Annotated in this window: 46 protein-coding genes and 1 pseudogene (1 of these 47 running past the window's edge); 27 read left to right on the forward strand and 20 right to left on the reverse strand. The window is 66.7% G+C overall.

Annotation, left to right across the window (positions count from 1 at the left end; translation table 11 throughout):
- A partial coding sequence (locus ACOXXX_RS18010; protein WP_422827999.1) for an SEL1-like repeat protein occupies positions 1 to 1,199 on the reverse strand: 1,199 nt, incomplete at its 3' end.
- A gap of 104 nt (positions 1,200 to 1,303) precedes the next feature.
- A complete protein-coding gene (locus ACOXXX_RS18015; RefSeq protein WP_422828000.1) occupies positions 1,304 to 2,047 on the reverse strand; it encodes a prepilin peptidase in 744 nt (247 codons plus the stop codon).
- Between the two features lie 230 nt (positions 2,048 to 2,277).
- Here ACOXXX_RS18015 and gspG point away from each other — a divergent pair, with 230 nt between their 5' ends.
- From gspG to gspM, 7 genes are read left to right on the forward strand one after another with little or no spacing between them, the layout of a single operon-like run.
- Positions 2,278 to 2,718 (forward strand): type II secretion system major pseudopilin GspG, encoded by a 441-nt coding sequence (gene gspG, locus ACOXXX_RS18020; protein ID WP_422828001.1) that lies wholly within the window; start codon positions 2,278 to 2,280, stop codon positions 2,716 to 2,718.
- The gene (locus ACOXXX_RS18025) at positions 2,703 to 3,167 is read left to right on the forward strand and encodes a prepilin-type N-terminal cleavage/methylation domain-containing protein (RefSeq protein ID WP_422828002.1); all 465 of its coding nucleotides are present in this window, start codon (positions 2,703 to 2,705) and stop codon (positions 3,165 to 3,167) included. Before gspG ends, ACOXXX_RS18025 begins: the two co-directional genes overlap by 16 nt.
- Positions 3,152 to 3,520 (forward strand): type IV pilus modification PilV family protein, encoded by a 369-nt coding sequence (locus ACOXXX_RS18030; protein ID WP_422828003.1) that lies wholly within the window; start codon positions 3,152 to 3,154, stop codon positions 3,518 to 3,520. Before ACOXXX_RS18025 ends, ACOXXX_RS18030 begins: the two co-directional genes overlap by 16 nt.
- Positions 3,520 to 4,179 (forward strand): type II secretion system protein GspJ, encoded by a 660-nt coding sequence (locus ACOXXX_RS18035; protein WP_422828004.1) that lies wholly within the window; start codon positions 3,520 to 3,522, stop codon positions 4,177 to 4,179. Before ACOXXX_RS18030 ends, ACOXXX_RS18035 begins: the two co-directional genes overlap by 1 nt.
- Positions 4,176 to 5,090, forward strand: coding sequence for a type II secretion system minor pseudopilin GspK (gene gspK / locus ACOXXX_RS18040; RefSeq protein ID WP_422828005.1), 915 nt, complete (start codon positions 4,176 to 4,178; stop codon positions 5,088 to 5,090). Before ACOXXX_RS18035 ends, gspK begins: the two co-directional genes overlap by 4 nt.
- A complete protein-coding gene (gene gspL / locus ACOXXX_RS18045) occupies positions 5,068 to 6,276 on the forward strand; it encodes a type II secretion system protein GspL (protein WP_422828085.1) in 1,209 nt (402 codons plus the stop codon). Before gspK ends, gspL begins: the two co-directional genes overlap by 23 nt.
- Positions 6,273 to 6,764: a type II secretion system protein GspM gene (gspM, locus tag ACOXXX_RS18050; protein WP_422828006.1), complete on the forward strand. Its 492-nt coding sequence runs from the start codon at positions 6,273 to 6,275 to the stop codon at positions 6,762 to 6,764. The genes gspL and gspM overlap by 4 nt, the downstream gene beginning before the upstream one ends.
- A 117-nt stretch (positions 6,765 to 6,881) precedes the next feature.
- Here the strand turns inward: gspM and ACOXXX_RS18055 are convergent, their stop codons facing one another.
- Positions 6,882 to 7,400 carry a hypothetical protein gene (locus tag ACOXXX_RS18055; RefSeq protein ID WP_422828007.1) on the reverse strand — a complete coding sequence of 173 codons (519 nt, stop codon included), beginning with the start codon at positions 7,398 to 7,400 and terminating at the stop codon, positions 6,882 to 6,884.
- 122 nt (positions 7,401 to 7,522) lie between these two features.
- Between ACOXXX_RS18055 and ACOXXX_RS18060 the strand changes: the two genes are divergently transcribed.
- The 4 genes from ACOXXX_RS18060 (at position 7,523) to ACOXXX_RS18075 (ending at position 12,776) form a co-directional block, all read left to right on the forward strand.
- The gene (locus ACOXXX_RS18060; protein WP_422828008.1) at positions 7,523 to 8,005 is read left to right on the forward strand and encodes a hypothetical protein; all 483 of its coding nucleotides are present in this window, start codon (positions 7,523 to 7,525) and stop codon (positions 8,003 to 8,005) included.
- Positions 8,006 to 8,139: 134 nt separating this feature from the next.
- Complete coding sequence (gene gspD / locus ACOXXX_RS18065) at positions 8,140 to 10,086, forward strand: type II secretion system secretin GspD (RefSeq protein ID WP_422828009.1); 1,947 nt, start codon at positions 8,140 to 8,142, stop codon at positions 10,084 to 10,086.
- A gap of 16 nt (positions 10,087 to 10,102) precedes the next feature.
- Positions 10,103 to 11,545 carry a GspE/PulE family protein gene (locus tag ACOXXX_RS18070; RefSeq protein ID WP_422828010.1) on the forward strand — a complete coding sequence of 481 codons (1,443 nt, stop codon included), beginning with the start codon at positions 10,103 to 10,105 and terminating at the stop codon, positions 11,543 to 11,545.
- Between the two features lie 10 nt (positions 11,546 to 11,555).
- Positions 11,556 to 12,776, forward strand: a complete 1,221-nt coding sequence (locus ACOXXX_RS18075; protein WP_422828011.1) for a type II secretion system F family protein — start codon at positions 11,556 to 11,558, stop codon at positions 12,774 to 12,776.
- Positions 12,777 to 12,886: 110 nt separating this feature from the next.
- Here ACOXXX_RS18075 and ACOXXX_RS18080 read toward each other — a convergent pair whose 3' ends face one another.
- The 4 genes and pseudogenes from ACOXXX_RS18080 to ACOXXX_RS18095 form a co-directional block, all read right to left on the reverse strand.
- Positions 12,887 to 13,555, reverse strand: coding sequence for a class I SAM-dependent methyltransferase (locus tag ACOXXX_RS18080; RefSeq protein WP_422828012.1), 669 nt, complete (start codon positions 13,553 to 13,555; stop codon positions 12,887 to 12,889).
- 900 nt (positions 13,556 to 14,455) lie between these two features.
- Positions 14,456 to 14,680 (reverse strand): annotated as a pseudogene (rpsU, locus tag ACOXXX_RS18085) (30S ribosomal protein S21); the annotation flags it as partial.
- Positions 14,677 to 15,147 carry a hypothetical protein gene (locus tag ACOXXX_RS18090; RefSeq protein ID WP_422828013.1) on the reverse strand — a complete coding sequence of 157 codons (471 nt, stop codon included), beginning with the start codon at positions 15,145 to 15,147 and terminating at the stop codon, positions 14,677 to 14,679. The gene ACOXXX_RS18090 and the pseudogene rpsU, both read right to left, overlap by 4 nt.
- Positions 15,148 to 15,676: 529 nt before the next feature.
- Complete coding sequence (locus ACOXXX_RS18095; RefSeq protein ID WP_422828014.1) at positions 15,677 to 16,645, reverse strand: glycosyltransferase; 969 nt, start codon at positions 16,643 to 16,645, stop codon at positions 15,677 to 15,679.
- Between the two features lie 463 nt (positions 16,646 to 17,108).
- On the opposite strand from ACOXXX_RS18095, the gene rfbA reads away from it, so the two are divergent.
- The 4 genes from rfbA (at position 17,109) to ACOXXX_RS18115 (ending at position 21,193) form a co-directional block, all read left to right on the forward strand.
- A complete protein-coding gene (gene rfbA / locus ACOXXX_RS18100) occupies positions 17,109 to 17,984 on the forward strand; it encodes a glucose-1-phosphate thymidylyltransferase RfbA (RefSeq protein WP_422828015.1) in 876 nt (291 codons plus the stop codon).
- Between the two features lie 68 nt (positions 17,985 to 18,052).
- Positions 18,053 to 19,285 carry a hypothetical protein gene (locus ACOXXX_RS18105; protein ID WP_422828016.1) on the forward strand — a complete coding sequence of 411 codons (1,233 nt, stop codon included), beginning with the start codon at positions 18,053 to 18,055 and terminating at the stop codon, positions 19,283 to 19,285.
- 144 nt (positions 19,286 to 19,429) lie between these two features.
- Positions 19,430 to 20,038: a hypothetical protein gene (locus tag ACOXXX_RS18110; protein ID WP_422828017.1), complete on the forward strand. Its 609-nt coding sequence runs from the start codon at positions 19,430 to 19,432 to the stop codon at positions 20,036 to 20,038.
- Positions 20,039 to 20,053: 15 nt separating this feature from the next.
- Positions 20,054 to 21,193: a polysaccharide pyruvyl transferase family protein gene (locus tag ACOXXX_RS18115; protein ID WP_422828018.1), complete on the forward strand. Its 1,140-nt coding sequence runs from the start codon at positions 20,054 to 20,056 to the stop codon at positions 21,191 to 21,193.
- Positions 21,194 to 21,212: 19 nt separating this feature from the next.
- Here the strand turns inward: ACOXXX_RS18115 and ACOXXX_RS18120 are convergent, their stop codons facing one another.
- The 5 genes from ACOXXX_RS18120 to rfbC form a co-directional block, all read right to left on the reverse strand.
- Entirely contained in the window at positions 21,213 to 24,722 is a 3,510-nt protein-coding gene (locus ACOXXX_RS18120; protein ID WP_422828019.1) for a glycosyltransferase, read from the reverse strand.
- Between the two features lie 79 nt (positions 24,723 to 24,801).
- Positions 24,802 to 27,723, reverse strand: coding sequence for a hypothetical protein (locus tag ACOXXX_RS18125; RefSeq protein ID WP_422828020.1), 2,922 nt, complete (start codon positions 27,721 to 27,723; stop codon positions 24,802 to 24,804).
- Between the two features lie 544 nt (positions 27,724 to 28,267).
- Entirely contained in the window at positions 28,268 to 29,122 is an 855-nt protein-coding gene (rfbD, locus tag ACOXXX_RS18130) for a dTDP-4-dehydrorhamnose reductase (protein ID WP_422828021.1), read from the reverse strand.
- Positions 29,119 to 30,222 carry a dTDP-glucose 4,6-dehydratase gene (gene rfbB / locus ACOXXX_RS18135; protein ID WP_422828022.1) on the reverse strand — a complete coding sequence of 368 codons (1,104 nt, stop codon included), beginning with the start codon at positions 30,220 to 30,222 and terminating at the stop codon, positions 29,119 to 29,121. The genes rfbD and rfbB overlap by 4 nt, the downstream gene beginning before the upstream one ends.
- Before the next feature lie 3 nt (positions 30,223 to 30,225).
- A complete protein-coding gene (gene rfbC / locus ACOXXX_RS18140; protein ID WP_422828023.1) occupies positions 30,226 to 30,783 on the reverse strand; it encodes a dTDP-4-dehydrorhamnose 3,5-epimerase in 558 nt (185 codons plus the stop codon).
- A gap of 178 nt (positions 30,784 to 30,961) precedes the next feature.
- On the opposite strand from rfbC, the gene ACOXXX_RS18145 reads away from it, so the two are divergent.
- The gene (locus tag ACOXXX_RS18145; RefSeq protein ID WP_422828024.1) at positions 30,962 to 32,002 is read left to right on the forward strand and encodes a DUF2793 domain-containing protein; all 1,041 of its coding nucleotides are present in this window, start codon (positions 30,962 to 30,964) and stop codon (positions 32,000 to 32,002) included.
- A 20-nt stretch (positions 32,003 to 32,022) separates the two neighbouring features.
- Here the strand turns inward: ACOXXX_RS18145 and ACOXXX_RS18150 are convergent, their stop codons facing one another.
- A complete protein-coding gene (locus ACOXXX_RS18150) occupies positions 32,023 to 33,036 on the reverse strand; it encodes a replication initiator protein A (RefSeq protein ID WP_422828025.1) in 1,014 nt (337 codons plus the stop codon).
- Between the two features lie 491 nt (positions 33,037 to 33,527).
- Here ACOXXX_RS18150 and ACOXXX_RS18155 point away from each other — a divergent pair, with 491 nt between their 5' ends.
- From ACOXXX_RS18155 to ACOXXX_RS18195, 9 genes are all read left to right on the forward strand, one after another.
- Entirely contained in the window at positions 33,528 to 34,919 is a 1,392-nt protein-coding gene (locus ACOXXX_RS18155) for an AAA family ATPase (protein WP_422828026.1), read from the forward strand.
- A 117-nt stretch (positions 34,920 to 35,036) separates the two neighbouring features.
- Entirely contained in the window at positions 35,037 to 36,119 is a 1,083-nt protein-coding gene (locus ACOXXX_RS18160) for a ParB/RepB/Spo0J family partition protein (RefSeq protein WP_422828027.1), read from the forward strand.
- 50 nt (positions 36,120 to 36,169) lie between these two features.
- A complete protein-coding gene (locus ACOXXX_RS18165; protein WP_422828028.1) occupies positions 36,170 to 37,162 on the forward strand; it encodes a KpsF/GutQ family sugar-phosphate isomerase in 993 nt (330 codons plus the stop codon).
- Between the two features lie 9 nt (positions 37,163 to 37,171).
- On the forward strand, positions 37,172 to 37,960 hold the full coding sequence (locus ACOXXX_RS18170) for a 3-deoxy-manno-octulosonate cytidylyltransferase (protein ID WP_422828029.1): 789 nt from the start codon (positions 37,172 to 37,174) through the stop codon (positions 37,958 to 37,960).
- Positions 37,961 to 38,806, forward strand: coding sequence for a 3-deoxy-8-phosphooctulonate synthase (kdsA, locus tag ACOXXX_RS18175; protein WP_422828030.1), 846 nt, complete (start codon positions 37,961 to 37,963; stop codon positions 38,804 to 38,806).
- A 43-nt stretch (positions 38,807 to 38,849) separates the two neighbouring features.
- Entirely contained in the window at positions 38,850 to 39,233 is a 384-nt protein-coding gene (locus ACOXXX_RS18180) for a hypothetical protein (protein ID WP_422828031.1), read from the forward strand.
- Between the two features lie 103 nt (positions 39,234 to 39,336).
- The gene (locus ACOXXX_RS18185) at positions 39,337 to 41,901 is read left to right on the forward strand and encodes a hypothetical protein (RefSeq protein ID WP_422828032.1); all 2,565 of its coding nucleotides are present in this window, start codon (positions 39,337 to 39,339) and stop codon (positions 41,899 to 41,901) included.
- 95 nt (positions 41,902 to 41,996) lie between these two features.
- On the forward strand, positions 41,997 to 44,582 hold the full coding sequence (locus ACOXXX_RS18190; protein ID WP_422828033.1) for a M10 family metallopeptidase: 2,586 nt from the start codon (positions 41,997 to 41,999) through the stop codon (positions 44,580 to 44,582).
- Between the two features lie 115 nt (positions 44,583 to 44,697).
- Positions 44,698 to 45,762, forward strand: coding sequence for a hypothetical protein (locus ACOXXX_RS18195; RefSeq protein WP_422828034.1), 1,065 nt, complete (start codon positions 44,698 to 44,700; stop codon positions 45,760 to 45,762).
- A gap of 34 nt (positions 45,763 to 45,796) precedes the next feature.
- Here the strand turns inward: ACOXXX_RS18195 and ACOXXX_RS18200 are convergent, their stop codons facing one another.
- A complete protein-coding gene (locus ACOXXX_RS18200; protein WP_422828035.1) occupies positions 45,797 to 46,621 on the reverse strand; it encodes an ABC transporter permease in 825 nt (274 codons plus the stop codon).
- 72 nt (positions 46,622 to 46,693) lie between these two features.
- Between ACOXXX_RS18200 and ACOXXX_RS18205 the strand changes: the two genes are divergently transcribed.
- Both ACOXXX_RS18205 and ACOXXX_RS18210 read left to right on the forward strand, forming a co-directional pair.
- On the forward strand, positions 46,694 to 47,884 hold the full coding sequence (locus tag ACOXXX_RS18205; RefSeq protein WP_422828036.1) for a sugar transporter: 1,191 nt from the start codon (positions 46,694 to 46,696) through the stop codon (positions 47,882 to 47,884).
- 10 nt (positions 47,885 to 47,894) lie between these two features.
- Positions 47,895 to 48,578 (forward strand): ABC transporter ATP-binding protein, encoded by a 684-nt coding sequence (locus ACOXXX_RS18210; protein ID WP_422828037.1) that lies wholly within the window; start codon positions 47,895 to 47,897, stop codon positions 48,576 to 48,578.
- A gap of 88 nt (positions 48,579 to 48,666) precedes the next feature.
- Here ACOXXX_RS18210 and ACOXXX_RS18215 read toward each other — a convergent pair whose 3' ends face one another.
- The 6 genes from ACOXXX_RS18215 to ACOXXX_RS18240 all read right to left on the reverse strand — a co-directional run.
- A complete protein-coding gene (locus tag ACOXXX_RS18215; protein WP_422828038.1) occupies positions 48,667 to 50,097 on the reverse strand; it encodes a mannose-1-phosphate guanylyltransferase/mannose-6-phosphate isomerase in 1,431 nt (476 codons plus the stop codon).
- A 65-nt stretch (positions 50,098 to 50,162) separates the two neighbouring features.
- Positions 50,163 to 51,002 carry a hypothetical protein gene (locus tag ACOXXX_RS18220; protein ID WP_422828039.1) on the reverse strand — a complete coding sequence of 280 codons (840 nt, stop codon included), beginning with the start codon at positions 51,000 to 51,002 and terminating at the stop codon, positions 50,163 to 50,165.
- Positions 50,999 to 53,344 carry a glycosyl transferase family 1 gene (locus tag ACOXXX_RS18225; RefSeq protein ID WP_422828040.1) on the reverse strand — a complete coding sequence of 782 codons (2,346 nt, stop codon included), beginning with the start codon at positions 53,342 to 53,344 and terminating at the stop codon, positions 50,999 to 51,001. Before ACOXXX_RS18225 ends, ACOXXX_RS18220 begins: the two co-directional genes overlap by 4 nt.
- A 61-nt stretch (positions 53,345 to 53,405) precedes the next feature.
- Entirely contained in the window at positions 53,406 to 54,737 is a 1,332-nt protein-coding gene (locus tag ACOXXX_RS18230) for a UDP-glucose dehydrogenase family protein (RefSeq protein ID WP_422828041.1), read from the reverse strand.
- Positions 54,738 to 55,063: 326 nt separating this feature from the next.
- The gene (locus tag ACOXXX_RS18235; RefSeq protein WP_422828042.1) at positions 55,064 to 56,548 is read right to left on the reverse strand and encodes a phosphomannomutase/phosphoglucomutase; all 1,485 of its coding nucleotides are present in this window, start codon (positions 56,546 to 56,548) and stop codon (positions 55,064 to 55,066) included.
- 146 nt (positions 56,549 to 56,694) lie between these two features.
- Positions 56,695 to 57,671: the 3' end of an FG-GAP-like repeat-containing protein gene (locus tag ACOXXX_RS18240; RefSeq protein WP_422828043.1), read on the reverse strand. 2,125 nt of this gene lie beyond the right edge of the window; 977 of the gene's 3,102 nt are visible here — the last part of the coding sequence; the start codon falls outside the window, past its right edge; the stop codon is at positions 56,695 to 56,697.

Genomic DNA, 57,671 nt, shown 5'->3' on the forward strand with positions numbered 1-57,671 from the left:
CGCGCCGCGGCGGCGGCCCAGGGCACCGCCCGGTGCGGCGCCAGCTTGCCGTCGAGCGCACCGGCGGCGGCCATCTGGCCCAGCCGTTCCGCGGCCCCCCGCTCCCCGAGCTCGGCCGCACGGCGATAAAGCGCGATGGCCCGGTCGGGATCGGGCTCGGTGCCGCGCCCGGTCTCGATCATCGCGGCCTGGGCGGCCATGGCGCGCGGCAGATCGCTGTCGGCGGCGCGTTCGAACCAGCGATAGGCGCGGGCATCGTCCTGCGGCAGCAGGTTGCCGACCAGGAACCCCTGGGCAAGGTTGAACATCGCGCCGGGATCGCCGGCCTCGGCCGCGGCCTCGAGCCAGCGCAGCGCCTCTTCGGCATTGGGTTCGACATCCTGGCCCAGCAGGTAGTGCGTGCCCAGGGTGCGCTGCGCGATGGGCAGCCCGGCCTCGGCGGCACGGCGATACCAGCGCCGCGCCTCGGCGGGGTTGGCATCGACGCCGGTGCCGCGCTCATAGGCACCGGCCAGGAAATACTGCGCCTGCACGTGGCCGCCCTCGGCCGCCTGTTCGAGCCAGTGCAGTCCCTGTTCGACATTCTCGGGCTTGCCGTCGCCCTGCAGGTAGCTGCGCGCCACCGCGAACTGCGCCTCCAGATGGCCCTGTTCGGCGGCGGCCAGATACCAGTCGAAGGCGGCCTGCGGATCGCGCTCGACCCCGTCGCCCGCGGCCAGAAGCCGCGCCAGCATGACCTGGGCATTGGCATCGCCCCGGGTGGCGGCGCTGCCCAGCAGATCGGCGGCGCGGGCGGGATCGCGCGGCACCGCGTCCAGCCCCTCGGCCAGCAGAATCTGCGCCAGCAGGGTGGCGGCCTCGGCATGGTTCTGCGCCACGGCCTTTTCCAGCCAGCCCACCGCCGCCGCGATGTCGCGCGGCCCGCCGCGCCCTTCGACCAGCACCCGGCCATAGCGGTACTGCGCCAGCGGCGTGCCGGTATCCTCGGCCAGCCGTTTCAGGCCGTCGCGGACGAACCCGAAATCGCCCCGCGCCCAGGCCTGTTCGACCTCGGCCATGCTGGGCAGGTCCGGCGACGGCTCGGCGGCGCTGTCGGGGGCCGGGTCGGGCGCGGTCTCTTGCGCGAAAAGCGGCGGCGCGAGGGTCAGAAGAACAAGGAACAGGCAGGCGGGCAGGACAGAGGGGAAAAACCGGGGCATTCAAGGCCTATTCTGGCATAATCGACGGGGTTCAATGGGCGTACCCCGCCGCGGGGACGGGATCTGGGGCAAAGGTTAACGCGGAACGCCGGACCGTGCGAGCCTCAAATCGCGCTCAGTTGCCAGAGCCAGACCGCCGCCCCCGCCGCACAAAGCGCGGTGCCGAAGGGCAGCCTGCGCCGCGCCCGCAAGCCGCCCGGGGTCAGCGCCGCCGCCGCCAGCGCGCCAAGCGCCGCGACCAGCACCAGCGCCGCCAGATCCAAGGGGCCGACCAGCGCCCCCAACCCCACCATCAGCTTGACGTCGCCCAAGCCCAGCCCCTCGCGCCTGCGCAGCGCCCGGTAGCCCAGCCGCAGCAGCCAGAAACTGCCCGCACCCAGCACCGCGCCCCAGGCGGCGAAACCCGGATCGCCCCCGGGCCGCAGCGCCCAGGCCAGCGCCAGCAGCGCCAGCGTCGCGGTCAGCGGATCGGGCAGGCGGTAGTGCCGCGCGTCGATCACCGCCAGCGGCCAGAGCGTCCAGAGCACCGCGGCGATCAGCGTTTTCTCGAGCGGGCCCTGGCCCAGGATCACCGCCAGCACCGCCGCACCTGTGGCGATGATCTCGGTATAAAGCCAGAGCGGCGGGATCGCCGCGCCGCAGTGGCGGCAGCGGCCCCGGTTCCGCGCGAAGGACAGGATCGGGATCAGGTCGCGCGGCGCCAGCGGCGTGGCGCAGCTGCGGCAGGCCGAGCGCGGGGTGATAACGCCGATGCCGCGCGGCCAGCGGTCGATCAGCACGCCGAGAAAGGACCCGATGGCGGGGGAAACAAGGATCAGCAGCAGGGCGACGGCGGCGGGATCGGGCATGGCCGCGATCTAGACCACCGGTCGGCGCGGTTGGCAACGGCGGGCGGCATACCTGCGGCATGCGAGAGACGCCGTCCATTGGGCGTGCGCAATGGCGCATCAAGCGGCGTGCTCTCGTGCTCTCTGAGGTATTTTCGAACCAGAGAAGAGGGATAGGGGGCTTTCTGGTTGGCGATTGCTCCGCCCCTTCGGGCATGGTTACATGGCGCCGAGCGAGAGGATTTTCAGCAATGCATAACACGACGAACGCTGAGCGCCGCGAGGCGGGCTTTTCCCTGCTGGAACTGATGGTGGTGGTGGTGATCCTGTCGATCCTGGCGCTGGTCATCGTGCCGCGGGTCATCGACCGGCCGGATCAGGCCCGGGCGGCGCGGGCGCAGTCCGACATCGCCGCGATCGCCAGTGCGGTGAACCTCTACCGGCTGGACAACTTCCGCTATCCCACCACCGAACAGGGGCTGGCAGCCCTTGTCAGCCAGCCCTCGGCCCCGCCCGAGGCGCCGAACTGGTCGGGCTATATGGACCGGCTGCCGCAGGACCCCTGGGGCCAGCCCTATCAGTACCTGGCCCCCGGCGTGCACGGCGATTTCGACATCTTCACCTATGGCGCTGACGCCGCCCCGGGCGGGTCTGGCGCGGATGCGGATATCGGATCATGGATGGCACAATAGGCCCCGGATCAGACCCTGATACGGCCGGATTCACCCTGATCGAGCTTCTGGTCGCCGTCGCCGTCCTGGCGGTGCTGGCGGTGGGGGCGAGCCTGGCCGCGACCCGGGGCGCCGGGGAGGCGGACGACGCGCAGCGCTTTGCCGACCGGTTCGCGGCGCTGCGCCAGCTGGCGGTGCAGGGGCAAAGCCCGCGCGGGCTGCAGATCACCCCGCGCGGGCTGCGCATGGTCACCCGCCGGGACGGGGCCTGGCAGGAGGCGGGGCACGAGATCCGCTGGCGCGGGGGCGTGGGCTTTGCCCCGCAGGAGCCGCCCGGCACCGGCGATGCGCCCGACATCGTGTTCCTGCCCAACGGCCGCACCAGCGCCTTTTCGATCCGGTTCGGCAGCGGCGCGGGCCGGCTGTGCCGCAGCGACGGCTGGACGGGGCTGACATGCGACGACGCCTAGGCAACAGCCGCGGCCTGACGCTGCTGGAACTGGTGATCGCGGTGGCGGTGCTGTCGATCGGGACACTGGCCGCGCTGCGCGCCACCGACCAGTCGCGGCTGGCGCTGGCGGGGGCGCAGACCCGGCTGCTGGCGCAGGTGGTGGCGCAGAACCGCGCCGAGGAGTTGCAGCTTTACGGCAGCACCGGCGGGCCCTTGCCCGGCACGGTCGAGATGGGCGGCCGCCGCTTTGCCGTCACGGTCGAATACCAGACCACCGCGGCGGGGCTGCGGCAGGCCAGCATCCGGGCGCGGGCAGACACCGGCGAGGGCGCGCTGCTGGTGGCGGTGCTGCCGCCGCCGGGGGTGCGGTGATGCCAAGGGACCGGGGCCTGACGCTGATCGAACTGGTGGTCGCCATGGCGATCTTTGCGCTGATTGCGGTGATGGGTCTGCAGGCCCTGACAGGCGCGATGCGGATGCGCGACCGCTTGGCGGATATCGACACCAACACTGCCGAACTTGGCCTTGCCCTGGGGTTGTTGCGGGCCGATCTGGGGGCGGTGGCGCCGCTGCTTTTCTATCCGCCCGACGGGCCGCCGCTGTCGGCGCTGCGGCTGGATCCGGCGGGGCGGGTACTGGGGCTGTCGCTGACCGGACAGCCCAGCCTGCCCGCACGGCCCGGGCCGGGGCTGCAGCGCGCCGAATGGCGGCTCGATGCGGGCCGCGGCACGCTCAGCCGCCGGGTCTGGCCGGTGTTGCACCCGGCCGAGGCGGGGCAGGTCGCCCCCGAGGTGGTGCTGATGACCGGGCTGCGCGGCTGGTCGCTGCGCACCTATTGGGAGGGGATCGGCTGGGTCGCGGGCAGCACCGGCGGTCTCCAGCCCACCGCCCCCGAGACCGGGCCCGCCGATGATGATGAGGCCGCCGAGCGCCAGCCCGAAAGCTATTCCAGCAGTCTGCCCGAGGCGGTGGAGCTGACCCTGCAAACAGCCGATCTGGGCGAGATCGTGCTGGTGGAGAGCCTGAAATGAGCCCCCGCAACGGTTTCGTGCTGGTCAACGCGCTGGTGCTGGTGGCCGCCCTGGCCGGGATCGCCACCTTTCTGCTGGCCCGGGCCGAAGGCGCGCGGGCCCGGGCGTTTGAGGCGCAGGGGGCGGCACAGGCGCGGCTCTACCTCGATGCCTTCGAGGCGCTGAGCATCGGCGTCCTGACCAGCGACCGGGCCGGGGGCGCGATGGATCATCCGGGCGAGGACTGGGCCAATTCCGACTACGACGTGCCGCTGGATCGCGGCCGCGTCGCCGGCGAGATCGCGGATATGCAGGCTCTGTTCAACGTCAACTGGCTTGCCAACCCGTCCGATACCCTGGCGCGCGACGGGTTCGAGTTGCTGGTGACCCGGCTGGGGCTGCGGCCGGGCCTTGCCGAGGAGATCCCCGCCTTCCTGAGCCAGAACGGCCCCGCCGACAAGAGCGCCTATGCACGGGCCGACCCGCCGCTGCGGCCGGTGGGCGGGCCGGTAGTGTTTCTCGATCAGCTTCTCGACATGCGCGGGCTGAGCCTGCGCGATCTTGACCGGTTGCGGCCCTATCTAACGGCGCTTCCCGGCGCGCAGCCGCTCAACGTCAACACCGCGCCGGCGCTGGTGCTGCAGGCGATGATGCCCGAGATCGGCCCGGTGGTGGCCGATCGGCTGCTACAAAGCCGCAGGCTGGAGCCTTTCGTGTCGGTCGACGATTTCATCATGCGCCTGGGCGCCCTGGGGGCGACCGCGGTGCTGAGCGAGGATGATCTGCCGCGCTTTGCCGTGGGGTCGTCCTGGTTCCGCGCCGACATCCGCGCCACGCTTGACGGTCACAGCCGCCACAGGGTGACGGTTTTCGAACGTCCGCCGCTTCCCGCGGGCATCCGGGTGGCCTATCGTCTGGCCGACGTGCCGTGATCCACGCGGCCCCAGAGCAGGAGAGACGAGGCCCGTGAGTGCCGGACAGGACATCGCCCTGCATGCGCTGGGGGCAGAGACGCCCGCGGGCCGCCACGTGGCGCTGGTGCCGGGGGCGGAGGTGCCGCTTTTGGCGCTGGACCTGCCCGAACGCCTGCGCGGCCCGGCGCGCGAGGACGTGGCCCGGCGCCAGCTGCGCGACCGCATCGGCATGGATGCCGCGCGGATCGAGATGCGGCCCTTTCCCCCGCCGGGCGGCGGCGACGGCTGGCGCCGGGCGCTGGTCGCGGATGCCGAGGCGCTGGCCGGATGGCGGGCGCAGGCGGGGCCGGGCTGCCGCGCGGTGCTGCCCGATTACCTGGGCCTGCCCGCCGCCGCCGATCTGTGGTCGATCAACGTGACATCAGGCTCTGTTCAGGCCCGACTTGGGCTGGAGGACGGGTTTTCCGCCGATCCCGATCTGGCCCGGCTGATGCTGGACCGGGCGCTGGAGGAGGGGGATCCGCCCGCCCCCAAGGCAGTGCTGCTGAAGGGCGAGGATGCCGGGATCGGGGCGCTGTTTGCGGCGCGCGACATCCCGGTCGTGTCCGAGGCGGCGGCGCTTGATCCGCTGGGCATCACCGCGCCGCAGGTGCTGGGGCATGGCGAAATGAGCTTTGATCTGCGCACCGATCCGCGCGCCGCGCGCGACCGGTTGCGCGCGCGGGTGCTGCCCTGGCGCTGGCCGCTGCTGATCGGGCTGCTGGCCGCGGGCCTTTGGGGTGCGGCACAGGTTGTGGGCACCCGGGCGCTGGAGCGGGAGATCCGCGCCGAACGCGCCGCGACCCTGGCGCTGGTGCGCGAAAACTTCGTGCCCACCGGCCCGGTGCTGGACGTGCGCACCCAGGTGGCGCGGGCGCTGGCGGCGCGGCAGGACGCGGCACGGGACTGGCGCGGGCGGGTGTCGCCGCTGACGCTGCTGGGCCAGATCGCCCGGGTGGTGGATGACAGCGGCGCGGTGTCCGAGGACTACGGCTTTGACCGCGACGTCTGGACCGTGGTGCTACGGCTGGGGGATTTCGCCGCTGCCGAGGCGCTGGTGAGCGCGCTGCGCGAGGCCGGGCTGCAGGTCGAGGTGGCGGATCTGCGGGTCAGCGACGGCGACAGCGGCGTGCGCGCCGAATTGCAGGTGAGGGCCGGGGAATGAGCGAGAGGCTGATCGACCTGCTGCTGCAGCGCGCGCCGCGCGAACGTCTGCTGCTGGGGCTGCTGGTGATCGCGGTGCTGCCCGCCGCCCTGTGGTTCGCGGTGCTGGAGCCGATGGCGGCGCGCCGCGCCGAGGCGCGTGCGGAACTGGCCGAGGTCCGTGCCCTGCAGGGCTGGGTCGCGGCGCGGGCCGCTGAAATGGCCGCCCTGGGCCAGGCCGAGAACACCGGCCCCGCCGCGCCGATCGGGCTTTCCGCGCTGGAACAGAGCCTGATATCGGGCGATCTGCGCGCCGCCGTCACCGGCCTTGCCAACCGCGACGGCGGCGGCATCGACCTGCGGTTCGAAGCGGTGGAATTTGCCGTGCTGATGGGCTGGCTCAGCCGCCAGGACCCGGGCTGGGGCTATGACATCGCGGCCTTCCGCATCACCCGCGGCGAGGAACCCGGCGTGGTGGCGGCGGAATTGCAGCTGGTACCGCAGGTTTGAAAAGGGACGGATGAGCGGGGATCGCCCCCGGTCGGGGGCGATACGAGAGACGCTGTCTCTCGTGCTCTCTGGAGGTATTTTGCCAAGAAGAAGGGGGTATGGGTGGGTTTGTGCCCGTCAGCCCAGGGCCTTGAGGCGGACCTTGATGCTGGCCTGACGGCCGGCAAGGGCACCCAGAGGGTCAAGCTCGGGATCGGATGTCAGCACTTCGGTGATCGCGGCGTCGGCGGCGCGCAGCAGGCTCTTGCCGGTGGCCGGATCGCCTTGCTGGATCGCGATGAGGCCCAGTTCGTGTTCGGCGGTGGCGGCGACCGACAGGGCGGCGCGGCGGGCGGTGCCTTGCTGGCCCTGGGCCAGAGCCCGCGCTTCGCGCCGGGCGGCGGGGAAATCGCCCGCGCGCAGCAGGGAATGGGCGTATTCGAGCCGGATTCGCGGCTCCAGCGGGCCCGCGCGGGTCAGAAGCCGCGCATAGGTGCGGCTGGCCTGATCGAACTTGCCGTCCTCGAGCGCATCGCGGGCGGCAAAATACTGGTTGCGAAAGCCCGCGTCGGTGGTCGAAGGGCCTTCTTCGCAGCTGACGAGCGTCAGCACGGCGAGGAGAAGAACCCCCGCCCGAACGGTGTGATATCGCTGCATTGCCTGCTCATTTTCGGTTTTTTATGTTTTTGGTTTTGAATAGTATTTTATCATGTAAGCCTTTGCGCGTCTACGTGTTTCACCGCCCGGTTTCGGGGCTCCTGTCGGATTCTTGCTGCGTCATGCGTCTTTTGGCCTTTCTTGCCGCCCTGGCCGCCCTGGCCGCCACCGCCCTGGCGGGGCAGGAGCTGTGGCAGACCTGGCAGGATCCGGTGCCCGAGCGCGCCGTGGCCGTGGCTGCCGCCAGCCCCGAGGCGCTGCCCGAAACGCCCCGCAGCGCCGCCCCGCCGCGCGACTGGCCCGCGCTTTTCGGCACCCGCGTCGTGCCCGAACCGCAGCCCCCCGCGCCGCCGCCGCCCAAGCCCGAGCCGCAGCCGCCTGCCCCCCCGGCGCCGCCTATCGAGAGCCTGGGCTACAGCCTCAAGGGCGTGGTCAGCGACGGCGACAGCCGCTGGGCCATCGTTTCGCACCCCACCGGCGAGGAACTGCTGAAGGTGGGCGATCCGCTGGGCGAGACCTATACCGTCACCGCCATCGACGTGCAGGGGCTTTGGGGCGTCAGCAGCCCCGGCGCCGAGCCGCAGCTTCTGGGGTTTGCCAAATAAGGCACAGGTCGCGAAAAGCCGCTGACGCGCGGGCATCCGGCGGATGCCTTTTGTGCCGAGCTCCGCTAGAGTGATGCAAAACAGACCGCAAGACGCCCCGGAAGAGGCGCCCCAGAGACGGCAGAGAGCAGGACATGACAGGTGTGAAACGGATGCGGGCGGCAGTGGTCGCCCTGATGCTGGCCCTTGGCGGGCTGAGCCTTGGCCTGCCCGGCCCCGCGCGGGCGCAGGTGGCGCTGGATCTGCGCGACGCCGATCTGCGCAGTTTCGTGCAGATCGTGTCCGAGGCGACGGGCCGCAACTTCGTGCTTGACCCGCAGGTGCGCGGCACGGTGACGGTGCTGGCCCCTGGCACGATGAGCCCGGCCGCGCTTTACGAGGTCTTTCTCAATGTGCTGGAGCTCAACCGGCTGACCATCGTCGAGGGGATCGATGCCGACCGGATCGTGCCGCTGGGCACCGCGCGCGAACTGTCGCCCGGGGCCGGATCGGGCGGTTACGAGACCCGGGTGATCGAACTGCGCAGCGCCACCCCGCAGGAGGTGATCGAGGTCATCCGGCCGCTGCTGCCCTCTGAGGCGGTGGTGTCGAGCGTGCCGGGCTCGCGGCTGATCATCCTGTCGGACCGGGGCGGCAACCTGCGCCGGATCACCGACCTGATCGCCCGGCTGGACGCGCCGCGCGCCGATCCCATCGAGATGGTGCGCCTGCGCAATGCCGATGCGGCGGAGGTGCTGCAGGTGGTGCAGGCGATGGACCTGGTGCCGCAGGGCGCCAGCGTCACCGTCGACCGGCGGTCGAACGCGCTGGTGGTGTCGGGGCCCGAGGACCTGCGGGCCCGCGTACGCGCGCTGGCCGGGCGGCTGGACGGGCAGCAGGGCACGCAGGCCTCGTCGGTGGTGCAGGTCAACTATGCCGATGCGGCGGCGTTGGCGGATGTGGTGCTGCGGTCCTTTTCGACCCCTGCCGCCGGGCCCGAAGCCACCGCCGGTGACATCCGCATCATCGCCGAGCCGCAGACCAATTCGCTGCTGATCACCGCCCCGCAGGACCGCATGCACGACATCGTCGCGATGATCCGGCACCTTGACCGCCGCCCGACCCAGGTGCTGGTCGAGGCGGTGATCTTCGAGATGTCGGTCGAGGGCTTTTCCGACCTGTCGCTGCAGTTCGGCGCGGTGCTGAACGACGCGGTGGTGGGCGGCGTGCAATTCGCGCTCGAAGGGCGGCCCAGCCTCACCAGCCTGGTGTCGTCGGTGCTGAAACAGGAGGGCAACGACGTCGGCGCGGGCGGCAGCCTGGGCGCGGTGTCGGGCAATTCCAAGGAAGGCTTTGCCGCGTTTCTCTCGGCCATCGCCCAGACCAATTCCACCCGGCTGCTGTCGACCCCGTCGATCATGACCGTCAACAACCAGGAGGCCGAGATCGTCGTGGCGCAGAACGTGCCCTTCGTCACCGGATCCTTTACCGCGACCGAAGGGGCGGCGCCGGAAAACCCGTTCCAGACCATCGAACGGCAGGACGTGGGCCTGACCCTGGCGGTCACGCCGCAGATCAACGCCGACAACACCGTGCGCATGACCGTCAAGCAGGAGGTCAGCAACCTGACCAACAGCCAAAGCTCCGCGGGCGGCGAGATCACCGCGCGGCGGGCGCTGTCGACCACGGTGCTGGTCAAGGGCGGCAACGTGATCATGCTGGGCGGGCTTCTGGAAGACGGGTTCGGCTCGATCAGCCAGAAGGTGCCGGGGCTGTCGAAACTGCCGCTGGTGGGCGGGCTTTTCAAGGGCAAGAACACCAACAAGAACCAGCGCGTGCTGCTGGTGATGCTGCGCCCGCGGATCGTCAATTCCGACGAAGAGGCCAAGCGCCTGACCCGCGAGGTCGCGCGCGACGCGAAAAAGGCGAGCCTTGCCATCCAGCCCCGCGATCAGGAAAGGTATCCGCGCACGCCTTCGGGGGTCCTGCCGTTCGACGGTGCGGATCTCAACCAACCCTTTGATGCCGGATTCATTGATGACGTCGCCCAAAGACGCAACTTCCCGCCGCTTCCCACCCGGCTCCGCTTCGCCGGAAACTGATCCGCGTCCGGGCGCCGTGGCGCGTCTGCCCTTTGCCTTTGCGCGCGATCACCAGGTGGCGCTGGATGGGACCACGCTCATTGCGGGGCCGGGGGCGTCGCTGCCCGGGCTGCGCGAGGCGCGGCGCCGCGCGGGCGGGCCGGTGCAGCTGTCGCAGCTCGACATCACCGGGTTCGAGGCGGCGCTGGCGCGGCTGTATCAGGGCGGTGAGGCAGGCGAGGCGCAGGACGATCTGCTGTTCGATCTCGAGGACAGCGCGCGCCCCGTGCGCGAACGCGACCTGCTCGAGGATGCAGAGGATGCGCCGGTCATCCAGCTGGTGAACCAGCTTTTGCGCCGGGCGGTGCTGGCGGGGGCATCGGATCTGCACGTGGAACCCTACGAGGGGGGCCTGCGCGCGCGCATGCGCATCGACGGATTTCTGCAGACGGTGATGGACCGTGGCGACGTGCCTGTGCGCCGCATCGTGTCGCGGCTCAAGGTCATGGCGGGGCTGGACATCGCCGAAACCCGGCTGCCGCAGGACGGGCGCATTCCGCTGCGTCTGGGCGGGCGGCTCATCGACACGCGGGTGAGTTCCCTGCCCGGCAATTACGGCGAACGGGTGGTGCTGCGGATCCTCGACCGGTCCACCGGGCTGATGCCGCTGGACGGGCTGGGGCTGTCGCGCGACCAGATCGCGCTGCTGGAACGCATGTCGGCGCTGCCCAACGGCATCATCCTGGCCACCGGGCCCACCGGGGCGGGCAAGACCACGACGCTTTATTCGCTGCTGAAGCTCGCCAACCGGGACGAACGCAACATCGTCACGGTCGAGGATCCGATCGAATACGACCTGCCCGGTGTGAGCCAGTCGCAGATCAATGCCGAGATCGGCATGACCTTTGCCGCCGGGCTGCGCGCCACCCTGCGCCAGGACCCGGACGTGATCCTGGTGGGCGAGATCCGCGACGGCGAAACCGCGGGCGTCGCCGCGCAGGCGGCGCTGACCGGGCATCTGGTGTTTTCCTCGCTGCACGCCAATGGCTCGGTGGGGGCGGTGGTGCGCCTGCGCGATCTCGGCCTCGACAACTTCCTCATTGCCGCGACCCTGCGCGGGGTGATCGCGCAGCGGCTGTTGCGCAGGCTCTGCCCCGAATGCCGCGAGCCGCATCCCCCGACGCCGTCCGAGGCGGCGTTCTTCGACAAGCATGGGCTGGCGCTGCCGCTGTCGATCCACGCTCCCGTGGGCTGTGACGCCTGCAACCAGTCGGGCTATGCGGGCCGGGTCGGCATCTTCGAGATGCTCGAGGTGACAGAGGATCTGCGCGCCGCCATCGACCGCGGCGTGTCGGAAACCGAGCTGCGGCACATGGCGCTCGATGCGCGCGAAACGCTGGTGGGCCAGGGGCTGGGCGAGGTCGCCGCCGGGCGCACGTCGCTGGCCGAAACCCTGCGGGTCGTGGGCGACGTGGCATGAGGAACGGGGCATGAGAGCCTGGGCCTATACCGCCTATACCGACACCGGCAAACGCCGCAGCGGCACCATCGTCGCGGAAACCGAAGCCGCCGCCGCGCAGGAACTCGAGGGCAAGGGGCTGTTCGTCTCGGAACTGATGGATCGCGGCCAGCGGGCGGGCGGGGCGCGGGGTCGGCGGCCGGGGCGGGCGAGGCGGCTCAACACCGATCTGCAGGCGGTCTTCACCCGCCAGATGGCGGTGCTGCTGAGCGCCGAACTGCCGGTGGAGGCAGCATTGGAAGCGGTGCGCTCGGGCGGCAGTGCCGGCGCGCTGGATGCGGTGGCGGCGCAGGCGCGCGCGGGCCTGATGGAAGGGCAGGCGCTGTCGGATGCGCTCGAGGCGTCGGGCGCGGGCTTTGCGCGCTATTACATCGCCGCCCTGCGCGCGGGCGAACGGGCGGGCGATCTGGCGGCGGTGTTTTCCGAACTTGCGGATTTCCTGGAAACCCGCGGCCAGGACCGGGCGCAGATCGGCGCGGCGCTGGTGTATCCGGCCTTCGTCGCCGCCGTGGCGCTGCTGGTCTGCGGCATCCTGATGACCTCTGTCGCGCCCGAGATCGTGGCGATGTTCGAACTCTCGGGGCGGCCATTGCCCGAGATCACGCAGTGGGTGCTTTGGGTCAGCGACGGCATCCGCGCGCATCTGTGGCTGATCGGCGGCGCGGCCCTGGGGATCGCGGTGCTGATCTTCCTGTCGGGGCGGGTGGGGCCCTTGCGCGATGCGCGCGACGGTCTGATCCTGCGCCTGCCGGTCGCGGGGCGGCTGATGCGGCTGGGGGCGGCGGTGCAGTACCTGCGCACCTTGGCGCTGGTGCTGGGCAGCCGCCACGCGGTGCTGGCGGCGGTGGATTCAGCGGGCGAGGTGCTGGACGTCACCCGCTTCAAACGCCAATCCGATGCGGTCTCCGAGGCGGTGCGGCAGGGCGAAAGCCTGTCCATGGCGCTGGAGCGGCTGAGCTTCATCCCGCCGGTGGCGCGCCAGCTGGTCAGCGCGGGCGAGATGTCGGCGCGGCTGGCACGCATGGCCGAACGCGCCGCGGTCTTGGTCGAGAACGGCCTTTCGACCGAGCGCAAGCGCATCGCAGCACTTCTGGAGCCGATGCTGATGATGCTGGTGGGCGGCCTGGTGCTGGTGGTGGTGCTGGCGGTGCTCTTGCCGATCTTCGACCTGCAGGCGGTTGTGGCGGGGTGAGCAATCTCCCCGGAAACGCTCCGGGGGAGCGTTTCGCTTGCGAACGGGCGGAGCCCCGGGATGGCTTCCCCGGAAAGCCCCGAGGTCGCCCTCTCTAGAAACGCCCCCCGTCAGATCGGCCGGCAGAGCAGCGATGACATGATCGGCAGGTCGCGCGGGGTCGGATCGACCACCGACAACACCTCCCATCCGGTCCGCTCCAGAATCCCGGTCAGGTGGTCCAGCCGGTAGCTGGCCTTGAGATCGGGCTTTTCCGGCACCAGCTGCTGAAAGGGCGTGTCGTCCTCGTGCAGGAAGGCCGAAAAGAACAGGTGCCCACCCTCGCGGATATGCCGCCGCAGAAAGGCGAAGGTCAGCGCCGCCTCGGGGGGATCCTGGTGGGTGATGACCGAGAACATCGACACGATGTCAAAGCGTCGGCCGCCCAGGTCGACGCTGTCGTAGGGCGCCTCGGTTTGGCCTTTGCGGTTGTACATCCGGTTGGCAACGTTGACATGGTGATAGGCAAAGCGCGGGTCGTCCACCGCCTCTTGTAGAAACTCGATCAGCGGACGATGTACGTCGAGCCCTGTATAGCTGCCCAGTGGCAGGTCGAGGTTGAGGAAGCTTTCGCTGAACCGCACGCCGCAGCCGTGATCCAGAAGATCGCGCCCGGTCAGATCGGGAATGCCGATGCGTTCGCACATATACTCGATCAGCATGCGCCCGGTTTCAGCAGGCGTGTCATGCTCCCGCACCGTCTTGGCGTTGCGGTTGAATTCTTGCGGGACGATCAGCATGGTAGATCCTTTTGCAAAGGCGTATTAAGCAATAGCAAGGATCAGCACGCCCCGACAGGGTTCTTGTACGCCCGATACCAGTCGATGACCCGCTGCACCCTTCGTTCAGCAGCAGGCAAGGGCGGCGGGGGTGTTCGGTGAGTCCAATAATGAAGATTATGTAATTAAGTCGGCAAAACGCCGGATCACACCGGGATCGGACAAAGACGCTATTCCGCCAGTCCACACATCAGAGCCGACCGTGACCCGCCGTGCCAGCGCCGGACCGGGGACGGCGCGGCTGATCTTTGAGCGGAGGCGCTTTATGGCGGCCAGATCACTCTTCGCTCAAAGCGTCGGACCAGCGGCAGCCAAAGCGCCGGCCCATGGGGCCGGTCCGGCGCTGGCACGGCGGCCGCCCCGGGCGGCCTTGATCCCGTGCCGGGGAGCGAGAACAACCCTGTTCCCGAAGCCGTGGCTCGCCAAGCGTGACAGTCCGGCGTTGGACAAGACCCCCTTTGCCTGAGCCCGTACGGGCAAAAACGGTGGTTTTTGCCGGTGCCAGAAACGTATGCGTTTTGGCGCGGGCTCTATCCGCTTTTGTACCCAACCCAACCGGAAGATTAGATCAAACCGGCCCTAATCGCGGGGAAGGTCATTTAGAAGGAGGGCTTTGTCCTCCTTCTTTTTTCATCGGTGCAAGCCGTAATTTTACTTTTCTAGGCCTGAGAGGATCATCGAAAGTGTTTGCCTGATTGCATCCTCGTCAGTTTCTTCCAAGAGCTGATCGACTAGAGCTTCGTCTGACAGAACGCTGAGCGTCGCAATTTCGTCTGCTATGTTCCCCATGCCTTCCGCAAAAGGTTCTCTAGCAACGGATGCCATAGCCGGTTGGCTTTCGTTCTGGCTTTGCTGCTCTACAAGAAGTCCTTCACGTTGAGCCTTCTTCCTCGCTAATTTACGAGCCCGTCGGATCGACTCTGCCTTCTCACGAGCCTTCTTCTCTGAAGGTTTCTCAAAATGCTGTCTAAGCTTCATTTCGCGGAATACACCTTCACGCTGAAGCTTCTTCTTCAAGACTCTGAGCGATTCAGAAACTCTGTCAGTCTCTGAAGAACGCAAAATGTTCTGCTTGGAGTCGTTCATTGGACACCTCTTTCGCGGTCGCTCTTACTTGAAACCCTGATGAAGTCGTTTAGCGCGGGGCTACCCCGTGTTTTGACCCGATAGCGTATCTTGGCCTTGGCTGCGGCCACTTCTTTTCCGGAAAGACCTGTGCTTTGCGAGAGCTGTTTCGAGTTTTGCCAGTCCACGCCTTTTATGACGGCGATCAGTAACAGTCGCCCATGGCATGGGGCTGGGAACAGTGAGAAGAGATACACAATAGCTTTGCGATACTCGTTCTGTTCATTGGTCTTGATGAGCACTTGCTCAGTAGAGGGAGAGCGGTTGACCTCAGTGGCTTCAAGATGGTGCCGAAGCAGTTGTCTCTCCAGTTTCTGCTGCCGAGTTCTGTTTCTTAGATCATCACGTTCAGATCGATAGCTTGGAGCTACGTCTCTGGTTGAACCGTTTTTGGCCGGATCATGACGGCGCAAATATTCATCCGCCATCCTCTCGACTTCATTGTGACTGGACTTGCTCACTTTCCGTTTCGCTTGACTAGGTTTGCCTTGCTTATGTGGCGTGGCAGTTGAGCCAGGGCTTAGTGTATACTGCCGCACAGGTCTGGCTTCCTTCATTGTTATCACGCTCCATTAGAGACTTGTATCTTAGGGCTCAGGTGAAATCTAAATTAGAATATTTTTTCAGATTCTTTTTCTCAAACCACTCACGACCGAGCCCTTCATAGTGAAACCTACTTCCTCAGGTTAAACTAAGATGGAAAGTGATAACCCCATGTTTTATCTCGCCATTGGTGTTCTGTATGTTGCGATGGGCGGACTGTACCTTGCTCATTTTTCCGGCTGGTTGTGAGGCGATGCCATGGTATCGTGTTTTTCTGAAACCGGCCATAAACGGTCGTTTTTGTCACGACCCATAAGTCCCCCGAGTTTCAGGTATTTGGCTCTGCCAAAACCCCCTGACAAAACCGATCTGGTTCCGGCACGGTTTTGACCAGACTTTCGGCGCGGCGCGCCCCTACAGCCGTCCCAGCACCGCGGCGAGCCAGAGGGCGGCCTGGGCGGGCTTGCTCTGGCGGTAGAGGTGCAGGCGCGTCAGGCGGATCAGGCGCCGGGGCAGCGGGGCGGCGCGCATCGCGGCGAAGGCGTCGAGCAGCGCGCGGTTTTCGGGCGTCAGCCGGTCCTTCACCGCCCCGAGTGCTGCGATGTTGGTGGCGTTCCAGTCGCGGAAATCGCCGCGCAGCAGCTGGCGGATGCGTTTGCACCGGGCGCGCAGATGATCGTTGGCGCCGATCTGGTTGCCGCTGTGTTGGCGGTAGAGCAGCGTCGGTGCGTCGTCATGCACCACCACGCCCCCTGCCCCGGTGACCAGCAGATAGGCCCACCAGTCGTGCACCACCACGTCCCGGACCACTTCGGTGGCTTCGGCCAGCAGCGCCGCGGCGGCGGGGTTGAGCAGGATGGTGTTGCCCGACGCGATGTTCTGCACCAGCGCGTTGCGGAACCCCGGCGGGCGCGGGCGCGGCACCGACCGGCGGCGGGTGGCGAGGTTCGCATCGGTGATCCAGGTGCGGCTGCAGTAAAGCGCGGGCACGCCCTCGGGCACCGAAGACAGCGCCGCGCGGCCCCGGCTCAGCCGGTCGGGCAGCCAGACATCGTCCTGATCGCAAAAGGCCATGAGGCTGCCCGCGGGCATCAGCCGCCGCCACTGCCCGATCAGGAAGAGAAAGTTCTGAGCGGCACCCCGTCCGGGCCCTTCAAGGCAGATGACCTGCCGACGTGGCATCTGGTCCTTGAATGCGGCAACCAGCGCCGCAGTCGCATCGCACGATCCATCATCGCTGATCAGAAGCCGCCAGTTCGAATCGTCCTGCACGACCAGACTGTCAAGCTGATCGGGCAGGTCCGCGGCTCCCTTATATACCGCCAGAAGAATACCAACAGCCGGAAGCTTTGGATCAAGCTGCTCCGCAGGGGGGAGGGGCATGTCTTGCAAGGTCACCTGTGAACTCATGCTGAAGCGCAATTTCCGCGGGGTCCGTCCATCTGGATGGTTGCTCTCCCTACATCAGCAGTGTTCAGAACACCTGGGCGCATTTCATAACCGGGCCACGTAGACGGCCCCCCTTCTGAAATCGTCCGTAAACCGATTTCGCGATGACATCCATGGAACACTCTGGCGTTTAGAATTACCAAGCAAGCGTCGATGAATCCAGTGGACAGGGCAGGACGCAGATGTCCGGTTCCGGACTCGCTGAGGGCCCCGCCATGCGGGCCATGCAGAGGCGCGCCCGACCCTCCTTCACCATCTCACGCAGGAACAAGGGCCGGCCGGAATTCTCGGACGCGCATCGCCCGCCTCCAAAGACACCATCGCCGCCTTCCGGACGGTGGCATTCGGATCAAAAGTTGCTTAAGCGAGGGCAAAGCAATCGACACAGGAACAGGACATGACACGACGCAAGGGCATCATCCTCGCCGGAGGATCAGGAACCCGGCTCTACCCGATCACCACCGGGGTCAGCAAACAGCTCCTGCCGATCTACGACAAGCCGATGATCTATTACCCGCTGTCGGTGCTCATGCTGGCGGGCATCCGCGATATCTGCATCATCACCACCCCGCAGGACCAGGAACAGTTTCAGCGCACCCTGGGCGATGGCCACCAGTGGGGGCTGTCGCTGAGCTATATCGTGCAGCCCAGCCCCGACGGGCTGGCCCAGGCCTATCTGCTGGCCGAAGGATTCCTTGCCGGGGCCCCTTCGGCGCTGGTGCTGGGCGACAACATCTTTTACGGCCACGGCCTGCCGGAACTGCTGGCCGGGGCGGATGAAAAGCCCGAAGGCGGCACCGTCTTCGGCTACCGCGTGGCCGATCCCGAACGCTATGGCGTGGTGGATTTCGATGCCGAGGGCCGCGCCACCGCGATCATCGAAAAGCCCGAGGTGCCGCCGTCGAACTACGCGGTCACCGGGCTTTACTTTCTCGATGGCACGGCGCCTGCGCGCGCCAAGGAGGTAAAGCCCTCGGCACGCAATGAGCTCGAGATCACCACGCTGCTGGAAATGTACCTGCACGACGGGCTTCTGGACGTGAAACGCATGGGCCGCGGCTATGCCTGGCTCGACACCGGGACCCACGGGTCGCTGCTCGATGCGGGGAATTTCGTGCGCACCCTGGAAAAGCGCCAGGGCCAGCAGACCGGCTGCCTGGAAGAGATCGCCTTCGACCAGGGCTGGATCGACGAGGCCGCCCTCGAGGCCCGTGCGAAGGTCTTTGAAAAGAACGACTACGGACGCTACTTGCGACAGCTTATCACTCGCTGACATTCGCTTGTGAGGCCCAGACCAATCCCATAGTCTCGCAAAAACCGAATGCCCGGGGGAGCCCAGTCATGACATATGCCGCCGCGTCCTCCGAAGCGGATCAGCCAGAGCCTGACCGGAGCGGGACGGCGCACCTGCCTGTCGAGTGGGATGCAGGCTTTGCCGGACTGCCCGATCCTTCGACGTTTGACGTCGCCGACGGATCGGGCGCGCTGCAAGATGCGCCCCTGTATTTCTGGCTGGCGAAGCTGCAGCAGCCGCGTACGCTGGTCGAACTGGGCGCGCACCGGGCAATCCCCTATTTTGCCGCCTGCGCCGCTGTGGCCAACTCCGACCGACAAAGCCTGTGTTATTCCATCGCCGAACCGGATGACGACCGGACGCTACATGTCCGAACCCAAGCGGGACAGGATCACAACGCGGCCCTTTATGCCATGCGGTCGCAACTGCTGTACTGTCCTTTCGCCGAGGCCGCCGAAAGCTTTGCCCCCGGCAGCATCGATCTGCTGATGCTGGATACCACTGTCCTGACCGATGATCCGGCGTCTTTGATGCAGGACTGGCGGGCGCGGCTTTCGGAACATGCGGTGCTGGTGCTGAACGGGCTGGACCACACCCCGGCGCGCCAGCTGTTCGACAAGCTTCGAGCCGAACGCCCGGGGCTGGCGATCAACGGCGTGGGTGTGCTCGCTATGGGCACGGACTGTCGGCTGGCCGAACCACTGGCGGCGTTGGCTTGCGATGCGTCGCGCGCGCAGGGATTTTCCACCCTCTTCGCCTGGCTTGGCAAGGCGGCGCAGGCGGCCCGTACCACGGCCGAACCTCCAGCCCTCGGCACCGCCGCTGACACTGACACAGAGGCAGAGGCAAGGCCCGAGGCCACGGCGACCGAACGCCGCCAATGGAGCGAAATCGCACGCCTGACACAGTCCCTGATCGCCTTGAAGCAGGAAGACGAATCCGAGGCGCTGCGTGCTCGGTTGAAGGATGCCGAAACCCGGCTGGCGGATCTTCAAAGCGCCGTCAACGCGCTGCAACACAACATCCCCGAAGCCCTGGCCGCCGTCGCCGCGCCAGAGCGGCCCCCCGGGGCGGTGTCGCGGCGTCTGTCAACGTCCCTGCGCCGCCTGGAAAAGCGGATTCGCGAGGCCGGCCTGATTGATGCCGAGTGGTACCTGCGACACAATCCGGACCTCTCGGATCAAGGGCTGGACCCTGTGCGACATTATACCTTACATGGCATCAGCGAGCGGCGATTGCCCCGTGATATGACCAAACCCTTTTCCAGGAAGACACGCTGAGGACCGGCCCGCAAACCCTTCCTGAAACGACTGAAAGGCCTGTGACAGATGCAATGCAACCTTTGCGGTGAAACCCGCTTTCTGGATCAAGGGGTACGAAAGAGCGTGCGCTGCGCCGGCTGCGGATCTCTGGAACGTACCCGCATGCTTTGGCTTCACCTCTCGGCGATGAACATCGGGCCCGACACCCGGGTGCTGCATATCGCGCCCGAGCGCGGAATCTTCAAGAAATTGCAGAGCCGGATCACACCCGAAAATTATCATTTCGCGGACCTCTTTCCGGAGCTTTTCAAATTCGCCAAAGGCTGCCGCAAGATTGATCTGACCGATCTCGATCACTGGCCTTCACAAGAATACGACCTGATCATACACAGCCACGTGCTCGAGCATATTCCCTGCAACCTCGCCTATCCGGTCTATCATCTGCACCGGATGCTCAAGCCGACGGGCAAGCATGTCTTCATCGTGCCTTTCATGCCCGGAAAATATGCCGAGAACTTCCAGGATATCTCCGAGGAAGAGCGTGTGCGGACCCTCTCGCAAAAGGATCATGTGCGCCGGTTCGGGCGTGAGGACGTGCCGACGCATCTGGGCTCGATCCTCGATCTGCCCGAAAACTGGAGTGCCGAAAGGACGGTTGGTGCAGAACAGCTCAGGGCCGCCAATATCCCCGAACGCGAATGGAACGGCTTTACCGGCTGCAGCGTCATGGTCCTGGACCGCGATGCCATGAAGTTTCTCGGCCGCGGCTAAACCTCAAGGACCCGTATGTACAGTAACCCCTTCTTCATCAGCCCCGCCACCGCGGTTCCCGATCTGGGTAGCGACACCACGCTCAACCATATGCGCGCGGTGGGCCTGAACACCGGCAACATGCTGTTTTCCCGGGCCCTGCAAAAGGTGCTCGCACCGACCAGCGGAACACCGGTTTCGAGTGCCAATCCCAAAGATCTTCTCAAGGTTCACAAGAACCATGACAGCATCGTGCTGGCGGCGGCCAACTGGCTGCAGCCGCGCACGGATCTCGGGGACAGGGCCGCGGTCATCGAACAGACCGACCTGCCCTGCTTCGTGATCGGCATCGGTGCGCAGTCGGGCAGCGTCACGCGGATCCCCGAACTCACCGAAGGGACCAAGCGGTTCCTCAAGGTGGTATCGGAACGCAGCGCCGCCATCAGCGTGCGCGGGGCCTTCACCGCCGAGGTGCTGGCGCATTACGGAATCCACAATGTCGAGATCACCGGCTGTCCGTCACTCCTGATGATGGATCCGGTGCCGCCAAAGCTGAACGGGTCCGCCACACCGCCGACCCGCATCTCGATCTCGGGCTCGCGCGGGCTGCCCAGCGAAGCGCAGCTCACCGCCAAATCCCCGACCCATCGCCTGTCGCGTCTTTTCGCCAAACTGATCCAGACCGACGACGTGGATTTCGTGGCGCAGGCCGAAATACCCGAGATCAACCTGATCCTCGAAGGGATCACCCGGGATGAACCGCACCGCGAGGAATGGCTGCGCTTTGCCGAGCAGTATTACGGCATGCCTCTGGACCAGCTGACGCCGCTGCTGCGCAAGCGCATGAAGGTCTTCTTCAACCTGCCCGACTGGCTGGACTATCTGGGCAGCCGCGATTTCGTCATCGGGACCCGCCTGCACGGTGCCATCGCCGGTCTGCTGGCGGGCACGCCTTCGGTGCTGATCGTGCACGACAGCCGGACACGCGAGATGGCCGAGAACATGGCGATTCCGGCCATCGAAGCCAGCCGTATCACGGACAGCATTCCCTATGCCGAAATCTACCAGGAAGCGAATTTCGATCGCTTCAACCTGGGGTACATGACCTATTATCACAGGTTCCGCGCATTTTTCGAACGCAACCGGTTGAATCACGCCCTCAACCCCAACGCCTGAGGAACAGGATTGGCGGGCCCTATGACGGGGCCCGCTCCACTTCGCACAACCGCCGCCAATCACTCTTGAGCACCCGGCTGTTGCGGTGTGAGATGCGCACCTTGTGCGCCGTTGCGGACAGCGCCGAATAAGTGCCCGCCGTCCCTTCGGGCCAGATCATCAGCCCCCCCGGCGCCAATCGCGCGGCAAGTTTGCCCCCCGCCTCGGATCCGGGATCCTCGGACAACACCAGCAGGCTGAACTCGCCCTCGGGCAGGGCCTGGAGCGTCTCGGCACGCGTGACCCGGAACATCCGCTCTCCGAGCGCCTTGGCCAGGGCCTTGTCAAAGCCCACAAGCCCGGCCGCCGCGCCACGATGCGCGCGCCAGTCGTGCGCGAGCCGCTGATAGAGCTTGCGCTCCAGCCCGTCGCTGCCGCAGGTCCCGCAGCGGCCTTGCGCATCGAAGGAATTCCAGGCTTCGCAAATGTTGCAGCGGGTGGTGTCGCGAAGTTGCAGCCGGTCCATGTCATGGACACTGTCCAACGTATGCGGATGGGCGATGGCCGTATGTTCATCCATCACCGCAGTCAGCCGCGGCAGCGTCTTGACGGTCAGCGACGAGATCGATGACATCGTGTCGAGCTTTTTGCCCCGGCTTTCCAGGAAATAGCTGAATTCCACATCGGTATTGCCCTGCGGAACATCGTCGGAAAACGCCGCCCCATGCCCGACCGCGTCGCGGCGCAGGATATAGACCCCGCCCTGTACGTGCCGGAAGGCATGACCGGGGTGCTGCTTGGCAAAGCCGGTGTGGCGGAAGCGCTCGAAATCGGGATGCGCGACGATCTCGTCGCCGCGGGTGAATTTCGGCATGTGGCACAGCGTGCCGCCCATGGCGGTGCCGGGATTGGCGCGCATCTCCTCGAGCAGGTGACGTTCCCAGCCATGCCGCGCGATGAACCCTTCCTTGGAGCACACATAAACCGTGAACACCGCATCGCTCGAGGCAAGGGCAAGGTTGGTCGCCGGTCCGCAAAAGCGGTTCTTGCGCAGCCGCAGCAACCGCATCTGCGGCATCGTCCGGGCGGTCTCGAGCAGCATGTCGCGGAACGCCGGATCCGATCCGTTGTCGACCACGGTCAGCGTATAGGGCGTGGTGGTGTGCGTACGAATGCGGCGGATGATCTCGCGCGTTTCATCGATGTCCTGATACTCGGGCGTATTGTAGGTCACCAGAACGATGTCGATCAGGTTTTCTTCCCAGGTATCGAAATAGGTCTGCATCGTGCGGCCCAGACCGACGCCCCGGTCGACAAAGCTTCGGGCGTCGCGCAGCATCCCGTCAAGCCGGTCGGGGGCCATCGCCGCAAGCCGCCGCACCCCGTCGGCCAGGGCGGTCGCATCAGCGGGCGGCGTCAGAATCGCGGTGATCTCGTCATCGAGGAAATCCGGAATCGACGACACCGTGGTGGTCACCACCGGGCGGCCCGCCGCCATCGCTTCGAGGATGATGGTGGGAAAGCCTTCGGTATCGCCGTTTTCCGCGACGATACTGGGCACCACGACGAAATCCGCCGCCGCAAGCGCGTCGCGCACCGCCTTGCGCCCATCCAGGGGACCGTGGAACACCAGGTTTGTCAGGCCAAGCGCCTTGGCTTTTTCGCGTACCTGCGCATCCAGCGGTCCGTAGCCGTAGACATCGAAGGCGACCTTGTCGTCCTTCAGTTCCGCGGCCGCCGCGATCAGCGTCTCGATCCCCTTCTTCTCGACGAAGCGGCCAACGAAGATCCCGCGGCGCGGCGCGTCCGCCACGGGCGGGGCCTTGGCCGCCACTTCACGAAAGATATCGAGATCGACGGCCTGGAAATTGTAGGCGATCTTCTCGGTCGGTACGCCGAGATTTTCCAGAAAGCCGCGGTGGTGATCTCCGTGCACGAAAAGCCGCAGGCAAAGCGGGTCCGCGACCACCTCGGCGATGCGGTTCCGAAGGACATTTTTTTCGTGAAAGATGTCGACCGCATGGGCAAAGAAGGTGAACGGGATCCCCGCCGCCTGACACGCCGGCCAGGCCATCAGCGTGGTCGCAGGATAGGCGAAATGCGCATGCACCAGACTGCGGTCGCGCTCGGTCAGCAGCCGCGCCAGATGCTCGTGGTTTTCGACCCGGTGAGCGGTGATCGGAAAGCCGAGGGTTGCGGCCTTGTCCGGGTCGACATGGTAGAAAACCTCGACATCGACCCCCTCGCGCACCAGCCATTCCAGTTCGGCCAGCACGAAGCTCTGGCTCAGCGCCGGCCAGTCCCAGAGCACGTAACCGATCTTCGGTGCCTCAAGCCCGCGGCGGAAACGTTCGCAGCGCAGCTTGGCCAGCACCGCGGCCTTGTTGTCCTCGAGCGACACGGTGCGGGTGATATTGCCAAGCCGGTCGCCGTCGAGGAAATAGTCGACCCCCACGAAGGGCAGGAAGACCGGTTCGTAAAGCCGCGTGTAGCGCAGGATCAGATCCCAGTCGACCAGCCGCTTCAGCCCTTCGTCGAACCCGCCATACTGATCGTAGATCTCGCGCCGGTGCATGAAGACGTTGAGGTCGATGAAATTGGTTCCGATCATCCGCTGGCGGTCGTAGGAGCGGCCGTTGAGATACTTGTTGTCGTTGTCCAGATCGTTCATCGCGAGGCCCGCATAGGCGGTCATGACCTCGTCGCATTCGGCAAAAAGCGCGCACATGATACGCAGGTAGTCCCGCCGCCAGAGGTTGTCGCTGTCGAGATAGGCGATCATGTCGCCCCGGGCCGCCGCCAGTCCGACGTTGCGCGCGCCGCTGACCCCGGTGTGATCGGATTCGAGCAACCGGATGCGGCCGCTCTTCAGTTCAGGTGCGAATTCGCGGCGCACCCTGGCGACGGTGTCGTCGGTGCTGCCGTCGTCGACCAGCAGGATCTCGAAGGGGGGCAGCGACTGGTTGAGCGCGCTTTTCAGCGCCCGCCCGACCACATCCGCCCGGTTCCAGCTCGGCATGACCACCGACACCTGCGGCGCGGGAGCTTCGGCAAGCAGAGCGTCGGCCACCTCGATTTCGGCCGGGCCTGGCTGTTCGAGCAGGTCGTCGGCTTCATTCGGCAGCGCCGCCAGCATGCGGCTCCGGCGCAGATCGGTCAGCCAGGGATCGGGACCGGTCGCGGGGGCCAGCGCTGAGGTCGGCAGATCATTGGCGCCTGCGCCGTTGCGCCGGGCGCGGCGGCCTTCGGCCCGGCCCGAACGCAGGTAATGCACCAGCGGGTTTACACCCGCGCGCGCGACATCGGGGTTGTCCTCAAGATAAAACCGGGTCGAAAACTGCGGTGACGGATCGCGCAGCATAAGCGCACCCACCCAGAGATAATGTTCTTCGGGCTTGAGGCCGGTCATATCGACATCGGGGAATTCGCTGACGTACCAATCGGCATCAAAGAGCGGCGACGCCGCCAGCTGGGCAACCTCTTGCGGATGCGGTCGCCTGACTTTCAGAAAGGGAGGTTCGTTGTGCTTCATCGTCGAAATATCCGTCATATCAATCTCATTTTCCGTCGTGGGACAAACCGTGAGCAATGTGGTCGGAACTGCAAAAGTGCACCCCGGCCAAAAATCGTCATGACCGACGCAAGAGTGACCCGAGCCTGCGTAGCGGCGCAGTGAATTTCCAAGAACTGCTGTCTTGCAAGGCCATCAAAGCATATTCCGCAGCTTCCAGACGCTGAGCCTGATTGGCAAGGGTCTCGTTCTGATTTTCGACCCGGGCCAGACTTTCTTTCAGTTCGTTTTCCCGAATGCTCAGTTTTGTTTCAGTCCGCAAAATCTTGTCTGCCTGATCACGGGCTTTCTTGGCCAGCTGGGTGTGCTCAAGCTGAGCTTGGTGAAGCTCCGCCTCTTTCTCGCCAAGCCGGGATTCGAGCCCGCGCAACCGCTCTGTCATCACCTGCTTGTCGGCATTGCCAAGCCGGGTGAGCCGCGCCAGATCGCCGTCGAGTTCGGTCACCCGGGACCGCGCCGCCTTCAACTCGGACGCGGTCGCACGATGCGCGGCGTTTTCTCGGTCGAACTTCTCCCGGGTCTCGCGCAAGGCCCGCTCGGCGGTTTGCTGCGCGCTGCGGATGCTGCGAAGTTCGGTTTCCAAATCAATGACCGCCCCGGTCAGGCGTGACATTTCCTCGGCGCGCGTCCGCAGCTTTTCGTCCTGTCTGGAGGTCTCTGCCCGCGCCATCTCAAGCGCCGCCCCGACCTCTTCCGCTTCGGCACGGCGCTGCTCCAGCGCACTCTGGGTCTGCGCCAGGCGGTCGCTCAGATCCTTGATCTCGTTGTTGGCGGTATCCAGTTCCGCACGGGCATCGTCCAGATCACCCGTCAACCCCTTGACGCGGTCGGCCGCGGCATCGCGTTCCTTCTCGAGCCCGGCGATCCGCTCGCCCAGAGAGCTTTCGGTCTGCGCCAGACGGTCGCTCAGGCACTTGATCTCGTTTCTGGCGGCATCGAGGTCCGACTGGGCAGCGTCCAGATCACCCGTCAACCCCTTGACGCGGTCGGTCGCGGCATCGCGTTCCTTCTCGAGCCCGGCGATCCGCTCGCCCAGAGAATTTTCGGTCTGCGCCAGGCGGTCGCTCAGGCCCTTGATCTCGTTTTTGGCGGCATCAAGGTCCGCCTGGGCAGCGTCCCGCTGGCGCTGCGCGTGCCGGGCGCGATGCGCTTCGGTCTGATGGCTTTCCTTCAGTTCGTCATATTTCGCCTTTTCTTCTTTGCGCTTGCTCTCGCTCTCCTGCAGCTTGGCCCGATTGGGCGCGTCATCGCGCACGATTTCAACGAGCTGAGCAAAGGCTGGCGCGGCTGCGTTGAACGCGGCGCGCATCTGGTCGAAAGCCGCATGGTCGGCTGCATCCTCGCCGGTCTCAGCCCAGCGTTCGAGAATCGAGAAAGCGCTGCGCACCCAGTCCGAAATGAAGGGATTGCGCAGCACCCGCGTTTGCGGTTCGTCGAAATGCCGAAGATCGGCCCGAAGAAACGCATCGATTTCGCGGGCGGAACCGGGCGACATCCTTGGCAGAAGCAGATCAAGATCCTCTTCGATCTGGCTCGCCATACTCGCCCAGTCCGACAGCAGGTGCCGGTAACTGGTGAAGGTCCGCGACATCCCGCGTGACCCGTATTCGGCGTCAAGCACGTAGCGCAGCCAGATCAGGACGCCAAGATCACGCGGCAAGCCGTCCCGCTTTTCCAGCGACGCGGCCACTTCCAGCGGATTGCGATGCGTGTGCACCACCTTTACCGCGCATCCCGCATCATCCAGCACACCGGCCCAGAACGGCACGAAACGGCAAATCCTCGGATCCTTGAGCAGAAAGAGCGGCGACGTACCGAACTCAGCCTGCAACGCCTCGGCGGCAGCCGCCCGAAATTCGGCGCCGCGCGGGCTGTCGAACCAGCGCGGATTGAACTCGGTCCAGTCGTCCCAACTGCTCCCTGCGGATTTCAGAAGCCGGTTGTGCAGCCCGTAAAGCACCTGAGATTCGAAATAACCCTGCTCATTCGAAGCGTTCGGCTTCATCTCCTGTGCAGGGCGATCGCAGCCAAGGATCGATAGCACCCCGCCAAGTGCCGAGGTGCCCGACCGGTGCATCCCCAGTACCATCACGGCAGTGCGCTTGGGCGCGACGGTGTTTTTTGTACTCATTTCGAGTTCCTCTGGTTCTCGCTCTTGCTGGTTCTCCAGCGCCTCTTCCAGCATCACGGTCGGAGCGGTCGATTCCGGCAGGCGCACCGTCCCGGTCGCCAGCCCCAACTCCGTTTGCAGAGCATCGACGCGCAGCCAGTCGATCGGCGTGATCTCCTTCAACGGGGTATCCGCGGTGATTTGAGGTGCAGCCACATCGCCGGCATCGGTTATGAAATCAATACCGAACGTATCGCGCAGATATGTCAGATTCTCTGTCGGCCGATCAAGCCAGGCCGCGAGAGCATTGTGCAGCTTCGGTGACGGAGCCGGTCCGAGTTTTTCCTCGGCCTCGCGCAGCGCCGCTTCGAAGGCGATGGTTTCGCGGCTGCGCTTTCCCCAACTGTCTTGCGGCAGGCTGGCGCGCCACTGTTGCAGCACATGCATTCCGGCACTGGAAAAGCTCTTGTTGGACCCCGGCCCACGGATATCGGACGGCAGATCGATGCCCAGGACCTGGCGGGCAAAATCCTGCACGATGTCACCCGAATAAAGTGCGGTGCGGTCGAAGTCGCGAACCTGCAGCCCGTAGTGGCGCCCCAAAGTCTCCATCACGAAGCGGTAACTTGGCGTGCTGGGGGTGATCACGCGATGATCCGCCTTGAGCTGCTGTTGCAGCGCAGACAGGTAATACGCCGACGGCCGACGCACATAACACATGACCTTGCAGCTTTCGAACTGCGCGCAAAAAGCCGAGAAAGCCGGATTCTCGGCGAAATAGGGTCGAAAGAACCACGCCTCGGACGACAGAACGACGGTATCGATATTGGCCTCGCGGGCCGTGACCTGCGCGTTCAGCCGGTCCAGCATGTCCTCGCCGATCCGGGCCAGGCCGCGCGGATCGCGCGCATAGATGTTGCGCAGGAAATTCGGGGGGCGGTCGCTTTCGTGCAGCAGGCACAGATGGGTATGCGCATGACCGGTTCCCGGAACCAGCGGATAAAGGACGCCGCGGTCGGCCAGAATATCGGCATTGTCGCGCAGCATGTGCTGAATCGCAGTGGTACCGGTCTTTGGCATCCCGATATGAATGACAAGCTTCATAGGCCCACTCCGCACGGCTCATCTTGACTGCCGCGTTACTCCGGCGACGGTTCGATACCGGCCCTCTGTAAATCTCAGCCAAGGCCTGCCGAACCGGTCGCGCCGACTGTTAGTGTATGCAGGCTTGGGTGTCCATCAACATGGTTGCGGCATCCCGGCACTGACAGGCTGCCGGTACAAAATGCCAAAAAACGCGCCGGTCTCCGCGTTGTCCTGCCCGCTGTTCGCGGCACGCCCGGGGCCTGAAAGCCGACTGGATCGGCCTTGATAAGATGCAGGGGCGCCAAGATCACGGCAGTCGCGGTCCAGATCAGGAAAGCGCGTTCAGATCCCGCAAAATGGAACTCAGGCCCGTGCGCCAGTCGGGGCGGGCGATGCCGAAGGCGGCCGTCAGCGCAGCGTTGTCGAGCCGCGAATTGGCGGGGCGCGTGGCAGGGGTGGGAAACTCTGTGGTGGGGATGTCCACGACCTCTGGCGACAACCCGGCCTGGGCAAAGATTTCGCGGGCGAAATCGGCCCAGCTCACGTCCGGCCCCCCCGAGAGGTGATAGGTGCCGGTCTTCGCGGGGTCGGCGATCAGCTGGTCGGCGATGGACAGGCAGGCGGCGGCGATATCGGCCGCAGGCGTCGGCCCGCCCACCTGGTCGGCGACGATGGTAAGCCGGTCGCGCTCGGCCCCGAGCCGCAGCATGGTCTTGACGAAGTTCGCCCCATGCGCCGAGACCACCCAGGAGGTGCGCAGGATCGCGTAGGCGCCGCCTGCCGCGCGCACGCCGTCTTCGCCCGCCAGCTTGGTGCGGCCATAGGCATTTTGCGGCGCAACAGGGTCTGTTTCCACCCAAGGGTCCGTGCCGCTGCCATCGAAGACGTAATCGGTCGAGATATGCACCAGCGGAATGCCCTGCGCCGCGCAGACCCGCGCCATGGCGGCGGGGGCGTCGCCGTTGATCACGGCGGCCTCGGCCTCGTGGTCCTCTGCCTTGTCGACGGCGGTCCAGGCGGCGGCGTTGATCACGGCGCGGGGCTTATGTGTCTCTATCGCTGCCGAACAGGCGGCGGGATCGCTCAGGTCGGCGGCCTCGCGGTCCAGGCACAACACCTGATCGCCCGCCTGCCGCGCCAGTTCCGTGGCCACCTGGCCGTTCTGACCGAAGACCAGGATCATGTGCCTGGGCTCCGCCTGTTCGCGCCTGACCCCGTCCCCGGGACGGGCGCCGAGACGGCGCTCACTCCCAGCCGTTCACCGACGCCCTTGCGGCTTTGCAGCGCGCGCCACCAGTCCTCGTTGTCCAGATACCACTGCACGGTGCGGCGCAGGCCTTCCTCGACCGTGACCGACGGCCGCCAGCCCAGTTCGGCGCGGATGCGGGCGGGGTCGATGGCATAGCGCGCGTCATGCCCAGGGCGGTCGGTGACATAGGTGATCTGCTCGGCATAGGAGTGGTTTGCCGGGCGCAGCTCGTCGAGGATGCCGCAGAGCGTGGTCACCAGTTCGAGGTTGGTGCGCTCGTTCTCGCCGCCGATGTTGTAGCTGCGCCCCACCTGCCCCTTCTGCACCACCAGCAGCAGCGCCTCGGCGTGATCCTCGACATAGAGCCAGTCGCGCACGTTCGACCCGTCGCCGTAGATCGGCAGGTCGCGCCCTGCCAGCGCGTTGAGGATGATCACCGGGATCAGCTTTTCTGGGAAGTGATAGGGGCCGTAGTTGTTCGAGCAGTTGCTCAGCACCACCGGCAGGCCGTAGGTCTCGTGCCAGGCGCGCACCAGATGGTCGGAAGAGGCTTTCGAGGCGGAATAGGGACTGCGCGGATCGTAGGGCGTGTCCTCGGTGAACTTGACGCCCGGGTCGGCGGGCAGCGAGCCGAAGACCTCGTCGGTCGAGATGTGGTGAAAGCGGAACGCCTCGGGCCGGCCCTGCCCCACCCAGTAGGCGCGCGCGGCCTCGAGCATGTTGTAGGTGCCGGTGATGTTGGTCTCGATGAAATCGCCCGGCCCGTCGATGGAGCGGTCGACGTGGGATTCCGCGGCCAGGTGCATCACCGCATCGGGTGTGTGTTCGGCAAAGGCCCGGTCCAGCGCCGCGCGGTCGCGGATGTCGGCCTGCACGAAGGTATAACCGGGGTGATCCGCCACGCTCGCCACGTTGTCGAGACAGGCCGCATAGGTCAGCGCGTCGAGGTTGATCACCTCATGCCCGTCGGCGATGGCGCGGCGCACCACCGCGGATCCGATGAAGCCGGCGCCGCCGGTCACAAGCAGTTTCATGGCTCAGCCCTCATAGACGAACGGCGTTTCGAACTCTGCCAGCGGCGGCGCGGCGGCATCCTTGTCCGACAGAAGCGGTGTGCCGTCGAACCCCCAGTCGATGCCGCAGCTGTCCCAGCGCACCGCGCCGTCGCACTCGGGCGCGTAGTAATCCGTGCATTTGTAGAGAATCTCGGTATCGGGTGCCCGGGTGACAAAGCCGTGCAAGAAGCCCGCGGGCACCAGCAGTTGCTTGCCGTTCTCGAACGTCAGCTCGCACCCTACCCAGTGGCCGTAGGTCGGGCTGCCGCGGCGGATGTCGACGGCCACGTCGAAAAGCGCGCCCTTGCCGCAGCGCACCAACTTGTCCTGGGCATGTGGCGGTGCCTGAAAGTGCAGCCCCCGGATCGTGCCGACCTTGGCCGACAACGAATGGTTGTCCTGCACGAAATCGTAGTCGAGCCCGGCCTCGGCCATGCGCTGACGGTTCCAGCTTTCGCTGAAGAAACCGCGATCGTCGCCGAACCGGCGGGGCGTCAGAATCAGAACCTCTGGAATGGCAGTCTTTTCAATTTCGAGCATCAAGAGCGGTCCCACGGAATGTCTATCGCGGCACCTCCCTTACACGGGATGACACCCAAGCGAAAGCTCCGGAAACGGGGAGGTTCCGGCCAGCCACAAGACCGGCCGTACGGTGGACTAAGGGGATGTTGATACCGCGCGCGCAGTTTGCACGGCAATAACAGACGGAGCCCACCCCATGGCCGATACCTCCCCCGCCCTGTCGCTGCCCTATCTGGCGCCCGCGCAGGCGCAAAAGCACGTCACCCACAACGAGGCGCTGACCCGGCTCGATATCCTGGTGCAGCTGACCGTCACCGCCTTTGCCGCCACCCAGCCGCCCGGCGTGCCCGAAGAGGGCGCGGTCTATGCGCTGGGGACAGGCGCGCAGGACGCCTTTGCCGGGCAGGACGGGCAGCTTGCCGCCTATCTTGACGGGGCGTGGCTGTTCGTGACCCCGAAACCCGGCTGGATCGCGACCGAGGCGGACACCGGCCTGCTGCGGGTCTACCGCGACGGCGACTGGCAGGAAGTGGCCCCCGATTTCGACGATCTGGACGGGGTCGGCGTGGGCACCGCGGCGGACGCCACCAACCGGCTGGCGGTGCGTGGCCCGGCCAGCCTCTTCACCGGCGACGGCGGCGGGCACCGGATCAAGGTCAACAAGGACGCCGCAGCCGACACCGCGTCGCTGCTCTTCCAGTCGGGCTATTCGGGCCGGGCCGAGATCGGGCTGGCGGGGTCGGAGGCGCTGTCGCTCAAGGTGTCGGACGACGGCAGCACCTGGACCGAGGCGCTGCACGTGCGCGGCGACAACGGCAATATCGGGCTGGGCACGACCGATCCGAAATACCCGCTGCACATCCACCGCCCCAACGGGCTTGGCGCCTCGATCCTGCTCAGCAACGGCAACTCGGGCAGCGGCGCCACCGACGGGTTCTGGTTCGGCTATTCCAACGCCGCCTATTTCTGGAACTACGAGGCGACGGCCACCAATTTCGCCACCGCCAACACCACGCGGATGACGATCACCGCCGCGGGCCGGGTCGGCATCGGCACCACGGCCCCGTCCTGCGCCCTTGACGTGTCCGGCCCGGTGCGGCCCGGCAGCTATGCCAGCGCCAGCCGCCCCGACGCCGCGGCGCAGGGCGCGGGCGCGATGATCTACGACACCGGGCTGGCGCAACCGCTCTGGAGCGATGGCACGATCTGGCGGGATGCCACGGGCACGGCGATCTGACCCAGGTTGCCGCGCGGCCCCTAGCTCCGCCGCGTCTTCACCCAGCCCAGAAACGCCGCATCGGCATTGCCCAGCCGCTTGCGCCCGCTCTCGGCCCACCAGCCGCGCCACTGCGCCTCGAGCGCATAGACATCCGCGCCGGGCACAAGGCTGCGCGCCTGCTCCAGCGCCTCCGGGCTCAGGCTGGGCGCGCCGATCGGATCGATCACCAGACCCCGGCGGGTGAACCGCATCAGGTCCCCCTCGGCTTCGGCCATGTCATATTCGGGCAGGTTGGCATCCTGGGCCATCCGCCGCAGCGCCGCGCGAAAGACCCGCAGCGGCGCGGTCGACCCGGCCTTCTTGTGCAGCGTGGCCACGCTGACCGTCCAGCTGGACTGGCGGCCGCAATGCTTGCGCGCCAGTTCGTAGATCCGCCGCTCCAGCGGTTTGCGCAGGCGGAAATACTCCCGGCTCAGCGTCAGCACCGACCGGCCCAGCACCGCGCGGTAGATCCATTCCGACAGCGTCACCGTCACGCTGATCATCCGCCCGCCGCGCGACCGGCGCACGATCTCCCAGCTTTCGATCAGGCCGAAGCCGCGCGTCGTCTCGATGCCGCCCGTCGCCAGATTGGTGGTGATGCGCGTGCCCGCCAGCCGTTCAAAGGCTTCCTTGAGCCGGGTGTAGGCATCGCCCGAGGTGTCGCGGTTGGTGGCCACCAGCAGATCATGCGCCCTGAGCTGCAGCGTCCGGCTGATCGCCCTGCCTGCGTTCATCGCCGCCATCAGCTGGCTCACGCAGTAGATCAGCACGTCCTTGTCGTGGATCGTCGCCCGGCCCTTGACCGAGGGGGTGACCTCCACCTGCGTGCCGTTGTGCTCGTAGCTCAGCACCCGCCGGTCGGGCCGGGTCGAGAGCGAAAAGATCGGATGTTCCATCGACCCCAGATCGTCCTTGGGGGAGGCGCCGAAGATATCGCAGACGAAAAAATCCGCCGTCGGATGCCGGTCGGGTAATCGTCCGCCGCCACCCGCAGTACCTGCTGGGGTCATGCCTTTTGCCTCATCTGTCCCGCGGCCTGCTCTGCCGCCCTGCCCCCGGTTTTTCTTGCGAATCTGCTTTCGGGGTTTCAGTGACGCCTAGGCTAAAGTTATCCACAGCCTGCGTCCAGCATCGCCTGCCCCGGCATCGGCGGATCGGAGTCGCCATAGCGGGGGATCGGAGTCGCGCCTTCGGGGGTTCAGAGTCGCCGTGGCTTTCCGGGCGGCGATTTGACCCATGAAAAACAGGGCTTTGCAGAAAGGCCCCCTACCCCGTAACGTATGAACTAACAGAAAATAACAGGGCTTTGGGTGTTAGCACCCCGACGGCCCCGGTGCCAAATCCCTGAAACCACGCGCTATTTGCTGAGAAAAGCACAGTGATGTGCGGGTTTTGCTTTCATGTACGCGGTTTTCTGGTACTCTGCCTAAAAGGGCGCACATAGAGGCGCCGGGGGGATATCCCCACAAAAAACACCCCTCTGGCACGGGACGAGCAGCAGATGAAATCCGACCCCCGGGGCCCCCTGCCCCCCTATTTCAACATCGACCCCGACGCGGCCCTTGCCGCGCTTGGCGCACCCACCGCCACCGACGGCTTTGGCCAGATCGCCCGGGCCTGCACCGCGGGGCGCGAAGACCTCGCCTCGCGCGGGCTCGAGGAAAACGGCGCGCGCCAGCTCAGGCTTTTTTCCACATGGGAGATCACCCGCTACCTCATCCCCGTCGCCGTGGGCCATTTCCGCCGGGTACTGAAGCAGAACCCCGACCTGCCGCAGGGCCGGTCCGAAACCGACGGCGGCGCCAAGTGGTTCACCCTCGACGAGGTGCTGCGCCTGCGCGCGCATTTCGGAACCGAAGGGTCGAAGGCCAAGGAATACCTGCCCTACCGGCCCAAGGGACAGTCCGCCAAGATGGTGGCGGTGGCCAACTTCAAGGGCGGCGTCGGCAAGACCTCGACGGCGGCGCATCTGGCGATGTCCGCCGCGCTTGACGGCTACAAGGTGCTGGTGATCGACCTGGATTCCCAAGGCTCCATGACCTCGATCTTCGGCGGCAAGGTGGCGGATGAATGGCAGACGGTGTTCCCGCTGCTGGCGCGCCACTACGCCCGTCACCAGCGCGTCGAAAACCAGCGCCGGATGGACCGGGGGGATGCACCGCAGCCGCTCGATGACACGCTGTCCGAAGCGCTGGAGATCAGGGCGCAAAGCCTCGTCCAGAAAACCCACTGGCCCAATATCGACCTCATCGGCGCGCAGCTGAACCTCTACTGGGCCGAATTCCAGATCCCCGTCTGGCGGATGCAGGGGCGCGGCTGGAAGCTTTGGGATGCGCTGACCGACAGCCTGGCCGAGGACGGGGTGCTGGATGCCTATGACGTGGTCTTCATCGACACGCCCCCGGCGCTTGGCTACCTCACCATCAACGGGCTCGCCGCGGCGGATATCCTGCTGGTGCCTTTGGGCGCGTCGTTCCTCGAATTCGACAGCACGGGCCGGTTCTTCGACATGCTGCATTCGACCTTTGGCAGCATCGAAGAGGCCGAGAACATGGCCGCCCGCGCCCTGGGTCGCGAGGGGCTGGCCTTTCAGTGGGATGCGGTGCGGGCCGTGGTCACCCGCTATGACGGCAGCCAGCAGGCGGAACTGGCCGCCCTCATGCAGGCTTATCTGGGCCAGACCCTGTCGCCCCACCGGCAGGATTTCACCGCGCTCATCGGGCAGGCCGGCGAACAGGTGCAGGGCATCTACGAGGCCGACTACCGCGACTTCAACCGCGAAACCTATGCCCGCGGGCGCGAAACCTTCGACGCCACCTATGCCGCCTTCAAGCAACTCCTGATCGGGTCCTGGCGGCGCGATGAGCTGGGTGCGCAGGAGGCGGCGGAATGAGCGGGTCATATTTGACCAGATGGTCAAAAGTTTCGCGCGCGAAACATCCCGGCGCGATGCTTTCAGACTCTGTTGAGGGCGCATGCGCTCTTATCCCGGGCAAAAGGAGCCTTTGACATGGCCAAGCGCAAACGCCTGACCCCGCCCAATCCCGGTTATCTGGACACCGCCCCGGAGCCGCAGGCGAAAGGCATGTTCGCCGCCGCCCCCATCGCCGATGTGGCGCGCGAGGCCTCCTCTGCCGCCGCCCTGGACGAGATGGCAGACACCCTGAACCGCGCCCGAAGTGAGGGGCGGATGGTGCTGACCCTGCCGCTGGGGGACATCCAGCTGGATTACCTCGTGCGCGACCGCACGCTGGTCGACGATGCGGATATGACGGCGCTGATGGAGTCCCTGCGCGCCCGGGGCCAGCAGACCCCGGTCGAGGTGGCGGATCTGGGCGGCGGCCGCTTTGGCCTGATTTCGGGCTGGCGACGGTGCGAGGCGCTGCGGCGGCTGGCGGCTGAGACCGGCGAAGACCGGTTCACCTCGGTCCTGGCCCTGCTGCGCCGGCCCGAAGAGGCGTCCGACGCCTACCTCGCCATGGTCGAGGAAAACGAGATCCGCGTCGGGCTGAGCTATTATGAGCGCGCCCGCATCGTGGCCAAGGCTGCGGAAAACGGGGTCTATGCCAGCGAAAAAGCCGCTTTGGCCGCGCTCTTTGCCGCCGCCTCCCGGCCCAAGCGGTCGAAGATCGGCAGCTTTCTGACCATCGTGGCACAGCTTGATGGCGCGCTGCGGTACCCCGAGGCGATCGGTGAACGCAGCGGCCTGACGCTGTCGCGCGCGTTGGAAGACGATCCCGGCCTGGCCCCGCGCCTGCGCACCGCCCTTGCCGCCACGCCGCCCGCTGATCCGCAGGCCGAACAGGCGCTGATCGACGCGGCGCTCAAGGCTCCGGCGACCGCGACGAAACAGACCCTGATCCGGCCCCAGACGCCGCCTCCGCCCGCCCCGGTCACCAACATCTTTGCCGATCCGCAGGAGGGCGAGCGCCTGTCCGAAGCGCAGGCGCGCAGCGTCCGGACAGGCGGCACAGAGATCGCGCCGGGGGTCTGGATGCGGGTGTTCTTCAACGGCGACATCGCCATCAGCGGCGACAACCTGCCCGCCGATCTGCACAGTGAACTGCGCGCCTGGCTGACCGACAGGCTGTGACCGGCTGGGCGCTTCCGCCCCCCGGCGCGACCTGCTAGACCGGGGCAGCCATGCCCGAGGATGCCATGCCCGACACCGCCGCCGCCCCTGCCGCCACGGCCACCGATACCGCCCGCGAGGTGCTGACGCTCGAAGCCCGCGCGCTTGATGCGCTGTCGGACGCGCTGCCCGAGGATTTCGCCGCCGCCGTCGATCTGATCTTGGGCACCACCGGCCGGGTGATCGTGTCGGGGGTGGGCAAATCGGGCCATGTCGGGCGCAAGATTTCCGCCACGCTCGCCAGCACCGGCACGCCCAGCTATTTCGTCCATGCGGGCGAGGCGAGCCATGGCGACCTGGGCATGATCGCGGGCGGCGATGTCTGCCTGCTGATGTCAAACTCGGGCGAAACACCGGAACTGGCGGACGAGATTGCCTATTGCACCCGCTTCGACATCCCGATCATCGGCATGTCGAGCAAACCGGACAGCACCCTGATGCGCGCCGCCAGCCTGCGCCTGACCCTGCCGCAGATGCCCGAGGCCTGCCCGATGGGCATGGCGCCCACCACCTCGACCACGCTGATGATCGCGCTTGGCGATGCGCTGGCCGTGGCGCTGATGAAGGCGCGCGGCTTCGAGATGGCGCATTACCGGCATTTCCACCCTGGCGGCAAGCTGGGCGCGCAGATGAGCCGGGTGGCGGACCTCATGCACGGGCGCGACGCTTTGCCCTTGGTAGACCCTGATATGCCGATGCAGGAAACCCTGCTGGTGATGTCGGCCAAGGGCTTTGGCATCGCCGCCGTGGTGGCCGAGGATGGCGCGCTGATGGGGATCGTCACCGACGGCGATTTGCGCCGCAACATGGACGCGCTGATGCAGCGCAGCGCCGGTCAGATCGCCACGAAACACCCCGTCACCGTGACGCCGGATGTGCTGGCGGCGCGGGCCCTGGCGATGATGAACGACCGCAAGATCTCGGTCCTGCTGGTGGTCGACGACAGCGGCCATCCCGAAGGCGTGCTGCACATCCATGACTGCCTGCGGGCGGGCGTCGCGTAAGGAGCCGTGATGAAAACCACCCTGATCATCCCCGCGCGCTATGCCTCGACCCGGTATCCGGGCAAGCCGCTCGCCGAACTGACCCTGCCCACGGGCGAGAAGAAGAGCCTGATCCGGATGAGCTGGGAAGCGGCCACAGGCGTGCGCGGCATCGACGCGGTATATGTGGCCACCGACGATGACCGGATCGCGGATCATGCGAAGGGCTTCGGCGCGCAGGTCATCATGACCTCCGAGGGTTGCCGCAACGGCACCGAACGCTGCGCTGATGCGCTGGATCGGGCCGGGATAGAGACGGATCTGGTGGTCAACCTGCAGGGCGATGCCCCCCTCACCCCGCCTTGGTTCATCGAGGATTTGATGGCCGCCATGGCGGCCGATCAGACCGCGCAGGTGGCCACCCCGGTGCTGCGCTGCGATGCGCTGACCTATGGCCACTTCCGCGAGGACCGCGCCGCGGGCCGCGTCGGCGGCACCACGGCGGTCTTCGGGACGAACGGCCATGCGCTCTATTTCTCGAAAGAGGTCATTCCCTATATCGACCCGGGCAAGCTGCCCGATCCGATCCCGGTCTTTCACCACGTTGGCGTCTATGCCTACCGCCCGGACGCGTTGCGCGCCTACATGGGCTGGCCCGTTGGCACGCTCGAGGCGCTGGAAGGGCTGGAGCAGTTGCGGTTTGTCGAAAACGGCGTGCCTGTGGCCTGTACGGAAGTCGATGGCCGCGGCCGGGTGTTCTGGGAGCTCAATAACCCCGCCGACATCCCCCGCATCGAAGCCGCATTGAAGGAGCTTTAGATGGATATCCTCGACACCCGCACCGTCACCGTGGGCGATATCGCCATCGGCGCGGCCCATCCTTTCGCGCTGATCACCGGACCCTGCCAGCTGGAAAGCCTGGATCACGCCCGGATGATGGCGGAAAAGATCGCCGAGGCCTGTGCCGCGACGGGCACGCGCTTCATCTTCAAGGCCAGCTACGACAAGGCCAACCGGTCTTCCCTGGGCTCTGAGCGCGGCCTGGGGATGGTGGCGGGATTGGAGATCCTGGGCCGGATAAGAGACGAATTCGGCTGTCCGGTGCTCACGGATGTGCACCTGCCCGACCATTGCGCCCCCGCGGCGCAAGTCTGCGACGTGCTGCAGATCCCCGCCTTCCTGTCGCGCCAGACCGACCTCTTACTCGCTGCCGGAGAGACGGGGCGCGCCATCAACATCAAAAAGGGCCAGTTCCTTGCCCCGTGGGACATGGCCAATGTCGCGGCCAAGGTGGCGAGCACCGGCAACAACAACATCCTGCTTTGCGACCGTGGCACCAGCTTTGGCTACAACACGCTGGTGAGCGATTTTCGCGGTCTGCCGACGATGGCCGCCACCGGCTATCCGGTGGTGTTCGACGCCACCCATTCGGTGCAGCAGCCGGGCGGGCAGGGCGCGACCAGCGGCGGGCAGCGCGAATTCGCGCCGGTGCTGGCCCGCGCGGCCTGCGCGGTGGGGGTGAGCGCGCTGTTCATCGAAACCCACCAGGACCCGGACAACGCCCCCAGCGACGGGCCCAACATGATCCCGGTGGACCGGATGGCGGCGCTGATCGGCCAGCTGCGCGCCTATGACGATCTGCGCAAGGGGCAGGATAAAATTTGATCAGATGGTCAAAAGTTTCGCGCGCGAAACGGCAGGAGGGACCATGAGACCCGGAATACGGCAGGCGGCGCTGATCGTCGCGACCCTGGCAGGAGGCACAGGCATGACCACGGCAATGGGCCAGAGCCCCGAGACATGGCAGGTGGCCTGCACCGCCGAAGGCCCCAAGACCGCCCTGCCCGACGGCATCTGCGCGGCCTTCGTGGCGCGGCTGGCGGCGGCCTATCCCGGCGCGCGGATCAGCGAAGGCACCCCCGCCGACCTGACGCTGGTGGTGGAAACCCACGACCGCTACACCTTTGCCGCGCGCATCGACCGTGGCGCCACGCGCGGAGAGCTGCGCGGCACCGCCCGGCGTGGTGCGCCGCTGGACATGGCGGGGCGGACGCAGCTTCTGGACCGGCTGATCGCGGAACTGTCCGACTGATCCGGCCGGATTGAACCAAACTGTCATCAAACGCCCGCTTTGCGCCATGATTCCGGGCCACTGAGACCCTGCCCCTCTGCCACACCCGCATCCTTGAGGATGCATGGGGGTGCAGCAGATGCCGGTCACGGCCCGTTTCACAGGCACGATCACGTCAGGGGCCTTTGGCCAGCCCGCGGGGGCGGTGTCGATCGTGCCGGTCGCCACCGCCGCGGGCGACCGGATCGCAGTGGCGCAATACGGCTATGGCGCGACGCTTGACTTCGATCTGGCGCGGCCCGGCCTGCCGTCGGTGCTGGCCACCCACTGGCACAGCCCGGCCAGCCGCGTCGCGCTTTCCATCCCCGGAGAGGCGGGGGCCGCCCTGCCGCGCAGCGTCATCGCCACCGCCCAGGCGGCGTGGGAGACGGGCAACCGCGACGGCCAGCTGGCCTATCTGAGCCCCGGGGCGCTGCAGGGCAGCGCCGCCACGGTGCTGGCGGTCGAACACGGCGCGCAGGATCTGCTCTTTGTGGCGCCGGCGGACGGGTCGGGGATCAGCGCCTTTGTGCTGGGGGCCACGGGCAATCCCGGCGCCCGGCAGGTGCGCGCCGACAGCGGCACGCAATACCTCGGCAATGTCAGCGATCTGGCCGTGATAGAGACGGATCAGGGCCGGTTTCTGTATGCCGGATCGGCCAGCGAACACGGGGTCAGCGGCTACCGCATCAGCAGCGGCGGCAGCCTGACCCCGGTGGCGCATCTGGGCCGCGAACAAAGCCTGCCGGTGCAGACCGTCACCGCGCTTGAGGCGGCAGAGGTGGCGGGCCAGGATTTCCTGATCGTCGCGGCGGCGGGGTCGAACAGCCTGACGGTGCTCGAGGTTGCGGCGGGTGGCACGCTTTCGGTCAGCGATCACCTGATCGACGGGCGCGACACGCGCTTTGCCGGGGCGACGCAGCTGGATGTGATCACGATCGACGGGCATGTCTTCGTCATCGCCGCCGGATCCGATGACGGGTTCAGCGTCTTTGCCCTGACGCCGCAGGGGCGGCTGGTGCATCTGGACACCGTCGAGGATACCAACGGGGCCGCGCTGCAGGGTGTGTCGGGGCTCGCGGCGCAGGCGGTACCCGGCGGGTTCGAGATTCTCACGACCGCGGCGAACGAGCCGGGTTTGAGCCTGTTCAGGGTCGATTTCAGCAGCCCGGGGCTGGTGGTGTCACAGGCGTCGGGCCGGGTCAACGGCAGTGCTGCGGATGACATGCTGTCGCTCGACACCGGGGCCGGCACGATCCTGGCCGGGGCGGGCGACGACATCCTGTCGGACGGGCCGGGGGCGGACCGGCTGACGGGCGGGGCAGGGGCCGACACCTTCGTGCTGCAGGCGGATGGCCAGCGCGATGTGATCACGGATATCCGGCCCGGGCAGGATGTGCTCGACCTTTCGGCCTGGGGGTTTCTCTACGACATCGACCAGCTGCAGATCACCAGCATGCCCTACGGCGCGCTGATCGGCTTTGGCGACGAGGTTCTGGAGCTGCGCCGCGACACCAATGCGCCGCTGACCGAGGCCGATATCGCGCGGCTGCTGCCGGTCATGCTGAGCCGCATCGACGTGCGCACCGGCGCGCTGCAGGAGGCGGTGGCCCCGCCCGATCCGAACCCCGATTCCGGGTCGGTGCCGCCGCCCGACCCGATCGCGCCCGCGCCGGCACCCCCCCCTGCGCCGCCGCCCGCACCGACGCCGCCGCCCGCGCCCGCACCGGCGCCAGCACCTGTCCCGCAGGGTCAGAACCTGCGCGGCGGCGCCGGGGCGGACAGTCTTTCGGGCGGCAATTGGGACGATACGATCGACGGCGGGGCGGGCAATGACACGCTGCGCGGCGGGGCCGGGAACGACGGCATCAAGGGGCGCGGGGGCAACGACATGATCTATGGCGGCCCGGGCGACGACCGCCTGCCCGGCGAGGCCGGGAACGACAGGATCTATGGCGCCGAGGGCAACGACCGTCTGGGCGGCGGGCCGGGCCACGACCTGATGGTCGGCGGCGACGGCAACGACCGCGGCGGCGGCGGCGATGGCAACGACACCCTGCAGGGCGATGCGGGCGACGACATCTTTTCCGGCGGCGCGGGCACCGATCTTGTCGAAGGCGGCGACGGCAACGACCGGCTGGCGGGCAGCTGGGGCGACGATTCGGTCAATGGCGACGCGGGCGACGACACCATGGGCGGCGGCGCGGGCAACGATTTCATGCGCGGCGGCCCAGGCGACGACGTCATCGGTGCGGGCGAACATCACGACACCGTTCGCGGCGGTCCGGGCGACGATTTCATCGGCGGTGGCGCCGGAAACGACTACCTGCGCGGCAACGAAGGCGACGACACGCTGAACGGCGGTTACGGAAACGACACGCTTTCAGGCGGAACAGGGTCTGATACCTTCGTCTTCAACGCGCTGTCGGGGGGCGGGCGCGGGCTTATCACCGATTTCGAGGACGGCACCGACCTGCTGCGGCTGGTGGGCCGCAACCTGCCGGGAAGCGACCCTGTCAGCCGACTCGACATCACCGATGTGCGGGTGGACGGCGAGGATGCGGCGCGCATCCTTTACGGCGATCACACGATCCTGGTGCTGGGGGTGTCGGCGTCGGACCTTGATGCGGACGATTTCCTGTTCACGTGATCTTCGCCACTTTGGTGTGAGACGCGGCTTTCGGATGGACATTCGGAGGCAAGATTTCGATAGTGCGCGCGATAACCTGCTGTGAGGTACAAACCGTGACCGCGATCCCCCCGCCTTCCCTGCTTTCCGGCGCAAAACCCGTGCTTCCGACCGAAGGTGCGACGCGCCAGGCGGTGGTGACCGAAAACAGCGGCGATGCCCCGGCGGGCACCGGCACCGGCTACAGCATCGCGGTCGACGACACGTTCAACGGCGCGCTCAGCAACGGCGACACCGACTGGATCGCGGTCGAGCTGGTGGCCGGGCAGGGCTATGTCATCAACGTCTGGGGCCGTGGCGGCACTGCCAACGGGCTGGGCGACCCGGTGCTGCGGGTCTATGACAGCGCGGGCAACGAGGTGGCGTTCAACGACGATGCGCTGATCGACCCGCTGACCGGGGCGCCGATCAACACCTTTCCGCTGATCGAATACACCCCGTCCGTCACCGGCACCTATTACGTCGGGGTGACCGGCTTTGCCGGGGATTCCGGGCTTTATACCCTGCAGGTGGCCGACGACGTGTTCAGCGCCGACCAGGTGGCGAGCTATCTGACCGATTTCGACTGGGGGTACCCCGCGCCCTACCGGTTCGACGTGAGCCCGGGCGACACCATCACCGTCAACATCAGCGCGCTGACCCCGGACGGCCAGCAACTGGCCCGCTGGGCGCTGGACAGCTGGAGCACCGTGCTGGGCGTCACCTTCCGGGAAACCACGTCGCCTGGCGCGATGATCATCTTCGACGACAGCCAGAGCGGCGCCTTCGCGGGGCCCTCGAACTTCAACGCCAACGGCATCGTCAGCCAGGCGTCGGTGAACGTCGGGACCGACTGGCTGGCGGATTTTGGCACCACGATCGACAGCTATTCCTTCCAGACCTACCTGCACGAGATCGGCCATGCGCTGGGGCTGGGCCATGCCGGGCCCTATGACGGCTTTGCCAGCTACGGCGACGACAACGTCTATCGCAACGACAGCACCCAGCTGACGGTCATGTCGTATTTCACGCCCGAGGATAACACCTTTGTCAGAGGGGATGACGTGGCGATCATCACCCCGATGCTGGCCGATATCCTGGCGATACAGAGCCTGTACGGCACCGCCCAGGCCTATACCGGCAACACCGTCTGGGGGGCCAATTCCAACGTCGGCGGCTGGCTGGGCGAGTTGTCGGCGATCTTGTTCGACGGTGCACCGAGCAACCCCGACCTTTACGGCGGTGGCGCGATCGGTCTGACGATCTACGACACCGGCGGCATCGACACGCTGGACCTGAGCACGGTCGAGGATCCGATGCGCGTCAGCCTGGTGCCCGAAAGCGTCTCTGACATTGCCGGATTCGACGGAAACCTGGTGATCGCCCGGGGCACGGTGATCGAGAACCTGATCGGCGGCACCAGCAACGACATGCTGATCGGCAACAGCGCCAACAACCGCATCGAGGGCGGTGCGGGCAACGACACGGTGCAGGGCGGCGCGGGCGTCGACATTGCGGTGCTCGACATCGCCTCGACCGGGATCGTGGTGCTGTCCAGCACCAGCAGCACCCTGCGCGTGGCTTCGGTGCTGGGCACCGATGTCTATACCAACATCGAACTCTTCGAATTCACCGACGGCGTCTTCAGCGCCGCGGAGCTGCTGAGCCTGGACCCCACCCCCGAACCCGATCCGGGTCCGACGCCGGTCCCCGATCCGACGCCGGTCCCCGATCCGGATCCGACGCCGGATCCCGACCCTGGCCCTGAGCCGGGTGGCACGCCTACAGAGGGCGACGACAGCCTGGTGGGCACCGACGGCGACGACCGGATCGATGCCCTGGGGGGGGATGACACGGTACTGGGCGGCGCCGGGGATGACGGGCTCAAGGGGGGCGCGGGCAACGACCTGCTGGACGGTGGCGCGGGCAACGACCGGCTGCCGGGCGAGGCGGGCAACGACACGGTGCTGGGCGGTGACGGCAACGACCGGCTGGGCGGCGGCGACGGCAACGACAGCCTGAATGGCGGCGCGGGCAACGACCGCGGCGGCGGCGGCTTTGGCGACGACACGATCCGCGGCGGCGACGGCGACGACGTGTTTTCCGGCGGCGCCGACAGCGACGACATCGACGTGGGCGCGGGCAACGACCGCGCGGCGGGCAGCTTTGGCAACGACACGGTGATGGGCGGGTCGGGCAACGACACCATCGGCGGTGGCCGCGGCAACGACCTGATCGACGCGGGCACCGGCAACGACGTGGTCGGCGCGGGCGATTTCAACGACGTGGTCTATGGCCGGGAGGGCAACGATTTCCTGGGCGGTGGCGCCGGGGACGACTTCCTGGACGGTGGCGCGGGCAACGACACGATCAACCCGGGCCTGGGCACCGACACGGTGCTGGGCGGCAGCGGCGCGGACACCTTCGTGTTCAACACGCTGTCGGGCGGCGGCACCACGGTGATCCGCGATTTCGAAGAGGGCATCGACCTGATCCAGGTCACCGGCCTGCGCGGCGTCTCGGACGAGCTGGGGCGGCTGGGGCTCGAGGACATCTTCTTCGAAGGGCAGATGGCGGTCGAGATGACCTATGGCAATCACCGCATCGTGGTGCTCGAAACGACGGTGTCGGACTTCAGCGAGGATGATTTCATCTTCGGTTGATATCCCGTACCTGTCCGGGGTGGGGCTTGTGTCCGGCCCCGGGGGTTTCTAAAACATCCCCGGTCCGGCTTGGCCGGGGTCCGGATCGTTTCACCCGTCCCGGCAAAGGCGCAGCATGGCCAAGACCCTTTATCTGCACGTGGGCATGCCCAAATGCGCCTCGACCTCGATCCAGGGGGCGCTGCGCACCCATGCCGAGGTCTTTGCCGCGCAGGGCAAGTTCTACGGCACGCCGCCGCGTGACAAGACCGAAGGGCAGGGCAACGTCACCGCGCTGCTGGCCGACATCCGCAACAACCGAAAATCCAAGGTGCGGGAGTCACTGGACTTTTTCCTCGATCGCGACAGCGACGTGATCCTGAGCAGCGAAATGTTCATCGGGCTGGCGCGCACCGCCCTGGCGGATGAATTCATCGCCCGGGCGCGCGAGGACGGGTTCGCGCCGCGGCTGATCGTCTACGTGCGGCGGCAGGACCAGTGGATCGAATCCGATTACAAGCAGCACATCAAGGGCGGGTCGGACTGGACCGGCAACATCGCCAGCCTGGTGGCGCAGCGCACCCGGACCAAGGTGCTGAACTACCACTGGCTGCTGGAAAACTGGGCCCGCTCGATCGGGCGCGACCACATCACCGTGGTGCCGCTGCGCAGGGGCCAGGCCGAGCATTATCCGCTGGAGCGGTTCCTGTCGTTTCTGGACATGGATCCGGCGCTGGCGGCCGGCCTGGCGATGCCGCGCCAGAACGTCAGCCCGCCCACCGGCCTGATCGAGCCGCTGCGCTATCTCAAGCTGGCGCTGACCGCCCGGGGCATGAAACCGCTGAGCGCGGCGCAGCACCTGCGCCGCTTCCTGAACGAGGCGCCGGAGCGCATCGAGGTGCCGCAGCGCCGCTTTCTGCTGCCGCTCCAGCGCCGCGAGGCGCTGCTGGCGCGGTTCGAGAAATCCAACGCCGCCCTGGCGCGCGACTACCTGGACGGCGCGCCGGCCTTTGACGAAGGGGTCGAAGACGAGCCCGACCGCCTGCCGCCGCTGGCAGAGGAGGCGGCGGCGGTCCTGGCGGCCTGGATCGTCTCTGATCCGGCCCAACTCGCCCCGCCACCGGCCGAGGCGGCCGAGGTGGCGCGGATCGAGACCCCGCCGCTTTGGGCGCGGTTCTGGCGGCGCGTGCGCCCGAGCTAGAGCGCCGGGTGATCCAGGGTCCGCCCTGGATGCCTTAGCGGTTCAGGATGTCGCGGTGATAGCGTCGCAGCAGCATCATCCCCAGGGTCATCGGGATGCCCCCGAAGAGAAACACGTAGACATGCGACACATAGCTTGCGTCGTAGGTGGCATAGATGCCCGACCGCACCTGTCCGATCACATGGATCAGCGGGTTCCACCAAAGGTATTCGCTGTAGGGGCGGGGCACCGATTCAAATGTGAAGAGGATGCCCGAGATGAAGAACAGCGGTCGTGTCAGGATGCCCCAAGCGCGTTCCCAGACCGGATAGGTCGATGTCAGATAGCAGTTCAGCATCCCGACCCCCGCAGCCAGATACAGCGCCATGCCAAAGCCAAGCGCGATGGCCGCAGGGTCAAGGATCACGTCCACCCGATAGATCACCAGGATCGACGTCAGAACGACGCTGAAGATCATCAGGTGCGTCAGCGTGTTCAGCACCAGCCGCGCCATCAGCGCGTCAATGAACGTCACTCCGGGATAGGCCAGCAACTGGCGCGAAAAGCGCAGGGCGCTCGCGGTTTTCTGGCTGAGATCGGTATAGGCCATGAAGGGCAGCAGCCCGGAGGCGAAGAACAGCGGAAAGTTGGTGCCGATCGAGGGGGCGCGGAACGCCAGGCTGAAAATCGCGGTCAGCAGGATGATCCCCGCCGCCGGTTCCAGGATCGCCCAGAGATATCCCAGCGCCGACCGGCCGTAGGTTGTCGACATTTCGCGCATGACCAGCGCCACCAGCGTGCGCAGGTTGCTGGCCTTGCGCGGGCGCTGGCCTTCGCGCGGCATCGGCTCTGCGGTCGGGAAAGGATCAGCCTCTGGCATCGGGCCTCTGCGTTTGGTAGGGATTTGGCGAAGGTCACGCCTCAGGCGGCATCATATTCGAAGAGTTCAGATTTGGAAGAGACAGAGCAGGCCGGAGACGGTGCCAAGACGGCCCCGGCCCCCAAGAAACGACCGGCTGCCGTGGCGGCCGCGCGTCCGCCCGCCGGGGCGGCCCAGCCACGCCGCAGGCACTACCTGCTGCTGCTGACCTTCCTGCTTTGGGTGTTGGCGCCGCTCACGGTGTCGGCGGTCTATCTGTACGGGGTGGCGGCGGATCAATACGCCAGCCATGTCGGGTTTTCCGTGCGCAAGGAAGAGGTCGGATCGGCGGTCGAACTGCTGGGCGGCATCACCGAACTGTCGGGGTCAAGCTCGTCCGACACCGACATCCTTTATGAATTCATCCAGTCGCAGCAGATGGTGCGGGCGGTCGATGCGCGGCTGAACCTGCGCGCGATCTATACCAAGCCCGAGGATCCGGTCTTTGGCCTGAGCGAGGATGTGCGCATCGAGGCGCTGTCGGATTACTGGGGCCGGATGGTCAAGGTGTTCTACGACAGCGCCTCGGGCCTGATCGAGATCCGCGTGCTGGCCTTTGAACCGCAGGCCGCGCAGGACATCGCCCAGGCGGTGTTCGAGGAAAGCAGCAACATGATCAACCAGCTGTCCACGATCGCCCGGGCCGATGCCACCCGCTATGCCAAGGAAGAGCTCGAGCGTGAGCAGGCCCGGCTGCGGACCGCGCGCCAGGCACTGACGGCGTTCCGCTCACGCACCCGCATCGTCGATCCGACGGCGGATATCCAGGGACAGATGGGGCTCTTGAATTCGCTGCAGGCCAAGCTGGCGGATGCCATCATCGAACGCGAGCTGTTGCTGGAATCCTCGTCCTCGAGCGATCCGCGTGTGTTGCAGGCGCAAAAGAAGATCGAGGTGATCGAGGCCCAGATCGACGAGGAACGCGGCCAGTTCGGCAACGAGGGCGATGCCGATTTCTCGCGCATCCTGGCGGAATACGAGGCGCTGCAGGTGGACCGCGAATTCGCCGAGAAAAGCTATCTCTCGGCGCAGGCGACCTATGATGCCGCCCTGGCCGAAGCGCAGCGCCAATCGCGCTACCTGGCCACCCATATCGACCCTACTCTTGCGGAAACCGCGCAATATCCACACAGGCTCATGCTCACGGCGCTGATCGGTGCGTTCCTCTTCATCAGCTGGGCGATCATGGCAATGGCCTATTATTCGCTGCGCGACCGACGCTAGGGGGCGGGCGGTGATCGAACTGCGCAACCTGTGCAAGACGTATCACCTGAACGGGCGTCGCACGGTGGTGGCCGACAACATCAGTGCGGTCTTTCCCGACCGTGCCGCGGTCGCGGTGCTGGGGCGCAACGGGGCGGGCAAGTCGAGCCTGCTGCGCATGGTGGCGGGCACGCTCGACCCCGACAGCGGCGAGATCGTGACCAACGGCACGATCTCCTGGCCGGTGGGGTTTGCGGGATCGTTTCACCCGGAACTGACGGGGTTGCAGAACGTCCGGTTCGTGGCGCGGGTTTACGGCGTCGACACCGACGAGCTGGTGGATTTCGTGCAGGATTTCTCCGAGCTTGGCGAGCATTTCAACCTGCCGGTGCGCAGCTATTCCTCGGGGATGAAATCGCGGCTGGCCTTCGGCGTGTCGATGGGTATCCAGTTCGACACCTACCTGGTGGACGAGATCACCGCCGTGGGGGATCAGGCGTTCAAGAAGAAGAGCGAACAGCTGTTCGCGGACCGGCTGCGGACCAGTGGGGCGATCATGGTGACGCACGGTCTGGGGCAGGTGAAGCGGCTGTGCGATCACGCCGCGGTGCTGGAGGACGGGATCCTCTATTACTACACCGATCCGCAGGACGGCATCCGCCATCACCAGGAACTGATGAAGGCGGCTCCGCCTGACAAGAACCGGTCCGGATAACGCAGGATCAGTGACTGAATCCGGGCGAAAGGAGCGGTGCGCTCCGGGCGCGCAAACGCCCGGTCAAAGCATTGGCGGAGGGCGGCTCCTACCCCTTTGCCCCCTGGCCCCGGGAATAGACGTCCTCGTAGCGCAGGATGTCATCTTCGCCCAGATAGGTGCCGGTCTGCACCTCGATCAGAACCATCGGCACCTTGCCGGGGTTTTCCATCCGATGCACTTCACCAAGCGGCACGTAGACCGACTGGTTTTCGGTCACCAGTTGCACGTTTTCGCCGATTGTGACGCGGGCGGTGCCTTCGACCACGATCCAGTGCTCGGCGCGGTGGTGATGGCTTTGCAGGCTCAGCACGCCGCCGGGATTCACGACGATGCGCTTGACCTGGAAACGCGCCCCCAGCGCCAGTGTTTCGAAACGCCCCCAGGGACGATGTTCCCAGGGAAATTCCTCGGCCTGTGGCACGTCCTTGGCACGCAGTGCCGCCACCGCCTGCTTCACGTCCTGCGCGCGGGACCGGTCGGCCACGAGCACGGCGTCGCGAGTGGCCACCACCAGCGTGTCCGAAAGCCCCAGGCCCACGACCTCAAGCGCCGCATCCTCGGACCGCAGAAGGCTGGCGCTGCAGTCCAGCGCCGTTACCGCGCCGCTCAGAGTGTTCTGGTTTTCATCAGGATCCGCTTCGCGCGCCACCGCATCCCAGTCGCCCAGATCGGACCATCCCGATGAAAACGGTACGCAGACGATGTTCGCGGCCTTTTCCATGATCGCATGGTCGATCGAAATGTCGCGGACGCGGTCCCAGGCCGCCTGATCGAGGCGGAAGAAGTTGAGGTCGGCCTTCGCCGCGGCGACGGCATCGCCAACCGGACCGATCATGTCGGGGGCATGGGTGCCGAAGGCATCAAGCACGGTTTGCGCGGAAAACAGAAAGATCCCTGCGTTCCACAGATAGCGGCCCGAAGTCAGCATCTCGGTCGCCTGAGCCGCGTCGGGTTTTTCCACGAAGCGCGCAACGGCGCGGGCCGGGGTGCCGGTGTCGGCGCCCAGTTCGATATAGCCATAGCCGGTCTCGGGGCGGGTGGGGGTGATGCCGAAGGTGACGATACGCCCATCGCGCGCGTCCGCCAGCCCGTCCCGCAGAGTTTCCAGAAAGGCCTTTGCGTCCTGGATGACATGATCCGAAGGCGCCACCAGCATCAGGGCCTGTGGGTCGCGCGCCGCCTGCCAGAGCGCCGCCGCCAGCACCGCAGGGGCGGTGTTGCGGCCTGCGGGTTCGATCAGAACATCGCCTGTGGGCAGGCCGGCGTTGGTCAGCTGTTCCGTGACGATAAAGCGGAAATCCGCCCCGGTGATGACCAGAGGTTCGGCGAACCCGGGTCCGGAGAGCCGTCTCGCCGAGGCCTGGAAAAGGCTTTCCGTCCCGGTCAGGGCCGAGAACTGCTTGGGATAGCTCTTGCGCGACAGCGGCCACAGCCGGGTTCCGGATCCGCCCGCCAGCAGCACGGGTACTATGGACATGGATAATCCTCTTGCTAGACGGCCCCGCGGCCAAGATAGGCAGGGCATTTGGGCAATGCACGCGCTTATATGGCCGGTTCGGAAAATCCGGGCAGAGTGTTGTCATAGCCGAACGTTTCGCGCAGTGCCGCGTTCTGCGCGGCAAAGGCCGCTTCGATCCGGGCGATGCGGGACGGGGACCGGCCCGGGTCGGGGGTGCCCGCCAGGTGAAACGCCTCGCCGAAGAGCGCGCGGATCTTGTCCTCGGGCACGGACGGGTCGCGCATCGCAGCGGCGATGCGGTCGCAGTCGATCATCCGCAGTGACGGGTTGGTCTGGTGATGCGGCACCTCCCAGTCGATCGGCACATCCGGCCCCAGAAGCCCCTGCACCACGTCGCGGATGCTGCGGTGCCCGGACACGGTGATGGGCGCGCCGTCAAAGCAGCGCTGCCAGTTGCTCAGAAAGGTCACGGGCTGCAGCTTTTCGACCCTGCGCAGGGCGAAAGCGTCGAAACTCTGGCCGTCATAGGGGCGGCGGTCCTGCAGGAACCGTTCGAAGAACTGTTTCATGAACTGCGAATAATCGCCGAAGACGAATTCCGAAAACGGTCGCAGGAAGGCCAGGATATGCACACCCGCGCCGTCGCGGCGCACCAGCTCGGCCAGCGGCCCGCCGCGCCGGGCCATGGAATACAGATCCTCGTGGCTGAGGATGACCGTATGCACGCCATCGGCAAAGAGCGCCTCGTACCCGGCGCGGTCGAGCTTGTCGATCTCGGCGGCATTGCCCGGATGGCCGCCGCCGTCATGCGGATAGCGGATGCCGTGGTCCAGCAGCGGCGCCTGGTTGCGCAGCAGCCCCTGCTGCAGGAAGGTCGACCCGCATTTGGGCGAGCCGACGTGCAGGATCAGCCGCCGGATCATGCCGCGCGTCCCGCCGTGAGGCTGGCCAGCCGCTGCGACAGCTGGTCGATCAGCGCCGCCAGCGGCTGGCCCAGCGGCGCAAGGTCGATCTGCCGGTCGGCGGGGGCCACCGGCGGCAGGTGCCAGGCCTGCGACAGCGCTGCGGCCAGCGCCGGGGCCGTGGCCGCGGCCGACAGGATCGCGGGGCTGAACTGCCCCAGATCCTTGGGCCCGAAGGTGTTGGTGACCACCCGCACGCCGGAGGCCGCCATTTCCAGCGGCGGATGGCTGGGATGCGGCGAATACATCAGCGACAGGCCCAGATCGGTGCCCAGCAGATAGGCGGGGTACTCTTCCCAGGGCAGCTTGCCCAGGCTGCGCAGCTCGAGCCCGCGCGGCAGGGTGACGGGCGCGTGACGCAGGCCCACCGACACCAGTTCGATATCCTTGGGGGTCAGATCCTCGGCTTCGACAAAGCGGGCCAGCGCCTCGATCGCGGTGGGGTACATGTTGCGCGCCACCTCGGGCCGGCCATAAAGCGCCAGCCTGCGCGGCCCGCTGCGGTCCGCGCGCGGGCGTGACGCATAGCGGTCGATGTCGATGGCGGGGCGGAAGGCCGGCGCCTCGGGCCCGGCAAAGTCAAAGCCCTTGGCGTGGAAATGATCGCGCAGCAGGGTGGTGTTGAAGACCGGCTCGAAATTCAGATCGTAGCTGGCCATGGCATCGGCATATTCCTGGCCCCAGGCGTAGAAATTCGGCTCGTAATCCTGGATGAGGTAGAAAAAGCGGCTCTGTTCCAGCCCGAAACTGCGGATGAGCTTGTCGGCGACATGCGCGCTCCACCACGCCGTGGCCAGAAACACATCGCCCTTGTGGGCGGCGACGGTGCCGCCCTTGACCCCGCAGGCCAGGCTGATGCGGGCGGCGGTGCCCGCGGGCGCGTCGCCGGGCAGCCGGTTCAGCAGGAAGTGGCGCGAGGCGGCCTGCGACGACACCGGCAGGTCGGTGGCGATGAACCGTACGTGATGGCCGCGTGCCGCCAGCCCCAGCCCGATATCGAGCGCGGTGACGATCCCGGCGAAGACCTCGGTCGGGTTCAGCGTCGGCACCAGCACGGTCAGCGCGGGCGCGGGGGCGGTGAAATCGGGTGTCCAGCGCGGTTCCTTGCGGATGTCGGTCAGGGCTGCGTGCGGCACCGGGCGGGTGCCGACAGGGGCCGCGTTCTGCGGCCGGGCCGGGGGCATGCCGGGGCTGAGCGAATAGAGCCGGGTGTCGAAGCTTTCGATGGCGGCGGTCAGCCCCGGACCCAGCGCTTCGCGCAGGGCCCAGAAGATCCGGCCGACGCTGACCACGGCAAAGCCCGTGGCGATGCGCGCCAGCCCCAGGTGTCCGGTCAGCGCCAGCCGGGTCGCATCCCACAGATGCGCGCCGGTGCCGCGCAGCCGCTTGAGGTAGGGTTTGAGCGGTTTGCGCGTGACACGATCGGGGGTGAGCCGCCCGTCGGCCAGCGCATCGCCGATCCGGGTGTCGACCGACTGCGCCAGATAGCGCGCCAGCGCGTAGGACGCCGCCTCGCGGCGCATCCACATCGCATCGGGCAGCCGCCGCCGCCCGGCGCGCAGCCAGCCCTTTTGCCGGTCGACCGCGCCGATGGCATTGCCGCCGTGCTGGCGATAATCGACCAGCGCGTCGTCAATGAGCGCCACGCCGCCGGTGGCCGCCGCCAGCAGCCCGAGCCAGAGGTCGTGATAGAAATGCACCCCCGACTGCTGCGGAAAGGGCAGGGCCAGGCGCAGCACCCCGGCGCGCATCAAGAGCGTCATGCCGGTGATGTTGTTGCGGTAAAGCAGCCCGCGCAGCCCGGGGTGGCGGTGGCGGCGTTCAAAGCGGAACATGGACGGCTGCTGCACGCTGGTGCCGTCCGCCCCCACCAGCCGCGCATCCGAATGCACCAGCTGCGCGCCGCTGCGTTCAAGTTCCGAGATGCCGCGGGCCAGCCGGTCGGGGTGCCAGATGTCGTCCTGATCGCTGAGGGCGATCAGCGGTTCGGCCGGCATGGCCCGGGCCAGGGTCTGCGCTTCCCAGAGGCCCGCCTCGAAGGCGCGCACGGCATCAAGCTCGCCGTCGCAGGGCACGGTGACGGTGCCCTGCAGCCCGGCCTCTGTGGCGGTGCGGGTCACCAGATCCCCGGAGATCCCGTCGGCGATCACCGCGATCAGGCGCAGGTCGGCGTGGCTTTGCCCGGCGATCGAGGCCATCTGCGCGGCCAGATGCGCCGGATCGGGCCGGTAGACCGCCATCACGATCAGCACGGGCGGCAGGGCCGCAGAGGAAGACGAGGAGGGCATGGAATCCCGGGGCATGACGATACGCGCTGTCCCTAGCGGCCCGGATGGGGCGGTGCAACCATGCCCCGGGGGGCGGTCACGCAGAGAGGTCCGTACCGTGTCCCTGACGCCCGATGCTGTCATAGGCATCAAAGCCCGCCTCGGCGGCATCCTCGGCGCTGTAGATGTTGCGCAGGTCGGCCATGCGCCGGGTGCTCATGCCGTTGGCGATGCGGGCAAGGTCGAGCGCGCGGAATTCGTTCCATTCGGTGAGGATCACCAGCAGGTCCGCATGGGCGGCGGCGGCATAGGGATCGGGTTCCCAGATGACGCCGGGCAAGAGCGCCTCGCCCTCGTGGCGGCCCTGCGGGTCGGTCACGCGCACCTTTGCCCCGCCGCCCACGAGGGCCGGCACGATGGTGAGGCTGGGCGCGTCGCGCATGTCGTCGGTATTGGGTTTGAAAGTCACCCCCAGCACCGCGATGGTCTTGCCGTTGAAGCTGCCGCCGCAGAGGTCGCGCAGCTTGTCGATCATCCGGCGCTTGACCTCTTCGTTGACCTTGATGACGGCCTCGGTGATCTGCATCGGCACGGCGTGTTCCTGGCCAATCCGGGCCAGCGCCTTGGTGTCCTTGGGAAAGCACGACCCGCCATAGCCGGGGCCCGCGTGCAGGAACTTGTTGCCGATGCGCCCGTCCATGCCCATGCCCTTGGACACCATCTTGACGTCGGCGCCGACCTTTTCGCACAGGGCCGCGATCTCGTTGATGAAGGTGATCTTGGTCGCGAGAAAGGCGTTGGCGGCGTATTTGATCATCTCGGCCGATTCCAGGTCGGTGGTGACGATCGGGAAATCGCGCAGGTAGAGCGGGCGGTAGATCTCTTCCATCACCTTGGCGGCGCGGTCGGTCTGCACGCCGACGACGACGCGGTCGGGCTTCATGAAATCGTCGATGGCGGCCCCTTCGCGCAGGAATTCGGGGTTCGAGGCGACGTCGAAATCAAGCTCCGGGTTCGCGGCGCGCACGACCTCGGCCACCTTGCGGTTGGTACCCACGGGCACGGTCGATTTGGTGACGATGACCATGTAGTGATCGGCGGCCTTGGCGATTTCCTCGGCGGCGGCCATCACGTAAGTAAGGTCCGCATGGCCGTCGCCGCGCCGGGTGGGCGTGCCCACGGCGATGAACACCGCGTCGGCCCCGGTGATCGCGGCCTTGAGGTCGCGGGTGAAGGTCAGGCGCCCGGCCTCGACGTTCTTGGCCATGAGCCGGTCGAGACCCGGCTCGAAGATCGGCACCTCGCCGCGTTCCAGCATCTCGATCTTGCGCGGATCCTTGTCGACGCAGACGATGTCATGGCCGAAGTCGGAAAAACACACGCCCGAGACAAGGCCCACATAGCCGGTGCCGATCATTGCGATTTTCATGGGGTCTGTCCTTTGCCGATGCCGAATATGCCAAATATGCGGCGGTTAAATCCCCGTGCGCCCGCCGTGTCAACGTGGTCGCGCGGGATCGAAGGCGGCCGCTGGTGTGAAGAACCCGGCACGGAATCAAGGCCGCTTGCGGCCGCCGTGCCAGCGCCGACCCGCCCCCCGGGGCGGCGCTTTGGCCGGGCTTGGCGCATCGCGGGTATGGAGTCCGGATTTGGCAGGCATAAAGTGCCCCGCATAAAGATCAGAAGCGCCACCCCGCGGATCGGCGCTGGCACTTTGTTGCGTTTCGCCTCGGATTGGTTTTCCCGGCGGACCCCTCAGAACGTCTGGTCATAGTCCCCGACGCCGGGTTCTTCGCGGATCACCGCGTCCAGCTCGGCAAAGATCTGCCGCAGCTCCGCCTCGCTTTGCGAACTTTCGCAGACCACCACCAGGTTGGGGGTGTTGGAGGAGGCGCGGACAAGGCCCCAGGAGCCGTTTTCAAGGATGAGCCGCGCGCCGTTGACGGTGACCACCTCCTTGATCTTTTGCCCCGCCAGCGTGTCCAGCTTTTCGAGCCGCGCGACGGTGCGCTCAAGGATGTCGTATTTCTCGGTATCGGCCGCATAGGGCGAGAGGGTCGGCATCGACCAGGTGCGGGGCAGGGCGCGGCGCAGGTCCGACATCGACTTGTCCGGATTGCGGTCCATGAGCTTGCACAGTTCCACCGCGACCCGCATGCCGCAGTCGTAGCCGCGCCCGATCTCGCCCGAGAGGAAGTAGTGCCCGGATTTCTCGAACCCGGCAAGCGCGCCCAGATCGCGCACCCGGCGCTTCATGTGGGAATGCCCGGTCTTCCAGTAATCGGCGGTGATGCCGCCCTCGCGCAGCACCGGATCCGAGGCGAAAAGCCCGGTCGATTTCACATCCGCCACGAAAGTTGCGCCGGGATAGAGACTGGAAAGGTCGCGCGCCATGATCACGCCGACCTTGTCGGCAAAGATCTCCTCGCCCTCGTCATCGACCACGCCGCAGCGGTCGCCGTCGCCGTCGAAGCCCAGGGCGAGGTCGGCGCCCGAGGCGCGCACGCTGGCCGACATGTCGTGCAGCATTTCCATCGCTTCGGGGTTCGGGTTGTAATGCGGGAAGGTGTAATCGGGGGTGCAGTGGCTTTCCACCACCTCGACCCCGATCCGGCGCAAGAGCTCGGGCGCGAAGGCCCCGGCGGTGCCGTTGCCGCAGGCGCAGACCACCTTGAGCGGACGGGTCATTCTGAAATCCCCGGCGAGGTCGTCAAGATAGGCCTCGCGCACGCCGTCGACGAATGCGTAGGCCCCGCCCGGGCGCGGCTGGCCGCGGCCCTCAAGCACGATGTCCCTGAGTTCCGCCATCTCGTCGGGGCCGTGGGTCAGGGGGCGTTCGAAGCCCATCTTGACCCCGGTCCAGCCGTTGGGGTTGTGGCTGGCCGTGACCATGGCGACCGCGGGCACATCCAGGTGGAACTGCGCGAAATAGGCCATGGGCGACAGGCACGGGCCGATGTCGCGGACCGCGATGCCCGCCTGCATGAGGCCCAGGATCAGCGCGTTCTTGATCGACAGCGAATAGTCGCGGTAGTCGTTTCCGACGGCGATAACAGGCTCTATTCCGCGCAAATACATCTGTGTGCCGAGGCCTAGGCCAAGCGCCGTGACGCCGGGCAGGTTGATGCCTTCGGGATATTTCCAGCGCGCGTCGTATTCGCGAAAGCCGGTGGGGGCGATCATCGCATCGCGCAGGAAGGCCCAGCTGTTGGGGGTGACCGTGGAAAGCGGGGATGTCATCGCGGGCCTTTCGGAAATCATTTCGGCATATCGGTAGAAGCTTTGCGTGGGCGGTTCAACCGGGCCGGGGGATCGCCCGTTCCGGGCGATACGAGAGACGCTGTCTCTGGTACTCTGTGGCGTTTCAGCCAGGAAGAAGGGGCGGGTCAGCCGTCGCGCCGCAGGGTATAGAGCGCGCCCGCCGCGAGCGGGCCGGTGACTTCGGTTTCGCTGCCGTCGGCCCAGCGGATGTGCAGGCCGCTTGCGGCGGTGGCGCTGCCCAGGCCGAAATGCACCCGGGGGGCGTCGAAGGACATGAAACCGCCGCCCAGCTGCACCTCGCGGCTCAGGCTCTGGCCGTCCTGGAGCGTCAGGGTCAGCACCGCGCCGATGCCGTCGCGGTTGCCCGCGCGGTCGTCGAGCTGCACCGCAAGGGCGTTGCCCTCTTGGGCATTGTTGCGGAAGACCACCAGCGGACCGTTGACCGGGTGGGTCACCATGTCGAGATCGCCGTCGCCATCCATGTCGAAGGCGGTGGCGGCGGCGGTCATGAGGTAGTCTTCGAGACCGAAGGGACCCGAGGCTTCGGTAAAGGTGCCCTCGCCGGTGTTGTGGAAGAAGAGGTTCGAGGGCGAGACCTCGTTCGGGACCCAGGTGCCGTTGACGATATAGACATCCTGCCAGCCGTCATTGTCGAAATCCGCCACCTTTGTGTCCCAGGACCAGCCGCCGACCTCCAGCCCGCGCGGGCCCGCGGTATCGGCATAGGCCTGGCCCTCCTCCTCAAGCTCGAGCAGGACGTTGGAGCGCAGGATCTGCTGCACGCCGGCCTCGGCCTCGTCGGCGGTGACGGCGCGGACGGGCAGGAAATGCAGGTCGCAGAAGCTGCGCGGGCGCGGCTGGCTGTCGGGGATGAGGGCGCAGATCTTGGGATCGTTGCGCTGAATGGCGAGGTCCTTGACCAGCATCGCCTTGCATTCGGCCTGCAGCGCGCCGCTGAGCTCGGTGCATTTGCCGGCATAGGTCGGGTCGAAATTGTTGCCCGAGCGGTACCAGGTCTTGATCTGCATGTTGCGCGCGCAGGTGGCCTTGGCTTGCGGGTTCTCGATGCTGTCGCAGTAACGTGCCAGATCCTGCATCTTGA

It is taken from the genome of Thalassococcus sp. BH17M4-6 (assembly GCF_049323015.1).
Lineage (GTDB): Bacteria > Pseudomonadota > Alphaproteobacteria > Rhodobacterales > Rhodobacteraceae > Puniceibacterium.

What these genes read in the sequence shown, in the direction of transcription:
- gspG (WP_422828001.1), top strand. Translation starts at nt 2,278, where the DNA reads ATGCATAACACGACGAACGCTGAGCGCCGCGAGGCGGGCTTTTCCCTG.
- ACOXXX_RS18145 (WP_422828024.1), top strand. Translation starts at nt 30,962, where the DNA reads ATGGCCGATACCTCCCCCGCCCTGTCGCTGCCCTATCTGGCGCCCGCG.
- gspM (WP_422828006.1), top strand. Translation starts at nt 6,273, where the DNA reads ATGAGCGAGAGGCTGATCGACCTGCTGCTGCAGCGCGCGCCGCGCGAA.
- ACOXXX_RS18230 (WP_422828041.1), bottom strand. Translation starts at nt 54,737, where the DNA reads ATGAAAATCGCAATGATCGGCACCGGCTATGTGGGCCTTGTCTCGGGC.
- ACOXXX_RS18080 (WP_422828012.1), bottom strand. Translation starts at nt 13,555, where the DNA reads ATGCTGATCGTCCCGCAAGAATTCAACCGCAACGCCAAGACGGTGCGG.
- ACOXXX_RS18215 (WP_422828038.1), bottom strand. Translation starts at nt 50,097, where the DNA reads ATGTCCATAGTACCCGTGCTGCTGGCGGGCGGATCCGGAACCCGGCTG.
- ACOXXX_RS18220 (WP_422828039.1), bottom strand. Translation starts at nt 51,002, where the DNA reads ATGATCCGGCGGCTGATCCTGCACGTCGGCTCGCCCAAATGCGGGTCG.
- ACOXXX_RS18170 (WP_422828029.1), top strand. Translation starts at nt 37,172, where the DNA reads ATGAAAACCACCCTGATCATCCCCGCGCGCTATGCCTCGACCCGGTAT.
- rfbC (WP_422828023.1), bottom strand. Translation starts at nt 30,783, where the DNA reads ATGCTCGAAATTGAAAAGACTGCCATTCCAGAGGTTCTGATTCTGACG.
- ACOXXX_RS18185 (WP_422828032.1), top strand. Translation starts at nt 39,337, where the DNA reads ATGGGGGTGCAGCAGATGCCGGTCACGGCCCGTTTCACAGGCACGATC.
- ACOXXX_RS18035 (WP_422828004.1), top strand. Translation starts at nt 3,520, where the DNA reads ATGCCAAGGGACCGGGGCCTGACGCTGATCGAACTGGTGGTCGCCATG.
- ACOXXX_RS18015 (WP_422828000.1), bottom strand. Translation starts at nt 2,047, where the DNA reads ATGCCCGATCCCGCCGCCGTCGCCCTGCTGCTGATCCTTGTTTCCCCC.
- kdsA (WP_422828030.1), top strand. Translation starts at nt 37,961, where the DNA reads ATGGATATCCTCGACACCCGCACCGTCACCGTGGGCGATATCGCCATC.
- ACOXXX_RS18180 (WP_422828031.1), top strand. Translation starts at nt 38,850, where the DNA reads ATGAGACCCGGAATACGGCAGGCGGCGCTGATCGTCGCGACCCTGGCA.
- ACOXXX_RS18195 (WP_422828034.1), top strand. Translation starts at nt 44,698, where the DNA reads ATGGCCAAGACCCTTTATCTGCACGTGGGCATGCCCAAATGCGCCTCG.
- ACOXXX_RS18160 (WP_422828027.1), top strand. Translation starts at nt 35,037, where the DNA reads ATGGCCAAGCGCAAACGCCTGACCCCGCCCAATCCCGGTTATCTGGAC.
- gspK (WP_422828005.1), top strand. Translation starts at nt 4,176, where the DNA reads ATGAGCCCCCGCAACGGTTTCGTGCTGGTCAACGCGCTGGTGCTGGTG.
- rfbD (WP_422828021.1), bottom strand. Translation starts at nt 29,122, where the DNA reads ATGATCCTGGTCTTCGGTCAGAACGGCCAGGTGGCCACGGAACTGGCG.
- ACOXXX_RS18075 (WP_422828011.1), top strand. Translation starts at nt 11,556, where the DNA reads ATGAGAGCCTGGGCCTATACCGCCTATACCGACACCGGCAAACGCCGC.
- ACOXXX_RS18120 (WP_422828019.1), bottom strand. Translation starts at nt 24,722, where the DNA reads ATGACGGATATTTCGACGATGAAGCACAACGAACCTCCCTTTCTGAAA.
- rfbA (WP_422828015.1), top strand. Translation starts at nt 17,109, where the DNA reads ATGACACGACGCAAGGGCATCATCCTCGCCGGAGGATCAGGAACCCGG.
- ACOXXX_RS18225 (WP_422828040.1), bottom strand. Translation starts at nt 53,344, where the DNA reads ATGCCCCGGGATTCCATGCCCTCCTCGTCTTCCTCTGCGGCCCTGCCG.
- ACOXXX_RS18105 (WP_422828016.1), top strand. Translation starts at nt 18,053, where the DNA reads ATGACATATGCCGCCGCGTCCTCCGAAGCGGATCAGCCAGAGCCTGAC.
- ACOXXX_RS18200 (WP_422828035.1), bottom strand. Translation starts at nt 46,621, where the DNA reads ATGCCAGAGGCTGATCCTTTCCCGACCGCAGAGCCGATGCCGCGCGAA.
- ACOXXX_RS18090 (WP_422828013.1), bottom strand. Translation starts at nt 15,147, where the DNA reads ATGGCGGATGAATATTTGCGCCGTCATGATCCGGCCAAAAACGGTTCA.
- ACOXXX_RS18030 (WP_422828003.1), top strand. Translation starts at nt 3,152, where the DNA reads ATGCGACGACGCCTAGGCAACAGCCGCGGCCTGACGCTGCTGGAACTG.
- ACOXXX_RS18125 (WP_422828020.1), bottom strand. Translation starts at nt 27,723, where the DNA reads ATGCTGGACCGGCTGAACGCGCAGGTCACGGCCCGCGAGGCCAATATC.
- ACOXXX_RS18025 (WP_422828002.1), top strand. Translation starts at nt 2,703, where the DNA reads ATGGATGGCACAATAGGCCCCGGATCAGACCCTGATACGGCCGGATTC.
- ACOXXX_RS18095 (WP_422828014.1), bottom strand. Translation starts at nt 16,645, where the DNA reads ATGCCCCTCCCCCCTGCGGAGCAGCTTGATCCAAAGCTTCCGGCTGTT.
- ACOXXX_RS18060 (WP_422828008.1), top strand. Translation starts at nt 7,523, where the DNA reads ATGCGTCTTTTGGCCTTTCTTGCCGCCCTGGCCGCCCTGGCCGCCACC.
- rfbB (WP_422828022.1), bottom strand. Translation starts at nt 30,222, where the DNA reads ATGAAACTGCTTGTGACCGGCGGCGCCGGCTTCATCGGATCCGCGGTG.
- ACOXXX_RS18150 (WP_422828025.1), bottom strand. Translation starts at nt 33,036, where the DNA reads ATGACCCCAGCAGGTACTGCGGGTGGCGGCGGACGATTACCCGACCGG.
- ACOXXX_RS18155 (WP_422828026.1), top strand. Translation starts at nt 33,528, where the DNA reads ATGAAATCCGACCCCCGGGGCCCCCTGCCCCCCTATTTCAACATCGAC.
- ACOXXX_RS18165 (WP_422828028.1), top strand. Translation starts at nt 36,170, where the DNA reads ATGCCCGAGGATGCCATGCCCGACACCGCCGCCGCCCCTGCCGCCACG.
- gspD (WP_422828009.1), top strand. Translation starts at nt 8,140, where the DNA reads ATGACAGGTGTGAAACGGATGCGGGCGGCAGTGGTCGCCCTGATGCTG.
- ACOXXX_RS18055 (WP_422828007.1), bottom strand. Translation starts at nt 7,400, where the DNA reads ATGCAGCGATATCACACCGTTCGGGCGGGGGTTCTTCTCCTCGCCGTG.
- ACOXXX_RS18115 (WP_422828018.1), top strand. Translation starts at nt 20,054, where the DNA reads ATGTACAGTAACCCCTTCTTCATCAGCCCCGCCACCGCGGTTCCCGAT.
- ACOXXX_RS18235 (WP_422828042.1), bottom strand. Translation starts at nt 56,548, where the DNA reads ATGACATCCCCGCTTTCCACGGTCACCCCCAACAGCTGGGCCTTCCTG.
- ACOXXX_RS18110 (WP_422828017.1), top strand. Translation starts at nt 19,430, where the DNA reads ATGCTTTGGCTTCACCTCTCGGCGATGAACATCGGGCCCGACACCCGG.